At 52.9% G+C, this 57,671-nt stretch carries 40 protein-coding genes and 6 pseudogenes (2 of these 46 cut by a window edge); 41 read left to right on the forward strand and 5 right to left on the reverse strand.

Annotation, left to right across the window (positions count from 1 at the left end; genetic code table 11):
• From ABOC21_RS28290 to ABOC21_RS28380, 19 genes and pseudogenes are all read left to right on the forward strand, one after another.
• On the forward strand, nt 1-423 hold the 3' portion of the coding sequence (locus tag ABOC21_RS28290; RefSeq protein WP_426815756.1) for an A24 family peptidase. It extends 117 nt beyond the left edge of the window; 423 of the gene's 540 nt are visible here — the last part of the coding sequence; the start codon falls outside the window, past its left edge; it ends in the stop codon at nt 421-423.
• Between the two features lie 46 nt (nt 424-469).
• Nucleotides 470-1,402, forward strand: a complete 933-nt coding sequence (cpaB, locus tag ABOC21_RS28295; protein WP_426815757.1) for a Flp pilus assembly protein CpaB — start codon at nt 470-472, stop codon at nt 1,400-1,402.
• Nucleotides 1,403-1,468: 66 nt separating this feature from the next.
• Nucleotides 1,469-2,896, forward strand: a complete 1,428-nt coding sequence (locus ABOC21_RS28300) for a type II and III secretion system protein family protein (RefSeq protein ID WP_426815758.1) — start codon at nt 1,469-1,471, stop codon at nt 2,894-2,896.
• Between the two features lie 17 nt (nt 2,897-2,913).
• On the forward strand, nt 2,914-3,588 hold the full coding sequence (locus ABOC21_RS28305; RefSeq protein WP_426815759.1) for a CpaD family pilus assembly lipoprotein: 675 nt from the start codon (nt 2,914-2,916) through the stop codon (nt 3,586-3,588).
• A 13-nt stretch (nt 3,589-3,601) separates the two neighbouring features.
• Nucleotides 3,602-4,609, forward strand: a complete 1,008-nt coding sequence (locus ABOC21_RS28310; RefSeq protein ID WP_426815760.1) for a hypothetical protein — start codon at nt 3,602-3,604, stop codon at nt 4,607-4,609.
• A 240-nt stretch (nt 4,610-4,849) separates the two neighbouring features.
• Nucleotides 4,850-6,229 carry a CpaF family protein gene (locus ABOC21_RS28315; RefSeq protein WP_426815761.1) on the forward strand — a complete coding sequence of 460 codons (1,380 nt, stop codon included), beginning with the start codon at nt 4,850-4,852 and terminating at the stop codon, nt 6,227-6,229.
• Between the two features lie 15 nt (nt 6,230-6,244).
• Nucleotides 6,245-7,225: a type II secretion system F family protein gene (locus ABOC21_RS28320; RefSeq protein ID WP_426815762.1), complete on the forward strand. Its 981-nt coding sequence runs from the start codon at nt 6,245-6,247 to the stop codon at nt 7,223-7,225.
• Nucleotides 7,226-7,235: 10 nt separating this feature from the next.
• Nucleotides 7,236-8,201, forward strand: coding sequence for a type II secretion system F family protein (locus ABOC21_RS28325; protein WP_426815763.1), 966 nt, complete (start codon nt 7,236-7,238; stop codon nt 8,199-8,201).
• A gap of 27 nt (nt 8,202-8,228) precedes the next feature.
• Complete coding sequence (locus tag ABOC21_RS28330; protein WP_426815764.1) at nt 8,229-9,074, forward strand: tetratricopeptide repeat protein; 846 nt, start codon at nt 8,229-8,231, stop codon at nt 9,072-9,074.
• Nucleotides 9,071-9,574, forward strand: a complete 504-nt coding sequence (locus ABOC21_RS28335) for a hypothetical protein (RefSeq protein ID WP_426815765.1) — start codon at nt 9,071-9,073, stop codon at nt 9,572-9,574. Before ABOC21_RS28330 ends, ABOC21_RS28335 begins: the two co-directional genes overlap by 4 nt.
• On the forward strand, nt 9,561-10,139 hold the full coding sequence (locus ABOC21_RS28340) for a TadE/TadG family type IV pilus assembly protein (RefSeq protein WP_426815766.1): 579 nt from the start codon (nt 9,561-9,563) through the stop codon (nt 10,137-10,139). The genes ABOC21_RS28335 and ABOC21_RS28340 overlap by 14 nt, the downstream gene beginning before the upstream one ends.
• A 5-nt stretch (nt 10,140-10,144) precedes the next feature.
• On the forward strand, nt 10,145-11,320 hold the full coding sequence (locus tag ABOC21_RS28345; RefSeq protein ID WP_426815767.1) for a hypothetical protein: 1,176 nt from the start codon (nt 10,145-10,147) through the stop codon (nt 11,318-11,320).
• An 11-nt stretch (nt 11,321-11,331) separates the two neighbouring features.
• On the forward strand, nt 11,332-11,748 hold the full coding sequence (locus ABOC21_RS28350; protein ID WP_426815768.1) for a hypothetical protein: 417 nt from the start codon (nt 11,332-11,334) through the stop codon (nt 11,746-11,748).
• Between the two features lie 39 nt (nt 11,749-11,787).
• Nucleotides 11,788-21,288 (forward strand): putative Ig domain-containing protein, encoded by a 9,501-nt coding sequence (locus tag ABOC21_RS28355; protein ID WP_426815769.1) that lies wholly within the window; start codon nt 11,788-11,790, stop codon nt 21,286-21,288.
• Between the two features lie 233 nt (nt 21,289-21,521).
• A pseudogene (locus ABOC21_RS28360) lies at nt 21,522-23,179 on the forward strand (TolC family protein).
• The gene (locus tag ABOC21_RS28365; RefSeq protein ID WP_426815770.1) at nt 23,176-23,919 is read left to right on the forward strand and encodes an efflux RND transporter periplasmic adaptor subunit; all 744 of its coding nucleotides are present in this window, start codon (nt 23,176-23,178) and stop codon (nt 23,917-23,919) included. Before ABOC21_RS28360 ends, ABOC21_RS28365 begins: the two are co-directional and overlap by 4 nt.
• On the forward strand, nt 23,912-25,228 hold the full coding sequence (locus tag ABOC21_RS28370) for an efflux RND transporter periplasmic adaptor subunit (protein ID WP_426815771.1): 1,317 nt from the start codon (nt 23,912-23,914) through the stop codon (nt 25,226-25,228). Before ABOC21_RS28365 ends, ABOC21_RS28370 begins: the two co-directional genes overlap by 8 nt.
• Before the next feature lie 2 nt (nt 25,229-25,230).
• Nucleotides 25,231-26,442 carry a site-2 protease family protein gene (locus ABOC21_RS28375; RefSeq protein WP_426815772.1) on the forward strand — a complete coding sequence of 404 codons (1,212 nt, stop codon included), beginning with the start codon at nt 25,231-25,233 and terminating at the stop codon, nt 26,440-26,442.
• Between the two features lie 37 nt (nt 26,443-26,479).
• Nucleotides 26,480-27,361, forward strand: a complete 882-nt coding sequence (locus tag ABOC21_RS28380; protein WP_426815773.1) for an efflux RND transporter periplasmic adaptor subunit — start codon at nt 26,480-26,482, stop codon at nt 27,359-27,361.
• Between the two features lie 95 nt (nt 27,362-27,456).
• Here the strand turns inward: ABOC21_RS28380 and ABOC21_RS28385 are convergent, their stop codons facing one another.
• The 3 genes from ABOC21_RS28385 to hutW all read right to left on the reverse strand — a co-directional run bounded on the left by ABOC21_RS28385 (nt 27,457) and on the right by hutW (nt 31,056).
• The gene (locus ABOC21_RS28385) at nt 27,457-28,485 is read right to left on the reverse strand and encodes a hemin-degrading factor (protein ID WP_426815774.1); all 1,029 of its coding nucleotides are present in this window, start codon (nt 28,483-28,485) and stop codon (nt 27,457-27,459) included.
• A 584-nt stretch (nt 28,486-29,069) separates the two neighbouring features.
• Entirely contained in the window at nt 29,070-29,714 is a 645-nt protein-coding gene (locus ABOC21_RS28390) for an NAD(P)H-binding protein (RefSeq protein WP_426815775.1), read from the reverse strand.
• Nucleotides 29,715-29,745: 31 nt separating this feature from the next.
• Nucleotides 29,746-31,056, reverse strand: coding sequence for a heme anaerobic degradation radical SAM methyltransferase ChuW/HutW (gene hutW, locus ABOC21_RS28395; protein ID WP_426815776.1), 1,311 nt, complete (start codon nt 31,054-31,056; stop codon nt 29,746-29,748).
• A gap of 592 nt (nt 31,057-31,648) precedes the next feature.
• Here hutW and ABOC21_RS28400 point away from each other — a divergent pair.
• From ABOC21_RS28400 to ABOC21_RS28465, 14 genes and pseudogenes are all read left to right on the forward strand, one after another.
• A pseudogene (locus tag ABOC21_RS28400) lies at nt 31,649-32,405 on the forward strand (IS30 family transposase); the annotation flags it as partial.
• 39 nt (nt 32,406-32,444) lie between these two features.
• Entirely contained in the window at nt 32,445-33,125 is a 681-nt protein-coding gene (locus tag ABOC21_RS28405; protein ID WP_426815777.1) for a response regulator transcription factor, read from the forward strand.
• Between the two features lie 83 nt (nt 33,126-33,208).
• Nucleotides 33,209-34,236, forward strand: a pseudogene (locus tag ABOC21_RS28410) (IS630 family transposase).
• A 94-nt stretch (nt 34,237-34,330) separates the two neighbouring features.
• Nucleotides 34,331-35,740 carry an ATP-binding protein gene (locus ABOC21_RS28415; RefSeq protein WP_426815778.1) on the forward strand — a complete coding sequence of 470 codons (1,410 nt, stop codon included), beginning with the start codon at nt 34,331-34,333 and terminating at the stop codon, nt 35,738-35,740.
• Nucleotides 35,741-36,056: 316 nt separating this feature from the next.
• Nucleotides 36,057-37,012: pseudogene (locus ABOC21_RS28420) on the forward strand (IS1595 family transposase).
• A gap of 95 nt (nt 37,013-37,107) precedes the next feature.
• The gene (locus tag ABOC21_RS28425; protein ID WP_426811791.1) at nt 37,108-37,521 is read left to right on the forward strand and encodes a transposase; all 414 of its coding nucleotides are present in this window, start codon (nt 37,108-37,110) and stop codon (nt 37,519-37,521) included.
• Complete coding sequence (tnpB, locus tag ABOC21_RS28430) at nt 37,521-37,868, forward strand: IS66 family insertion sequence element accessory protein TnpB (RefSeq protein ID WP_426811792.1); 348 nt, start codon at nt 37,521-37,523, stop codon at nt 37,866-37,868. The genes ABOC21_RS28425 and tnpB overlap by 1 nt, the downstream gene beginning before the upstream one ends.
• A gap of 20 nt (nt 37,869-37,888) precedes the next feature.
• Nucleotides 37,889-39,502, forward strand: coding sequence for an IS66 family transposase (gene tnpC, locus ABOC21_RS28435; protein ID WP_426811793.1), 1,614 nt, complete (start codon nt 37,889-37,891; stop codon nt 39,500-39,502).
• 93 nt (nt 39,503-39,595) lie between these two features.
• Nucleotides 39,596-39,916: a hypothetical protein gene (locus ABOC21_RS28440; RefSeq protein WP_426815779.1), complete on the forward strand. Its 321-nt coding sequence runs from the start codon at nt 39,596-39,598 to the stop codon at nt 39,914-39,916.
• Nucleotides 39,913-40,248, forward strand: a complete 336-nt coding sequence (locus ABOC21_RS28445; protein ID WP_426815780.1) for a DUF6392 family protein — start codon at nt 39,913-39,915, stop codon at nt 40,246-40,248. Before ABOC21_RS28440 ends, ABOC21_RS28445 begins: the two co-directional genes overlap by 4 nt.
• Before the next feature lie 35 nt (nt 40,249-40,283).
• Nucleotides 40,284-41,216 carry an IS5 family transposase gene (locus ABOC21_RS28450; protein ID WP_426815781.1) on the forward strand — a complete coding sequence of 311 codons (933 nt, stop codon included), beginning with the start codon at nt 40,284-40,286 and terminating at the stop codon, nt 41,214-41,216.
• Between the two features lie 42 nt (nt 41,217-41,258).
• Nucleotides 41,259-42,158 carry a LysR family transcriptional regulator gene (locus tag ABOC21_RS28455; protein ID WP_426815782.1) on the forward strand — a complete coding sequence of 300 codons (900 nt, stop codon included), beginning with the start codon at nt 41,259-41,261 and terminating at the stop codon, nt 42,156-42,158.
• A gap of 48 nt (nt 42,159-42,206) precedes the next feature.
• Entirely contained in the window at nt 42,207-43,238 is a 1,032-nt protein-coding gene (locus ABOC21_RS28460) for an IS630 family transposase (RefSeq protein ID WP_426812791.1), read from the forward strand.
• A 74-nt stretch (nt 43,239-43,312) separates the two neighbouring features.
• On the forward strand, nt 43,313-43,459 hold the full coding sequence (locus ABOC21_RS28465; RefSeq protein WP_426812792.1) for a hypothetical protein: 147 nt from the start codon (nt 43,313-43,315) through the stop codon (nt 43,457-43,459).
• A gap of 79 nt (nt 43,460-43,538) precedes the next feature.
• Here ABOC21_RS28465 and tnpA read toward each other — a convergent pair.
• Nucleotides 43,539-43,966, reverse strand: a pseudogene (gene tnpA, locus ABOC21_RS28470) (IS200/IS605 family transposase).
• A 160-nt stretch (nt 43,967-44,126) separates the two neighbouring features.
• Here tnpA and ABOC21_RS28475 point away from each other — a divergent pair.
• Together ABOC21_RS28475 and ABOC21_RS28480 are read left to right on the forward strand one after the other, a co-directional pair.
• Entirely contained in the window at nt 44,127-44,909 is a 783-nt protein-coding gene (locus tag ABOC21_RS28475; RefSeq protein WP_426812794.1) for an alcohol dehydrogenase, read from the forward strand.
• 275 nt (nt 44,910-45,184) lie between these two features.
• A complete protein-coding gene (locus ABOC21_RS28480; RefSeq protein ID WP_426815783.1) occupies nt 45,185-46,117 on the forward strand; it encodes an FAD:protein FMN transferase in 933 nt (310 codons plus the stop codon).
• Between the two features lie 298 nt (nt 46,118-46,415).
• On the opposite strand, the gene ABOC21_RS28485 is transcribed toward ABOC21_RS28480, so the two are convergent.
• A protein-coding gene (locus tag ABOC21_RS28485; RefSeq protein ID WP_426815784.1) for an IS1 family transposase occupies nt 46,416-47,113 on the reverse strand; the annotation gives its coding sequence in 2 pieces (ribosomal slippage) (nt 46,416-46,855 and nt 46,855-47,113; 699 coding nt in all).
• Nucleotides 47,114-47,564: 451 nt separating this feature from the next.
• On the opposite strand from ABOC21_RS28485, the gene ABOC21_RS28490 reads away from it, so the two are divergent.
• The 6 genes and pseudogenes from ABOC21_RS28490 to bcsD form a co-directional block, all read left to right on the forward strand.
• Entirely contained in the window at nt 47,565-48,122 is a 558-nt protein-coding gene (locus tag ABOC21_RS28490; protein ID WP_426815785.1) for a cellulose biosynthesis protein BcsO, read from the forward strand.
• 1 nt (nt 48,123) lies between these two features.
• Nucleotides 48,124-48,916, forward strand: a pseudogene (bcsQ, locus tag ABOC21_RS28495) (cellulose biosynthesis protein BcsQ).
• 19 nt (nt 48,917-48,935) lie between these two features.
• A complete protein-coding gene (gene bcsA, locus ABOC21_RS28500; protein ID WP_426815786.1) occupies nt 48,936-51,047 on the forward strand; it encodes a UDP-forming cellulose synthase catalytic subunit in 2,112 nt (703 codons plus the stop codon).
• Complete coding sequence (gene bcsB / locus ABOC21_RS28505; protein WP_426815787.1) at nt 51,044-53,497, forward strand: cellulose biosynthesis cyclic di-GMP-binding regulatory protein BcsB; 2,454 nt, start codon at nt 51,044-51,046, stop codon at nt 53,495-53,497. The genes bcsA and bcsB overlap by 4 nt, the downstream gene beginning before the upstream one ends.
• Nucleotides 53,494-57,546, forward strand: a complete 4,053-nt coding sequence (locus ABOC21_RS28510; protein ID WP_426815788.1) for a cellulose synthase subunit BcsC-related outer membrane protein — start codon at nt 53,494-53,496, stop codon at nt 57,544-57,546. The genes bcsB and ABOC21_RS28510 overlap by 4 nt, the downstream gene beginning before the upstream one ends.
• On the forward strand, nt 57,546-57,671 hold the beginning of the coding sequence (gene bcsD, locus ABOC21_RS28515; protein WP_426815859.1) for a cellulose biosynthesis protein BcsD. 351 nt of this gene lie beyond the right edge of the window; 126 of the gene's 477 nt are visible here — the first part of the coding sequence; its start codon is at nt 57,546-57,548; its stop codon lies off the right edge, out of view. The genes ABOC21_RS28510 and bcsD overlap by 1 nt, the downstream gene beginning before the upstream one ends.

Here is a 57,671-nt window from a genome sequence, read left to right on the forward strand (position 1 = left end):
CTTGGTTGGGCAGGTACTAGTATTTGGCAAGTTAGCATTGCCGGTGTACCGATTGTTGTTATTCTGTACGATTTACTAGGTTCCGGGTTGGTATTTATTGTGGGTTTTTTGTTATTCCTCACTGGCAGATTGGGGGCCGGAGACGTTAAATTGATGGGCGTGTTGTGCCTTTGGGTTGGGTATGGTCAGCAAATGTTTTTTGTCATGGTGACTGCGCTGGTTGGTGGTTTTTTGGCTTTAGCTTTACCCCTGTTAAATATGTTACCTTTCATTTTTGGTACAGGTATCAGTTTTATTAATGAGAAATTAAAGACACAAATAGCATTGCCACCAGTTTTATCCCGCGAACTTTCTCAGGGAATACCCTATGGGATAGCTATATCCTCCGGTGCAGCCTATATTATGATTTGGCCTTACATCTAAAATATAACTCCCTCTTCCATTATTATAGGGAACATTAATACTAAAAATGAGAATAAAAAGAAACTCGACATTATTATTGTCCGGGGCGTGTATCTTTGCCGCGATTGTTGCACTGATGGTTCGCAATCAATTATCCGAAGCACCGCCGGAACCGCCGCAGGTTTACGTTCCTGAACCAAAAAATATGGTATTGATAGCGGGAAGAGACTTAAAACCAGGAGATTTTATCGACCCTTCCTCTTTAATTTGGCAAGAAACAGACCTTCCTGTATCGCGAACCTTTAATTTTATTCGTGGGAAAGATAGCGAGGTTCCTTTATTTGGTGCCACGGTGCGTGAGATGCTCCCAGCAGGTACACCGCTGAACAGTAATATTCTGGTCAGACCTAATGAACCAGGATTTATAGCCGCCGTCTTGCATAAAGGCATGCGTGCTATTTCTATTCCAACAAATGCCGTGGCCAGTAATTCAGGCTTGGTCGCTGCAGGGGACAGAGTTGATATCATTCTAAGTCTTCGTAAGGATGATCAGCCAGACTCTTCAACTTCGAGTTCAGGTAGTACCTCCTCGGTAATACCTCTGCTTGCAGCACAAACTATCGTACGCGACCTGCGTGTTCTTGCATTAAACAACCAGACTGATACGGATATTCGCCCGCGCCAGGACGTTGAGGATGAGCCGCCGACGACAGCACGTAATGCCAGTAAGAAAAGCCGGGTAACGCCTAGTTACCAGACCGTGACTGTTGAGGTTACGCCGGAACAGGCGGAAATTCTGGCCGTTGCTAAAGAAGTGGGGATGCTGCATTTAGCCCTGCGCAGTACGGAGGATGACGTATTACCGACAGAGGGAAGCGTTCGGGTGACAACACTGTCAGACAGTACTCGAATTTATAGCGGATTGGGTAGCGGCGGTGGGCACCAAGTAAAACTATTCCGGGGTGATAAGAAAGAAACCCGGTCATTCCCATCAAGATAAACCTACCAATACCAGGAAAGACCTGACGTTGTGTAGATAGATAAATCCTAATATGGAAATCAGTAAATGAATATGTGTTTTGCTTTCAGACGTGACGTTTGGGCAGCAGGTCGTAACTGGCTGCTGGCTGGCGTCTGCCTGCTGGCAGGGTGGGCGATGCCTGTTGTGTCGAAACAAGTGGCGGAAGTGCAGGTATCGAATATTGTGCATCTCACCGTACACCAGGGACGCATGCTGCAATTGAATGATTTGCCTGACAGTGTATTGGTTGCGGATCCTGAAGTCGCCAGTTTTGAGTTACCGTCCCCGGGGAACTTGTTTGTTTATGCCAAATCGGTGGGGAGCACCACGCTGTATGCGATGGATCAAAATGGTAATGTGATCACCGCCGTAGCTATTAGCGTTGAGCATGATCTGAAAGCATTGAGCGAAAGATTGAAGCGTGAGTTTCCTGATGCAGATATACAGCTAGAAGCTGGTATCCCTAGCGGTGTTATTGTGCGGGGGAGTGTTGACACCCCCCAAGATGCGAAGAGAGTCATTGACAGTGTTCAGACATACATAAAATCTTCAATCGGTCGAGGCGCCTCTGGAGGCCAAGGCGGCGGTAATAGTCTTGGAGGAACGAGCGAAACTTCGGCCAATGTGGTAAATCAGCTGAAAATAAGAACGCCTTCGCAGATCAATATTCGGGTGCGGGTTGTCGAAGTGTCGCGGAAGCTGACTCACGAACTGGGATTTAACTGGAATGCCTCCTTGAACCACGGCAGTGGTTCCACAATCGGTTTTGGCTCGGGTACGTTGAGTAATTTCTTTGACTCCAGCACCCGGACCTTTACTGGTGTAAATGGAAGTAGTTTTCTTGGTTTCAACCGTAGCGGTGCTGATGGTTCACTAAGTAGTCTGCTCTCGGCAATGAATCAGCAGAACATGGCAACCGTATTGGCTGAGCCTAACCTGACCGCTATGTCGGGTGAGACTGCGGCATTTGCTGCCGGCGGAGAAGTTCCTATCGTATTGATTACTAACAATAACGTCAGTATCGATTATAAATCTTACGGTGTCATTCTGCGTATGACACCAACTCTACTCTCAGCCAACCGCATTAGTTTGCATATTGCACCTGAAGTGAGCGAACTGACTTCAGTTGGACAAGTCACGTTGGAGAGCGGCTCGGTTATTCCTGCGCTGACCGTACGACGGGCTGATACCACCGTGGAGCTGGCAAGCGGTCAAAGCTTTGCGCTGGCGGGGATGTTACGCAGTGCGAATAGTCAAAAGATTACCGGCGTCCCGGGGTTGAGCAGCATTCCGGTCATAGGGCGGTTGTTTGAAAACGAAGCGACCAACCATGAAGAAACGGAGCTGGTGATTATAGCTACCGCTTATGTCGTGGAACCGGTTAATGCTGGCCAATTGCAAACACCAGGTCAGGGTGTGAAAACTCTGGATGCGGTTATGCCGAGCTACGGCGCCGTGGGTTACCTCTATTGATTAGGCAGGATGGCACGATGGCTACCCTTCATAACGTAATAAAAACACTGGCCGGCACAGCGGCATGCGGGATTCTGGTAATGGTTCTGTCAGCCTGCAGCGACCGTTCAGTCAATGATATACGCATGCATCGCTTTAACCAGCCGGAACTGACACCCGTAACGGTCAAACCCAGTTCTCTTGCTGTCAATTTACAGGCGGCAGCCGATGGGCATGGGCTAAACAGCGAATCGCTCAAGGCATTGAATGACATGTTGAACAAACAGGGGAGGTTATCGAAACAGTCCCTGACTATCACTCCTTATACCCCACGGGGTGAACAGATCGCTACAAGGCTATTGGGCGCGCTTAAAAATGCGGGGGCCGACCCGCAGAAAGTGCGATTACAGCATCGTATCTCTACGGTCAGCGGCCAGGGCGATTTGCAGGTGATATCGCAGGCACTGGCCATAAAAACCAGCAGATGTGGAATTAACGATCCCAATATGCTGATGGTGAAACCATTCGACAGCATCGGTTATCTAGGCTGCGCCAACCAGAACAATCTGGCCATTATGGTGGCAGAGCCGCGCGACCTGATTCAGGCGCGTAGTTTGGATCCTGCAGATGGTGTTGTGGCGGTTAATAGTGTTGAAAGCTACCAACGTGATGAGGTGAAAGATCTCATCGATATAGATTTTAGCGAAGACTAATCCGGGAGAAACAATGAGTGATCTGATGGTTTCCTCTGGCGTGAGTAGTGAAGAGCGCCAGCCTGTACTGGCTGCTTTTGTCCACAGTGAATCGGAAGCCGTGATGCAGCGGGATGCGTTGTCTCGTCTGAAATATGCCGAAACCCCGGTTCAGTCGGGAGGAATTACAGCGGCAATAACGTGGTGTGAACTGAACTTACCTCCCAAGGTCTTGCTTGTCGATCTGGAAGGAGAACAATGGCCATTGCCAGCGCTGGAATCACTGATGGCTATTTGTGGGCCTACCTGCCAGGTCATTGCTACAGGCAATGTACAAGATGTCGGTTTGTACCGTTCGCTACTACAACTTGGCATCACTGACTACCTGGTAAAACCCTATACGCTGGATCTGCTGTCCGCCACGTTGGCTAAGTGCGACGGACAACAAACCGGGCCTGAATATGCCCGACTGGGACGTACGGTTGCAGTGATCGGTGCCAGTGGCGGCGTTGGAACCAGTACTGTGGTAACAGGGTTGAGTCGTTTATTGGCAGCTGAACGTCATCTCCCCGTCGCATTAGTTGATTTCGACCGTCGCAATGGCGACCAGTTATTGTTGTTGGGACAAAGTGAAAATGCTGGTTTAGCTGCCGTGCTGTCGAGTGAGGAGCTAGATACCAGACTTTTGCAACGAGCCATGTTGCGGGTAGATACGCGATTACATGTACTGGCGCAAAAACCCGTGCTGAATTTTGTTGATGGTGTGGATGTTGACGCTGTGCTTAATGTCGGCGGCGCGCTATGCAGGATGTTCAATCAGGTGATATGGGACTTACCCTGTTCTTTTCCTGCGGGAGTGCTGGAAGTGCTGACCTATGCCGACTTGCGCATTGTTGTGACTGAACTGACGATGCAGGACGCTCGCAATGTTCGACGCATACTACATGAGATTGGCGATGAAAGCGAGGGGCAGCGTTTGCTGCTTGTACATAATCAGAGCCATTTCAGACTCTCATCCACCGTTGCAGCGGGCTCAGTTTGAGCACATTATCGGACGGGCTATTGATATAACACTACCTCACGCTGGCAGTGTGTTGGCACATAGCCTGACGCTAGGAGCGCTGGATATAACGGTCTCATCCGCGTGGCTGCAGGGACTGCGCCAGTTGGCCGATTTGGCTTGTGGTCAGCGTTCAGAGCCAGTGAAGAAACGTTGGTTCTCCAGTCTGTTACGTCGTGTCTGAACCTGATTATTCAGGAATATCAGAAGAGGAAACCTATCATGATTAGACGTAAAAACCAGGGAAGCAGACGAGACGATTCGCCTCGAGCGCCATCGCCTGTGGTGGAAGTTGTATCGAATACTCCGGAATCCAAACCGGCTGAAGTTCGTCCAGTTACCGGAACCAATCGACAGATACAAAGCGACAGCCGCAATGTACAACGGCGGATAATACGTACTCAACTTTATGATCAAATAGATGCAGGCAAAGCGGCGGTGATGGGGCGTGATACTCTGCTGGATCAGATCCAGTCGGTAATCCGCAATATTTGTGACGAACAGCGTCTGCAATTGTCACGGCCGGAAGAAGAGACTTTGGCCGCCGAAATGCTGGATGAAATGATCGGTATTGGTCCCATTCAGCCGCTTTTGTCCGATAACACAGTGAACGACATTCTTGTCAACGGCGCGAATCAGGTGTTTATCGAGCGTTTTGGAAAGCTAGAGCTTTCATCAGTCACTTTTATTGATGAGGAGCATGTATTTAATACCGCTCAGCGTATTGCTGCAGCGGTCGGACGACGTATTGATGAAGCCAGCCCGATGGTTGATGCCCGATTACCTGATGGTAGCCGTGTAAACGTCATCACCTATCCGCTGGCGATTGACGGTACGACGATTTCGATCCGTAAGTTTATGCGCCAAAATTTGTCACTGGAGACTTTGGCCGAAGCTCGTTGCATGTCATATGAGATGGCCACGGTACTCAATAAAGCGATGCAGGCTCGAGTAAACGTCATTGTCTCCGGGGGGACAGGGGCGGGGAAAACGACCCTTCTCAATGCCCTTTCGCAAAAAATCGGTATTACCGATCGCATCATCACAATTGAAGACGCGGCTGAATTACAGCTGCAGCAGGAGCATGTTGTACGGCTGGAGACCCGGCCGGTCAGTGCAGAAGGGTCGGGGAAAGTGGATCAACGCGATCTGATGCGAAACGCGCTGCGTATGCGCCCCGACCGCATAATCTTGGGTGAGGTTCGTGGCGGCGAGTGCTTTGACATGCTGCAAGCGATGAACACGGGCCATGATGGGTCGTTATGTACAGTGCATGCCAATACCACCCGAGATGCGATTCAGCGCCTTGAGAATATGGTGATGATGGCCAACATGCAGTTGCCATTAATGGCAATCCGTCGACAGATCGCCAGCGCGGTACACCTGATTGTGCAGATTGAGCGTATGCGTGACGGCGTGCGTCGGGTTGTGTCGATCAGCGAACTATGCGGCATGGAAGATGAAATCATTCAGATGCAGGATCTGTTTACCTTCCAGATTCGTGGTTTTGATGTCTCATCAGGCAAGTTGACTGGCGAGTACATTCAACATGTACAGCGTCCTCAGTTCTTTACCGACAAGTCGCACTTGTTCGATGCCTGATAAGAGGATGCCTTTATGAATCTAAAGCTAATTAATATCCTGACTTTTCTGGTATTTGTAAGTGTGCTGCTGCTGTGTCTGTCCGTTCGTTACTGGTATCGTCAACGCCAGTTACGCCAGCAGCGTGAACACCGCCTGAAACAAATTATGGATGAGAGTATCGCAGGCCTCCCTGCACAATCGGTCGAGTCAATTCTGAAGGATACCGCGTCCACACCGCTGCGTACCGTACCGTGCTTGGGACCTCGTCTGGCAGTGATGTTGGAACAACTGGCGTTTGTCGGATGGCGTAAGACGGTGCGTCAGCGGTTGATGATTCTGACTGCGATTAGCCTGACGGTTGGAATAGCTATTGGTCAGCGCACTCCGATGCCATTCGCGCTAGGAATGTTGGTTACGCTGCTGCTTGTCGTGGTTGTAGGGGGGCTGTTATTTCGTTCCGCGTTGCAAAAGCATCTCCGGTTACTACGTGAAAGCCTGCCGGATGCTATTGATGCCATCGTCAGGGCCACCCGCGCTGGGGTACCGGTACCCAACACTTTTGCGCTGGTTGCTGAACACCTGAGCGGGCCTCTGGCGAACGAGTTTCGAGCCATCGACCACTGGCTTAAGCTTGGGATCCCGCTACGTCAGGTGATTCAGACGTCTGCAGAGCGTGTGCCAATGGCTGAGTATCGCTTCTTTGTCGTGATTCTGATCATCAACCAGGAATCGGGGGGAAGACTGGGGGATACGCTGGAGCGGCTGTCTGCAACGTTACGAGATCGCCGGGAGCTTGCGCTCAAAGTGCTGTCGAAAACGTCAGAGTCACGTGCGTCTGCAAAAATTGTTGCCGCGCTGTTCCCTTGTTGTCTTGCCTATATGTATTTCAAATCACCGGATGACTTCGCGTTCCTGTTTTCCGATCCCGTGGGCACGACGGTGCTCATCTATGCAATGTGTAGCGTGGGGCTGGGCATATTGGTGACCTTCATGATGGTTCGGCGGATAGGATAAAGAGAGGCAAATGATGTTGCGAGACGATCCGTTACTGATATTGGCGTTGTTATTGATTGCGGTTGGCATCGGATTAGCACGAACCCTGAGAGGACCACGCCGCGCCCGTCAATTGTCTGAGAGGCTGGCTCCACACCTGCCCCAATCTGCGCAGAGTGCCGTTGAAGCAGGTGAAAATTCAATTCTTCGAGGGCAAGGTCGTGAGTTGCCGCCAGTACTGGAAAAACTGCTGCATCCTCTGGCTGAACAGGGGCTACGCATTGCAGGGGCTGAGCGCGATCGGCAAAAACTGCGTCGAATGCTGGATTTAGCTGGGTTTCGTCGGGAGGAGGCCGTGGGTTGGCTCGCTTCGGGAAAACTTATCAGCGGGGTGCTGTGCGCTCTGATACTCGTGGTAGGAATGCTACCACCATCCGATCGGCTAGGGCTGACGGGGATGGCCGCTGGGCTGATCGGCTATTTCGTCGGTAGCCTCTTGGCAGAACGGTGGCTGAAATGGCGTGCCGCTAGTCGAGGGGAAAAATTGGCCCGTTCGGTGCCTGATGCGCTGGACTTGATGGTGGTTTGCGCAGAGGCCGGATTGCCCATTGGTCGTGTGTTACATGTGGTTTCAAAGGAATTGGGTTTATCGGCACCAGAGATGGCCGATGAACTGCGCTACACCTCGGCAGAATTACAGATCCTGTCCGATCGCACCACTGCATTGCTGCATCTGGCCGATCGTACAAGGGTACCGGAAATTGAGAACATGGTGGCGACGCTGATTCAGGCTGAGCGCTACGGCACACCGCTGTCTCAAGCTTTACGTACTATCGCAGATGAAAGCCGTAAGACCCTCATTTTAGGGCTGGAAGAAAAGGCCGGTAAATTGCCTGCACAACTCAGCGTGCCGCTGATGGGCCTTATTTTGCCACCAATTATTGCCATCATGGCTGCACCGCCCTTGCTGCGGGTAATTCGTCTGCTCTCGAACTGATTAGTAGCCAAAGAATATAAAGGATAAATGTTGATGATTATTTCCATCTTTCCTCGTGTGTTGTCAGTGCTGCTATGCGGCGTTTTACTGGCGGGTTGCGCAGGCAGTCATACACTAAAAGGTTCTAAAGATGAAGGTCTAAAGCTAGCCCGATTATTGCGCGATCAAGGGCGGCTTGAGGCCGCTGTCGAAGTATATGCACGCCTTGACAGCCGGGGTCATCTGTCTGGTAGTGAGCTGTTGGAATATGCCAGTGTCGCAGCCCCTGTACGTACGCCGCAGGAGACACTCAACTTATATGTGCGTGCCCGTCAACAATTGGGGGGCGATCTGCAGCGCATGCAGAAAACCGAGGCTCTGGCGCTATGTCTGGGAATAGGGCGTGCGCAACTGGCGCTGGGACGTACGCAGATGGCAGAGCAGGATTTTCAGTGCGCTCTGACGGCCGCGCCTGATAATGTGGGGGCTCTCAATGGCTCTGGCGTTGTATTGGATGCCAACGGACGACATGATGAGGCACGCATACAGTTTGGCAAGGCTTTACGGAGCGATCCCAGTGATATAGCCGCACTGAATAACCTAGCGTTGTCGTGGTTGATTAGCGGTCGGGCCGATAAAGCGATTGAGTTGCTGCGTACCACTGACAATAGCGCCCCATCTGCCCGACTGAATTTAGCTCTGGCCTACCTCTACGACAGCAAAGACGAACAGGCTCGTAAAACGTTAGCCGATATTGCTAGTTCCGATCGTATTGAATCATTAATGAATTCATTAGCTCAACGGGTTGGCGAGCTTAAACAACCGCAGACCAGTAGCAGCAGTTTGTTAATCGCCAGTCGCAACCTTCTGCAATTGAGCGACGTGAAAGAATGATGGGTAAGGTTCTGCACAACCGCTGGCGTGCCAGTAGGGGAGTCGTTTCAACGGAAGTCGCCTTCCTCGTTCCGGTGGTACTGGTTGGGGTGATGATGTTATTCGAACTGGCGCGGGTAGGTCTAGTGATCGGCGTTGGAAACGTTGCGCTGGATAAAGCCGTACAGAGTTTCCGTCACGACGATCTACAAACCATTAGTGCATCGCAGATGGCCGACAGTCTGAAATCCCGGATGGTGGATTCGGCATACGGCTATCTCAAAAGCGACGATCTGACCGTTAGTGTGTTGCATTTCGATAATCTGAGCTTGCTAGCAGGATTAACTATTGCCGCTGAAGAAGATAGCGCCACCATGAACACTCTGCCTGTCTGGTCGGTAACAGTGCAGATAAAAAAAACGTTTCTGACGCCATTACCTGAGGTGCTGTCGCTCGGGGAGACCTTCCGTTATCAGTATAAGCATGTTTTCGGGACGGAACTGATCGATGAGCAGGATTAAGCGCTTTCTGAAATGTAGACGAGCGGTTATTGCCGCGGAAACCGCGCTAGCGTTTCCGATGGTTCTGGCAATAGGCACGCTATGTGCTGACATCTATACCATCGTTCTGGAACGTGAACATATGGAGCAGCGCGCTGGAGCTATCGCCTCAGTGTTGGGATATCAGTCCGAGCTGACCACCGAAGGGCTACAGGGGCTGCTGGATTCGGTGCTGCCGGACGAGGGGCTGGGAAACTACCAGTTACTGATCAGCAACGTGCGTCAGACTGGCAAGGTGTATTGGCAACTGAATCGGGGTAACTCCACTGATTTGTGCGAAAACGGCAAGGTTGCTGCCGACAATGATTATCCGGGCGAGCTGCCGGAGCGGGACGAGGATGACGGAAGTGATAATGTCTCTATGGTTGTCGTTGAATTGTGCCGGCAGGGCAGCGATATCAGTTTGCTGGGCGGGATGTCGCTCAGCGGTTTGTTACAGGCTTCGACCATCAATCGTGCGGCGCACGGATTAGTGGCGCTGGACAAGACTCTGGCGGCGGAAGCCGGGTTGGAAGAAAAGGAATGATAACTATGCGTGAGCAATGGCGGACTTACAGCCGTCGACTGCGCAGCTTTTGGCGTCAGGAGCAGGGGGCAGGCACTGCGTTTTATGTGTTGGGGACGATGGGACTGTTAGTGATCAGCGCGTTTATTGTCGACAGTCTGCAAACGACTGGCGATGCCGCACAGGTTAAACGCGCCACCGATGCTGCCGCGTTGGCGGTGGGGCATCAGGTGGTGGCCAGCAACGAGAAGAATGAAGATGTCGGTCAGGAACAAATAACTGAGCTGGCCTATCAGTACATCCGTACCAACCTAGGGCTGAACAGCAAACTGACCGCCAACCTGTCGCGGGATAAGGTCAGCGTCAGCAGTGGGCGCAACAGCGACGATAATCGTACCTATACCGTTGCCGTAACTTTTGACACTGACCCGGAATTGCTGAATATAAGCAGTCAGGAGCAGCTGGTGTATTCTACGGTAGAGGTGCGCACCGCCTCTCTGGAAGTGGCTCTGGCGCTGCCAAACACACTGAAAGAAGATAGCAGCAATTTGGCGGCCCTGCGCCGCATCAGCAATACCTTCGCTGAGGATCTCATCGGTAACAGTTACAACACCTGGCTGGCGCTGGTTCCCTACAGCCAGGCTGTCAACGTCTACGATGTCGCTCGCGCCAACCGCATTCGCCAGTGGGTCGCAGAGGGGGCTCTCAATCCGGTGGAGCTCACCTCGCTGTTCCGTTCAGGCTACGGTAGCTTGGCCGATCGCCGTATCCCCGATCGTCGCTACAACCGACTGTGCATGTATCGCGGGTTGGACCGGGGGGAAAACTACTTTTGGGATGAATCCCCGGTGAATCAGTTCTTCATTTATTACCGGCACGATCTCCCGGAGAACTCCGGCATAAACTACAACATCTCCTGGATTGGACCTAATCCGGATTTTGGACAGGCCAACGGTGTGAATGATACCCGCTATATGATCGTCGATCATGGCTGCCCTGTTGCACCGCTGCTACCACTGACAAGTGATTTTGACAAGATTTCTACCCGTCTCAATTCGATGTCCACTGGCTTTAATGTCAACTACGCAATTGCCATGGGATGGGCGGCGATGTCGCTGGCACCGGAGTTTCGTGGCAGCAGTGGTTGGGGGGGGGGGATGATCTGCCGAAGGAGTTTGACGATGGCAATAACGAGCACCTGAAAGCAGTCGTGTTGCTAGTTAACTCCTCGGAGATGAAGTGGTTCGACAGCGATGCTTACAACGCCCACGTAGGCAAAACTATCGACGGCTGTGCCAGCGATGGCAGCAATTGCGGTAACGGTGATGAACTGATCACCCAGCGTTTCGCCAGCCTGTGCTCTAGCTTTCGCAACCGTGACCTGCGCTTTTTCCTGATTGTGACTGGCAACGACGAAGCGGAGGACGAGGATGGCGATGCTATCACCAGCGGCTCGGACTTCCGTCGTATCGCTGGCCCTGGGCTGTCTGAATGTGCGGTGAAAAGCACGGATTTGACCTATTACAAAGGCGAGGATTTCACCGTGTCGGAACAAAAAATCACCGACCGTCTGAATGAGATTGTCCAGGAGTTACGACAGGAAAGCAGTTTTGTCCGGCTGATTGAATAGTCGTTTGCCGTGACTTTTGACCTTACAGGATATGATACTATGACCACATCCCGTTCTACACAGCGCTCCCGCTTGTTTAATGCGTGGGCGCTGGAGCCGCGCATGATGTTTGACGCGGCAGCTGTTGCTACTGCCGCCGAAGTTGCTCAGCAGTCTTCACCAGCAAGCACCGATGCCCCAGGACTTACCGCTACGCCGGTGGATGTGAACCTGACCGTCACTGACAACAGCGATAGCTTTCCTGCGATAGACCTGTTCAGCAGCGTTAGCGTCTCCTCCGATGCGAGCGGCGAAACGATGTACCAGTTGAATGCCACTATAAACACCACCGGATTGGCCCATGCGCTGGTTATCGACGGCAGCACCATCGCACTTGAAGGTGGCTCAGTCGGCGAAACGGCGAATAATGGTTTCTTCTATGAAGTCAGCGTCAGCGGCTCCGAGACCACTATCACTATTAGCATCGAGTCTTCGCTGAGTGCCTATACCAACGAGGGTGTTGCGGCGTTGATTGACAGTATCGCTTATCAGGCACAAAGCACCGAGGTGACCTCCGGAGACGTGACGGTCTCTCTCGCGCTAAGCGACAACAGTCAGGACGAAACCAATCTGAGTATCGCCTCGACAATTCATATTGTGCGGGACAGTAATACCCCTGTCGCTCCGGTACTCTCGACCGAGAGTTCACTGGAAGCCGCTGAAAGTTTTGACAGCAGTAGCGGTCTGGCTGGAGCCGATCAGGTCAGCTATTCCGTTGATGGAAGGTATGTTTATACTGCTGGCGCAGATGTTTTCACCGTCTTCTCGGTCGATGCTCTCGGACGACTGACGCAGGTGAGCAATATCAAAGTGGAAGATTTGGGCTCTGTCAGTAGCTTGGTCGTCAGCGGCGACGGTAAATCGGTCTACAGTCTTTCTACTAACGGCAATCTTATCCAGTTAGATGTTAATGACGACGGTACGCTCAGCTACGTAGCCACGTACACGGTGACCGGCGACGGCGGCTCCTCCGGCAGTCTTGCGATCTCCGCTGACGGCACTCAGGTATATGCGGATGCCAGCTCCAATTATGGACGAGCATTTATTGTCTACAGCCGTGACGCGTCGACTGGCGCCCTGATTCAACTGCAGGAAATCGACGAAAACATCCGTCAAACTACGATTATTCAGGGCGGCGATTACCTTTATGTCGTCAATAACGGCGGGCTTTTTTATGAGTCGCGCAAAGTGTTTGTCTACCAGCGCACCAGCGATGGCAAGTGGGAAGTGCTGGACAATACGGCAACGCTGGAAGCTGATAGCGATTGGTCCGGTGAGCCTGACTCCATCGCTGTCTCGTCTGACGGGTTATACGTCTATATCAATGCCAAAGGTACTGAAACGCTTGATGTCTATAACCTCGACGAGACATCTGGCTTCCTGAACCGGGTCAACTCTATTGCTTTGGGTAGCGAAGTCGACAGCTTATCTCTCGATTCTAACGGTGAACATCTCTACGTCGTTACTACCGATGGTGCGATCAGCGTCTATGGCGTCTCTGGCTCCAGTCTCACCCTGCAAGCCCATGTGACGGGGGGCAGTAGCGGTGACCTCGCGCTCTCCAGTGATGGTCTGTCGCTCATTATCGCCAGTGGCAGTGGCATCACCCGCTACAGTCTGTCTCAAACCATTAACCTCGGAGAACGTCTGGCCTTTTCCGAAGGACTAAGTCTGTCTGACAGCAATTTCGACGTGTTGAATGATGGTAATGGCAACTACAACGGCGCCAGTATCACGGTGAGCGCCAGCGCGGCGGGTGGCAGTTTCGGTTTTTCCGATGGCAGTGGCCTGACCTACAGTGACGGGACGATTTCCTTTGACGATAAAGCCATCGCCACTCTGAGCGTAAGTGATGGTGTACTGACTGTGAAATTTATTGCCGATGCCGACACCGCCACGGCTAATCTGGTGTTGCGGCAGTTGACCTATACCAACGACGGTAGCACCACTGTCGGCAGCTATATTCAACTTACCGTTTCCGTCAACGATGGTCAGCTCACCAGCAACAGTTTAGTCACCACCCTGCGCGTCAACGCCGTGCCGCTGGTTAACACCGACGCGGCCAATGGTTACCAGTTGTATAATGCCACCAGCGAAACGGCTTACAGTTTCACGCTGTTCTCTGGCCTGTTCAGCGACGTCGATGGCGACAACCTGACCTGGAGTGTCCGTGGTTTGCCCGCAGGACTGACTTTTGACGCTATGACCCGTACTATCTCCGGTTCAGCCACGGAAACTGGCAACTTTACCGTCACCATCACCGTTTCCGAAGCCTCCGGGGCCAGCGCATCGCTGGATTTGGAACTGGTTGTAACGCAAATAGCCAACCGTGCTCCGGAGATCAACTACAACTCTTCCACCACTCTGGCCTATGCTACCGCAGGTATAGATTATAGCTCCGCACTGGACAGTTCGCTGTTCACCGATGCCGACAGTCCCTACGGAGACATCCTGAGTTGGGCGGTTTCTGGCCTGCCCGATGGTTTTACCTTTGATGCCGACACTCTGACTATTTCCGGCTCTTCCAGCGCTGTGGGGGATTACGCCGTGATCGTCACCGCCACCGATAAGTCAGGGGTAAGCGTGCAGATCGAGCTGACGCTACGTGTCATCAGCTTGGCTGAAGCCAATAACCATGCTCCGGGTTTCAGTACTGATGCCAGCTCGCTTGTTTACACCAGCGGTACTTTGAGTGGTTACGGTAGTACTGGCACCTACGTTAATGGATTGGTGCTTTCCAGCGATGAAACGACGCTGGTGGTCGCCAGCAGCACCAGCAACAATGGTAACGGAACGCACTACCTGAACATCTATAGCCGTGACGTCATGACTGGTGTGTTGACCTTGGTGCAGACCTTTACACAAGGCGCAACCGATGACCCAGGAACTGCCACGATCGAGATCGACGGCTTGCAGAACGTAACTTCCGTCACATATTCGGCAGACGGTTCGCAACTGTACCTGACTGGCTATAACACCACTGGCAGTGTAACCAGTCATGCGCTGGTTGTATTCAATGTCAATGACGACGGTACGCTGAGCTACCTCGGTCATTCCGACAACATTGGCGAGAAGGTGCTGTACGTGAGCGTGGATGAGGACAGCGGCACACTTTACGCATTGTCAGCTACTAAAATATACGCCTACAGCGTTGGCAGTTACGGCAGCTTCACGCTGTTGGGTTCTTATACCCCTGATAGTGGTTTCGGTACTGCGGTGACTATGCGTGTTGTCGGTGACACGGCCTATGTGCTGTCCGGGTCGCGGCTGACGGTTTACAGCATCGCTGATAGCGGCACATTAAGTTATGTTGGCCAGATGGTGCGCAGTGGCACTACGTTGATTTATACCAATGCGGCGGGGGTGAGCAGCGAGTCTGTAACGGTGAGCAACTCGAATATCCTCAGTGGCGGTAATTCATTGACTGTGTCCGATCAGGGCTACATTTATCTGACCACCATCAATGGCTTCCTTACTACTCTGCATTACGACAGCGAATCGGGTGAGGGGTCCTATATAGGCGCAACCGACGCCTATGGGCCGTTGGGTTACTACCCTTACGACATCACGTTGTCGGCTGACGGCACGGCTTTGTATATGTCGGGGGCAAACAGCAACAAAATTATCATCTACAGCATTGGTGATGACGGGCTGCCAGTATCACCAACGACGCTTACTACCAGTGGTGGTATATCACGTGTGGCCATCTCCAGGGATGGAACCTCCATCTACGGGGGCAAACACATGCTCTTCGGTACTGTCACCCTGAGCGTGATCCAGGCTACCGGCATCGGCGCATCCTTTGTTGAAGGTGGAACCTCTATCCATCCGGCGGCCGACCTGAGCCTGTCAGATGCCGAATACGATGTCCTCAACGAGGGTGCTGGCAACTATAACGGAGCGATTATCGCTATTGCGCGCGACGGAGGGGCTGACAGTTGCGAAAGTTACGGTTTTACCGATGGCAACGGCCTGGTGCTGGCGGAGGGTATTATTTACCTCGACGGTACGTCCATCGCCACCTTCAGCAGCACTGAAGGATCGTTGACCGTCACGTTTACCGCCGACGTCACCACTGCCACCGCAAATAGAGTGCTGCAGCAGATTACCTACACGAATACAAGCAATGAGCCGGGCAGTAGCATTTTGCTGATGCTATCCGTAGCGGATCAGTACACCTCCAGCAGCATTGGCCTGCAACTCTCCGTTACCGAGATCAACAACGCGCCTTCGCTGGAGGCTAGCGGTCGGGATATAACCTACACCAGCGGCGGTAACGCAGTGAAGCTGTTTGAAGACGTCACGATCTCTGCGGGAGAAAGCGCTCAAACCATCAACAGCCTCACCCTGACAGTTTCCGGTCTGGCCGATGACGGACAGGAAGCGCTGACGATCGGCGGCGCCCTTGTGCCCCTTACCGATGGCGTAAGCGTAAACGGTTCTGTTTCTGTGGAGGTGGTTGAGAGCGACGGCAGCGTCAGCAGCAACTCCTACATCGTGGCAATACACGTCAACGTAGCGGACGGTGTGGCGACCGTGACTATTAGCGGCAGCAGCGGTCTACCGACGGAAGCAGCTACGAAGCTGGTTGAAAATATTGGATACATCAACACTTCATCCGACAACTCCGAAGAACCGACCTCCGGGGTACGAACCGTCACCCTGACTGCCGTGAAGGACAGTGGCGGCACCGACAATGATGGCGTGGATACCGCCGCGTTGTCGATTAGCGCCACAGTCACTGTCGGTCTGACTAATAGATCGCCGTCAGTCACTGCTTCCGGATTGACCGCTAGCTATGCTGAGAATGGCGATGCTGTAACGTTGTTCAGTGATGTCGAGATCTCTACCGGAGAGAAGGGCCAGGCAATTACCAACATCGTGTTGACGATCTCAGAACTGGCTGACGGTGTAAGCGAGGTGTTGGTGATCGACGGTACCGCCGTTTCTCTGATGGCGGATACTAGCGGGGAAACCACCAACGGCTACAGCTACTACGTTTCTCTTGAGGGTGACACGGCGACTGTATACCTCAACAACAGCGAGGGAGTTTCCAGTGATGATGCCGTTTCGCTGCTTCAAGGCGTCTCTTACGCGAATACCAGCGACGATCCGACCGAAGGCGCACGTACTGTTACTATCAGTAGGGTACAGGATGACGGCGGTACAGCAAACGGTGGTAGCGACACCATCGCACCCGACATAAGCGCTAGCGTCCTTGTGACTGCGGTCAACGACGCCCCGATCCTCGAAGCTACAGCGGGCACGGTATCTTATGTATCTGGCGGCGACAGTGTCAGCCTGTTCAGCAACGTAGCCGTTTCCACCGTGGAAAGTGGCCAGTTGATTAGTTCCGCGATTTTTACCGTGATGGGATTGCTTGACGGTGGTAGTGAAACCCTGAACATCGACGGCACTAGCATCACACTGGCGGCGGGTTCGGGCACTACCGACAGCGGCTACCTCTATACCGTAACCGTGGACGGCGATATTGCTACGGTGATCGTCTCCTTTAGCGACGGATTGAGCACCGGCGGTACCGCTACGCTGATCGAGGGCGTCCGCTACGTTAACCTCGATAGTACCAAGAGCGCCGGAACGCGCACCGTGAGCGTCAGTGTACAGGACAGCGGCGGTGGAGATGACACATCTACGTCGGCCTCCAGAGCCAGCATTGTGGTGGTTGAGAATTCTCCACCGCTGCTGAGTGCTGATGCCAGTTACAACAATCTGACAGTGTCGGACAGACTGACTGCCATTAACGGCCTGAGCGATATCGCCGCCAGCACTTTGAGTAGCGATGGGAGCTATCTCTACGTCATCAGTAGCGATGGCAGCATCGCTATCTTCATGCGCAACACCAGCAGCGGCGAGCTGGTGCTGCAACAAACGTTGAGCACCAGCCTGTCATCGACCAGTGCCGTTATTGTCAATGAGGACGGTAGCGCGGTTTATGTGCTGGGTGAGGACGGTGACGCGCTGGCCGTTTACAGTCGTGACGCCAGCGATGGCGGCCTGACGCCGGTGCAGACGTTGGTGACCCAGAACGTGACTGATTTCTCCGTTTCCAGCAACGGTGGCTCGATCTACGTCATTGACGGCAACTACTCCGGCCTTCTGGTTTATACCCGTGACGGCGCTTCTGGTGAATACGCGCTGAGTCAGAGAATCACTGCCTCTACCAGCAGCGCCCCCTATCTGTTCACCGGCGTCAGCATTGATACGGTGGGTGACTACGTTTACGTAGTCACTGATCCGGTGGCCGATAGCGCCGCCAACACGCTGATCGTCTATCAGGTTGGCAGCGACGACGCGCTGACTGCAGTGGCCTACCTGCGCGACGGTGATTCCGGGGTCAGCCTCGCAAGCCCGGTGGATATCGCAGTAAGCAACGACAGTGGGCTTGTCTACGTCGCCAGCGCGGACAGCATCGCTATTTTCAGCTTCGATGCCGCCAGCAGTGCGATGACTTACATTAGTGCGCTTACCGGCCTGTCCGACGTCAGTGCCGTGGCGCTGTCAATCGACAACGGCACGCTGTACGTCACCAGCTTGGATGGCAGCATCCGCCGCTTCGGGGTGGGTAGCGACGGTACGCTGACGCTGTTGGAAACGCTAAATAGCAGCGAAGATGCGGTGTCCGGAGTGACGACGGGCGGTAATGGTGCGGTCGTTGTGTTGGGTACCGGTGGGTTGATGTCCCTCAAAGATGGTTTGGCCGATCGACTTGCGCTCGAGTACACCGAGCAGGGTAGCGTGTTGCTGGTCGACGTACTGACGCTCAGTGATACCGATTACGACGCCCTGAACAACGGCGCCGGAAACTACAACGGCGCGACAATCGGCATCGTGCGGGCCGATGGCGCAGAAAGCAGCGACAACTACGGTTTCACCGACGGTAATGGCCTGACGCTGACTGACGGCATGATCTCTCTCAACGACAGCGCCATTGCCACTTTTACCGTTAGCGACGGCGCGTTGACTCTGGTCTTCACTGCTGATGTTAGCACTGAGGTCACCAACCGGGTGCTGCAGCAAATCAGCTACACGAACAGCAGCGACGATCCTGCTGCCAGTGTTTTGTTAATGCTCAGTGTAACGGACGCCTACGATGCCAGTACCCGTGTTACGCTGGCGCTGAATGTTACGGCCGTTAACGACGCACCGACGCTGACCGCCAGTGTAGGCGACGTCGGCTACACCGAAGGCGACGTCGCGGTGACGCTGTTTAGCGACGTGACCGTTGACACCATCGAAGCCGGACAGAGCGTCAGCAGCCTGAGCTTGACCATATCAGGCGTCAACGACGGTGAGAATGAAACTCTGAAACTGGACGGCACGTCCATCGCTCTGGTCGCCGGTTCAGGCACCACCAGCAGCGGCTACAGCTACAGCGTCATGATGGACGGCGATACCGTGGTGCTGATTCTCAGCAGTACGGACGGCGTCGCCGCTGCCAGCTTGATTGACGGCATCGCCTACGCCAATGTCAGTAATGAACCAACCGAAGGCGATCGTATCGTGACGCTGACGTCGGTCAGTGACAATGGCGGCACGGATAACGGCGGTAGCGATACCACTGCGCTAGCTATCGCTACCATCGTCAGTGTGTCGGCTGTTAATGATGCGCCGAGTGTCACTGCCGCAGGCGCCAGCGTCGCTTATACCGAAGGTGATGGCTCGGTGACGTTGTTCAGCAACGCCGTCATTGACACGGTTGAAGCTGACCAGAACGTCGTCAGCTTAACCATTATTGTCTCTGGCGTCAGCGACGGTGCGAGCGAAAACCTGACCGTGGATGGTTCCGTTATTGCGCTGGTGGCCGGTTCCGGCACCACCGTCAGCGGTTACAGCTACACCGTGACCGTGGACGGCGGTGCCGTGACGCTGACCATCAGCAACGCGAACGGCATCGCTGCCGCCAACCTTATCGACGCCGTGACTTACGCCAACGACAGCAACGATCCGACAGAAGGCGTGCGTAGCATCACGCTGAGTTCCGTAACGGACGGCGACGGCAGCAACCCCGCAAGCCCGGCGATTAGCGCCAGCGTCACCCTGTCGGCGGTCAACGACACGCCGATTGTCGCCGCCAGCGGCGCGACGGCCATTTACACCGAAGGCGATAGCGCGGTGACGTTGTTTAGCTATGTCGCCATTGATGTTATCGAGGCATCGCAGTCGGTCAGCAACCTGACGCTGACCGTCTCGGGCATCAGCGATGGCGCAAGCGAAACCTTGATCGTAGATGGCACCACCATATCTCTGGTGGCTGGTTCCGGCACCACGGTTAATGGCTACAGCTGGACGGTGGCGGTAAATAACGGCGTCGCCACTCTAGGGGTGAGCAACGCCAGCGGCATTACAGACGCTCCCGCGCTGCTCAACGGTATCGCCTACGCTAACGCCAGTGAAGACCCTACCGGGGGCGTGCGAACCGTAACGTTGACGCACGTACAGGACAACGGGGGCGGCGCGGACAGCATCGAACCCAATATCTCTACCAGCGTCACCATCGTGGCGGTCAACGACGAGCCGCAGGCTAGCGCCGAAGTATTAACGCTTGCGCAAGCTACACGGGATAAAGTCTACAGCGCGACGCTGTCCGACTCCCTGTTCAGCGACGTGGATGACGGCAGCCTGAGATGGAGCCTCTCCGGCCTGCCGGACGGTCTGACCTTTGACACTGATACCCTGACCATCAGCGGTTCGCCGAACGTCGCCGGTCACTTCATCCTGACGCTGACGGCGACCGACGCACAAGGGGCGCAGGGGGCGTTGAACCTGATGTTGACCGTCAACCAGCGCGAAGTGAATCCGGTAGTTCCGATAGGCGGCCCGGGGATATTTGACGCCGCGCCGCAGGGCGGGATCTTTGACAACATGACCGACAGCGAAGATCGCCGTCGGCAAGCGGTGTTGTTGGCCGGCGAAATGCAGCAGGTTTCTTCGCTGGCGACCGGCCCGCTGGACTACGCCGCCGTGCCTTGGGTGATTGATCCGATTATGCCGAGCTTGATGCCACCGCTGGAAACAGTGAATTTCACCGCGACAGCGCGGGGGGGGGCTGTAACCAGCAATGCTTACGTTAATGCCAGTGCCGATCGCGTCTATCGTTTGCCCGGTGATGCGAGTTTCAACACGGTTCAGTTGGCAAACGGCCGACCACTGCCCTGGTGGGTGCACTTCGACGCGCAGCGCGGTGAACTGCGCCTGAACGATGCACCGCGCGTCGGGCAGATTCAGCTGTTGCTGACCCGCGCTGACGGCATTGAGCAACTGGTGACGCTGCGGGATGGTCAGGTTGCTTCAGTGCCAGTGGTCGAGGTCGATCCGGCTGTATCCGCAGTCGCTGTGTCGCACACTGTTGTTGACGGCGACGTGGCGGCGAAAGCATCGTTTTCCCAGGCGTTAATGGCGGAGCGCGGCGATAGCAACGCCCTTCTGCAAGCCTTGCTGACGCTGGTGGCATCCGGCGATCAATCGGGGAACGCATTATGAACATCAAATCGGTGACATTATCCGCCGTCATACCGGTGCAAACAGATATTGCTCCCACAGGCAACTCGTTTGCTGCGGCATGGACCTCTGCTTTCACCGGGTCGACGGAAGGTAAACGTGCTTTTGTTATCAATTTAAACATTTTTAAGGTATTAACCTCTACTAACATAGGGAGTTCTCTGGTGAGCCATTCCAATTCAGAATTAAAACAGGCATCGGCGTGTGGTTTTCGACTGACGGCAGTGGCTTGCGCATTAGTGCTGGCCGGTTGCGCGGTGCGCCCGGAACCGATAACCACGGAACAGCAGATCAGTCAGGCGTTGAGCGACCGGACGCGGATGTTCGCCGATCAGGAGCCGGTGCATGGCGTCATCACGCTGGATGAGGCGCTGGCACGGGCGCTGAAATATAACCTGCAACAGCGTGTGGCACTGATGGAACGGGCCATTGAAGACAACCTGCTGGACGTTTCCCAACTGGATATGCTGCCCAAGCTGGCGGCGCGCGCTGGACTGCAAACCCGCGACAACGTAGCCGGTTCCAGCAGCAAGTCGGTCAGCACTGGCGAGCAGTCTCTGGAAGCTTCAACCAGCCAGGACCAGACTATGCGCTCCGCCGACCTGACCATGAGCTGGAACGTACTGGACTTCGGTATCAGTTACTTTAACGCCCGCATTCAGGCCAACAAGACGCTGGCGGCGGAGGAGCGTCGGCGCAAGGTGGTGGCGGACATCACCCGTCAGGTGCGCACGGCTTACTGGGAAGCGGCCAGCGCCCAGAGCTTGCAGCCGGAAGTCGCCCAGGCGCTGGTGCAGGCGCACCAGTCGCTGGAATACGCCCGGCAGACCGAGCGCGAGCGGTTGCTGGCGCCGGTAGAAGCATTGCGCTTTCAGAAAAACATGCTGGAAATGGTACGACAGACTGGAAGTGGTAGACAGCGATCTGGCTCTGGCCAAATCGCGGTTGGCGTCGCTGATGAACCTGCCGCCCGCCAGCGATTTCACTCTGGTGTCACCGTCGGAAGGTGGCCTGAATCAGCCGAAACTGCCTTATTCGCTGGCGGATCTGGAAAATTTCTCGATGGTGAAACGGCCGGAAATCCGTGAAGAAACCTATCTGGTGCGCAATGCAGTGCTGGATACGCGTAAATCGCTGACACGGCTGCTGCCCGGCGTGTCGTTGTTCGCTGGCGTCAACGGCGACAGCAACAGCTATCTGGTCAACCACAATTGGGCCAGCGCTGGGGTGCAGGTGAGCGGCAATCTGCTCAGCGTGCTGTCCTGGTCGTCGGTGAAACGCGCGGGAGAAGCTGGGGAGTCGCTGGCCGAGGCGCGGCGTCAGGCGCTGCGCATGGCGGTGCTGACCCAGGTCAACGTGGCGTGGCAGGAGTATCAGCAGAGCGCACGCATGTTCAACCGCTATCAGGAACTGGCGCGCGTGCAGCGCGGAATTATGAATCAGATCGATCAAAGCTATCACAATCAGGCGGCGACGCAGATGGAGCAGGTGCGGGTCAGCACTGAAACCATCCTCACCACCCGCGCCCGAGATCGCAGCTTCGCCAGCATGCAGGACGCGCTGGGCACCGTCTATCAGGCGGCTGGGCTGGACGTGCTGCCTGATCGCCTCAACGGCACCAGCCTGTTGGCTCTGAGCCAGAGCATCAATCAGGCCAGCCGACAGCTCGAGAGCGGTGCTCTGACACCCACATCGCTGCAGGCTGGCCTCGTCGTCCGCTGCCGCACCAAAAATTATCGCTCCAGCAGCCGCGCCTACTGCGACAGTTGTTGCTGCACCGATCGCTAGACCTGTCGCTCCGACAGTGCGTACATACCAACTGGGCAGTGATATGTGGAACAGCCTGCAATCCCTGTCCGGGAGTGCGGAATGAAATATTGGGAGTTGACTGGTCTGCTACTGGTAGTGCCACTGCTGGCGACTGCTGCCGAAACGGCGGACACCATCCGCGTCCAACTGAGTGCGGTACGCTACACCACGCTTTCCAGCGGCATCGCCGCTCGGGTGAACCAGTTGACGGTTAAGGAGGGCGATCGCTTCAAGCAGGGCGATACCTTGCTGACCTTTGACTGTGCGGTGTTGCAGGAGAAACTCAACTATTCCGGCGCCGCCGAGCAGGCGGCGCGTAAGAAATTGTCGGTCGCCAATCGGTTGGATACGCTCAATTCCATCAGTGTTTCTGACGTTGATCAGGCTCGTTCGGCGGTGGCGATGGCGCAGGCGGAAAGCGGTGTTAACCGGGCAATGCTCAAACGCTGCCATATCACCGCGCCATTCTCCGGCCGGGTGACTGAAACGCTGGTTCGAGAGTGGGAAACGGTGCCGGAAGGAAAAGAACTGTTGTCGGTTTATGACGATAGCGCATTCGAGCTAGAAATGATTGTGCCGTCGCGCTGGTTGGTGTGGTTGAAAATTGGCTCGCCGTTCTCCGTTATGCTGGACGAAACAGGTCTGGACTATCCAGCGCAGGTGAGCCGTATCTCTTCGGCAGTAGAACCGGTTAGTCAGTCAGTGAAAGTATTCGGCCGCATTACTCAGGGAAATGAGGGGCTGCTGCCAGGCATGAGCGGCGTGGCGCGCCTGGTCCCACCGGAGCCGAAAACCCATGAGTGACGCATTGCAACCGTTAGCGGAGCTTCTGCAACTACAACGCCGCATGCGTGCGCTGGACAGTCGTGAGGCGCTGGCCTTTTTTATTGTGAACGAAACTCATCGGTTGACACCCTATCGTCAGGCGCTGCTGTGGGATGCCGCCGCCGGCAAGCTGCGAACCGTCTCAGGCATCGCTAGCCTAGATGAACATTCACCGTTTTGTCGCGGTTTTGGCGAGTTGTGTAGCCAGTGGCAACGGCGCTATCGGCAGATCCAGCCGCTGACGCCGCAGGCGCTACCCACGCAGGAACGGATATTCTGGAAAGAATATCTGCCAGAGCATGGGCTATGGCTGCCGTTGCCCCATTCGCATGCCGAAAACCCGCTGGTGCTGATCCTGCTGCGCGAACGGCCATGGAGCGATACGGAGCGGATGCTGCTGGAACAGTTGGCCGACGCCTACGGCCATGCTTGGCATGCAGTGGCGCCGCGGCGTGCGCGGCGCGTCTTGCCAGTACGCCGTAAAAAGACGTTTGTCATCACCATTATGGTGTTAGCACTGGCTATGCTTTTCCCGGTTCGTCAGTCAGTGCTTGCCCCGGCGGAAGTGGTGGCCCACCGCCCTGTGATGGTGCGTGCACCGCTGGCGGGGGTGATTGATGACATTCCGGTGCGACCTAACCAACCGGTGAAGCAGGGACAGGTGCTGGTACGACTGGACGCGAGAGATCTGGAAAATCAAAGAGAGAATGCGCGGCAACAATTCGCCAGCGCTGATGCGCAGTATCGCCAGGCGCAACAGATGGCGCTCAACGATACCGACGCCAAAGCGCAACTGGCGGTTCTGGCCAGCCGCCGTCAGCAGGCACAAATTGATATGGCATTTCTTGAAGCGCAGTTGGCTCGTATGGAGTCGGCATCACCCCGAGATGGTGTGGCTATTTTTGACGATGTGAGCGATTTGCTTGGCCGGTCTGTGTCTGTTGGGGAGCGTATCATGATGGTGGCCGATCCACATGATGCTGAATTGGAAATACAATTGCCAGCAACGGATGCTATCGCACTGGATCATGATGCTGAGGTACGGCTGTTCCTGAATGTTGCGCCTAATTCACCTCAACCAGCATATCTCACGCAGATTGGCTACCGGGCGAGTCTGAACGCCGATAATGTGATGGCTTATAGGTTACATGCACGTTTCCAAAGGGATGATCCGATTCTGCGAGTAGGTCTGAAAGGTACAGCGAAGGTTTATGGCTACCGTACAGTTCTCATCGCTTACCTGCTGCGCAAACCCTGGTCGTCGCTACGGGTATGGTTGGGGGTATAAATATGGTGATGACAACTTCCCAAGTCCGGGGACTTACACCTTTGCGAGATGAACTAATTTTGCACCCGGGACCGTCCAGTTGGGATGGATCGCCCAGCTGGACGCTGGAAGATCCGTTACGCGATCGCTACTTTCGCATCGGTTGGCTGGAAATGGCATTGCTATCACAGTGGTCGCTCGGAGATACGAAATCGATCGTCGCCGAGGTCAACCAACAACTGCCAGTGACTATCAATGATGAAGATGTACGCGCTTTTGGCGAGTTTCTGGCTGCCCACTCACTGACCCGAAGCTTCGGGGACGATAGCTTGCAGCAGATGGTACGGCAGTTGGAAGCAGGAAAATTATCCTGGTGGCGTTATGTACTCCGTCATTATCTATTCCTGCGTATCCCACTGCTCCATCCGGATAAGATATTACAGCGCACGCTCCCGCGGGTTGGTATGTTTTACCGACCCGGTTTCTGGTTGATGACGTTGTTTGCTGGTCTGACCGGTTTGCTGCTTGCAAGTCAGCAGTGGGAAACATTTCGTCATACTTTCCTGCATTTTTTCACTCTGAAAGGGGCTACGTTGGCAGGGCTAACGCTGTGTATTACGAAGTTTATGCATGAGTTAGGTCACGCTTATACGTGTAAACGTTACGGAGCTAAAGTCACTAGTCTTGGTGTTGCATTGCTGGTTATGGTGCCGGTTCTGTATACCGATACTTCAGCAGCCTGGAAACTCCCTAGCCGTCGGCAGCGACTGGCAATTGGTTCCGCCGGGATGCTGACAGAGCTAGCTATTGCCGCTTGGGCAACCCTGGCATGGAGTTTTTTGCCGGATGGTATGGTGCGTAGCACGGCTTTTATGCTGGCAACGACGACTTGGATGATGACTCTGGCGGTAAACCTTAGCCCACTGATGCGTTTTGATGGCTATTTTCTTCTGGCTGACAGTCTTGGTGTCGGAAACTTGCAGCAGCGTGGTTTTTCGATAGGGCGCTGGCAGACTGCGCGAGTGGTTGTTTGGCCTAAAAGATTCGCCGCCGGAATCTTTACCAAACTGGCTGCGTCGAACGCTGACCGGCTATGCATTTGCGACCTGGATTTACCGTCTGTTCCTGTTCACGGGGATTGCGTTATTAGTGTATCACATGACATTCAAAGTGCTGGGAATGGTGCTATTTGCTGTCGAAATCGGCTATTTCATCGTGCGGCCAGTGGTGAGTGAGCTTCGTGACTGGCATCACCGTCGTAAGGATTACCGTATGAACCTAAATCTCGCGCTGACGCTGTGCTGCGCTTTTTTGGTATTAATACTATTAGTATTACCTTGGCAGAGTGCGGTATATGCACCGGGACTCCTGCGGGCCAGCCAGCAGGGAAGTCTGTATATGCCTATACCTGCAATGATTGATACTATCCAGGTGCGTCCTGGTCAGCGAGTTGAAAAAGGACAAGTATTATTTACCTTACGTGCTGACGACGTACAGCATCAGCGTCAGCAGCTGGATCTCCAACTGGAGACGCTAGGCTGGCAGCAGAATTTTCAGACACTAAACCGACAGACATTACAAACCCACCTGCGGGTAAAGCAAGAACATGATGCCGCTCGACAGCGTCACCAGACATTGCAGGAGCAACTCACGTCACTGGAAGTGCGAGCGCCATTTTCAGGCCGATTAGCCGATATAGCACGCCCCCTAGCTATGGGGGAATGGCTGGCGCAAGGGGAATGGTTGGCAACCGTTACCGGATCTCAAGGCGCTCTGGTTGAAGCCTTTGTAGCGGAAAAAGACTGGTTGCGTCTGCGGCCTGGGGCTGGAGGTGTTTTCTATCCGCGCGATACTTCTCTTCCCAGTATGATGGGCGAGATTATTGATATTGAAAATACGGCGGTGCGCGACCTGCGGCCGATGGCTGAACTGGCGTCGATATATGGCGGCGATATTGCTTCACTTGATGATGGTCAACGTAGGCTGACACCGGAGCAGGCTGTGTATCGTGTAGTATTGCGTCTGCAGCCAGACACTCCTGTTCCTGAACAGGTATTGGTGGGAACGCTAGTGCTTGAGGGTAAGCCGCAATTTCTTGCGCTTAATGTTTGGCGACGTCTGTCATCTGTCGTCATTCGTGAATTATCATTTTAAAACGTTTTACGCGATATGAGCGCATAGGGCATTGCTCACTCGACTGTCTCTTGATCAGGGAAAATAATCAAGAGACAGTCTTTAGGGGGATGGGCTTAACTCTGCGTTTCGGCAAGATTGTGCAGAGAGGATATCTGTTTGCGCCAGATAGCTTGTTCTGGTAGACCTTCACTGCGCTGGCCAAACAGTTGAGCGATTTGGTTACCGTCGGCGCTGTACAATTCGAGGCTTGTAACGAAGCCATCTTTTGTTGGTTTGCACGTCACCCAACTTTCGATAATAGCATCATCTTTCAGATGTAATGTAAAACGCTCATTGAAGATATTTAACCAGCCTCTTAGCGGCTCCAGCTTCTCAATTATACCGGTGAAAATTTGAACGCAGCCGCGATTGGCGACGAAGATCATAATGTCATTTCGTTCGGCCTGAGCCTGATTAAGTATCCCCTGTACGGCTGAATTATCGACTCGGTATGCAAGATCATCACTCACTGCATTGAATGCCTGCTGACGTGAAATATTATGTCGATGAAGCAGCAGGAAAAAGTCATGAACATCGGTCATTGCTCGCCACTCTTGTTCCACTTTTTCCGCATCGACTTTATCTGCATAATGGGCCACTCGCGCAGTGGATGGTGAGAATGGCTGACCGCTATTATCCGTAAACTGCTCTATGATTTTTTGCCACGCGACCATATCGGTTCCTGGCAAAGCATAGACTTTATGCACAGCATCGCCCTGCCCATCAAAAAATTGCAGACTATGTTTACCCGACTCATGAACAGCAAATGCGCATTGCCAGTGATGCAAAAACAGACGTAAGTCGATCCCTCCGGGATTAAGGATTAGTCCGGTATGACCATTAAGTGATTGCCGGGAATAGCACCCCATATGCTCATGAACTGCGAAATCATTGCGCGTAAGTGCCTTTACTTCCCCAACATTTTCTAGTGCGTTGAGCAGCGCTAGAATATCCGATTTCAGGCGATGTACATCATATCCAACGCGTGAATCGATGAGTTCGGCTTCACTCACGCCAAGCTGTGTGGCCAGATCGCGGGCATAGGGTCGAGGAGTATTTTCTTTGATCTCGATATAGCGTTTATAGAGTTCAGTCTGCTTCATTTTCTTCCTGCATTCTTTATTTATGTATGATGTCACCAAGGATGTAATTATCACTTCAGGAACCTGATGTGATAATTAATTTAATATAAATCCTGCTCTCAGGAATAATCCGCAAGCCAGTGCTTATATGTTCTATGTCTGATAATCAATTAGGGAAGGTGCGATTAATTCGATGGGAATCATTTTTTCGCCCTGCTATCGTATAGTATATCCATGATACTTCAAGTTGCAGGAGCAATAGTCCGGATAGCGATAAGGGTATCTTGTTTGAGTACTACCATTCTGCATCTTGAAGTTACTTAGGTATAAATGAACAAAAAACCGCCCAAAACAGTGAAAACGATAGATGAACGGCAATCATTGTAGTCTTAATCGCACCTTCCTTATGTGCATTGACCTGTGGCCCTTGAATGCAAAAACAACAGGCTATTTGTGAGAGATAAAATTAATTCTTTCATTATGAAAAGGAGGATGTTCGCATTGATACCATTTTGTATAGTGAGCGCCGTATTAGTTTTAAACTGAATAACCTTAAGTGCTGATTATCACGTTATTTGTATTAAAAACAAGATAATTTTTGAAACCTAAATTTTATTTAATAATTTGAGTGTCGGATCAATCAGTGCATAAGTGTGCCCATATGCATGTTCATCATCAATGAGCTGACATATTTGTTGCGCAACATCTGAGCGATAGATAAGACCATGAGCTTCACCTTCGATTCGAATTGACCGTCCTGAAGCGCCCCCGTGTTTCAGGCCTCCGGGGCGGACAATACACCAGTGTAACGAACTGGTTCGCAACCAGCTTTCGGCAAGCGACTTCTCCCTGACTGCGTGGCCGAACGACTGCAGAGCTCGTGCAGAAAGAGTCCCCCAGGTTTCATTGCAACCAATTGATGTGACCAGTAGCATATATTTCATCCCACACCGTTCCGCTGTATCGATAACCAGTCTATTGCCAGCGTAGTCTGCCTGTAGACTACCCAATGTAGAAATAATCCTAGCATTTGCACCGGCACTGACACAGGCCTGTTCGACTTGTTTTGCATTAACAGCATCGCCTTCAATAACATTAACCCCCATAGCTCTTAGCATGGCCGATTTTTCAGGTGAACGTACCAGAGCGTGTATTGTTCGTGATTTCTCCAATCCTTGCTGTACCAGGGATAAACCGACACCTGATGATGCACCAAAAATCGGCCAGGGGGAAAGATAAGATGTATTCATCGCTATACCTTGATAAGTTAAATACGTTTTTTCAGGCAGCGGCCTGAAGTATTACCGGGATAAGTTGTTGCAGAGAATTGAGCATATTACTGGCCCAGAAGCGTCCCTCAGTAGATAGAGTGAAACTGTTTTCAGTCCGATCAGATAGTAAGCCACAACTTTGCCATTGTACTAATAGTGGGGCCAGAATTGCGGGTGCCGGCAGGATTTTCGCTAGGTCACAACGCCCAGTGTCCAGACCTCCCTGAATCGCCATCCGCCAGTGATAATCGGTACTCCTGTGAGTCATCATCGCCAAGGGTTTTTCTCCGCAGTGAACTTGTTTGTAATAAGAAGAAAGATCGCGATGATTCATATAGGACGTACCATCAAGCGATCCGCCGGCACTACATCCAAGGGCTAAATAATCAGCTCCGCTTTTGATTAACAAATTATACATGTTACGTTCTTTGCGAGTACGCGCCCAATGGCTGTTGCTTAGCTGATGCCAGTGATTAGCAGACAGAGTATCACTGGAAATTTGATAAGCGTTGCGGCACCATTCAGGAGTAGGAAGAAATTGTCTGCCCTTTTCTACGCCTTTTGCAAGTGGCGTCGAAGGAAACAGATTGAGAGCGTAAAGATCGATACCATCCATGGGAAGTTGACGTACTATTGACAGGTCCGCTTCCCAGCTAGCCAAGGTTTGTCCCGGTAAGCCAAACATAAGGTCACCGACGATTGTTGCCTTACTATATCGTGCAAGGTGACTGATAAAATCAATCATTGATTGTTGGTCTGTCCGTCGTCCCAATCGCTGCCGTAACCGGGTGTCGAAAGTCTGAATACCGAGAGAAAATCGATTTACACCAGCTTCAAGGCAGGCATCAATGCGTTCATCGTCAAAATCAAGAATCCGTCCTTCTACCGTGATTTCGCAGTCTTTTGTCAGAGGGAGATTGCTGCGTATAGCATAAATAAGGGCAGATAGCTGTGAGGCGCTAAGGGCCGTTGGTGTTCCTCCACCCAGGTAGATAGCCTGAATGGGGGTCGTTTGATGTAATGGGCTCCGCGACTCCGTTGCCAATTCTTGAACGACTGTCTGGCAATATTTTTCCAGCTCTGTGTTGTCCAAAGGATTTTGATAAAACCCACAAAATGTACAGCGTGTAGCACAGAAGGGGACATGTAGGTAGAGAAGACGCTTGTTAGACGAGAGTGGATGCGACAGAAGTTCCTGCCATGAGCTTTGCCTCTCACTGGCCGGGAGAGGGGTTTGTTGGCGCCATGGCATGGTAGCCTGGCGATGAGGAAACGGAATACCGCCTGTGCTTGCAAAATGGTGACTAAAATCAATCTGCATTGATGAGATCCTCTTGTTTGTTTGCTGGCCAAAAAACGTATGCGGGTCAAAATGTATCGTATTGACAATTCATGTCGGCGAAAGACTGCCACAGCAGAAGGGGGGAAAAATTGATTCAGATCAGCGATAAACCGCCCCCCTTTGTACACTCGCTCTGTATCTGGGCTAAAGCCATATTAAGTTTTGTTAACGATCTCCCACCGACAAAACAATCGCTTACTATTAGCCATGGGGTCATACCTGAGCGCACATAGCGAGCGTCAGAGAGGACATGCTTTTGTGCCTTGCAGTTTGAAATAAGTGAAAACAAGGTTAAGTCTTGCTATCAAATGATAATGATTGTTATTATCCTTTCATGACATCCTATGCTTGTCCGTATTCAGAGTAGAAAATTGTTATGTGTAATAGGTAAAGCGCTAATTCAGATAATCAGTGCAACGCTCGGTCATGTGGATGGAAGGACGGTTAGCTACCGATAAGCTATCCTGCTCATCCGACCAAAGATGAGCGAGTCACTATGAAATATCAGCAGCTAACCGAATGGTTACGATACCAGATAGCCCTGTTGTGTGAAGATAAAGTGAGTCAGGCAGAGATGTCCGCCGTAAAGCTGCCGGCAAGCGCAGGGTGTGCGAGGATACGGTCTCCTTTGTTGAGGCAGGCTCTAAACTTGCTGTGGAGCCCCGAACAGATCAGCGCCGTTGGCCGTATCATCGGCAGGCCAGTTAGTCACGAGTGGATTTACCAGCACGTCACCTGCGATAAAGCACAAGACGGAGATCTGTACAAGCTCCTCCAACGGGTAAATGGCACTATCGCAAAGGCTATGGTACAAAGCGGAGTCCGATATCTGACACCGTTTTCATAGAGCAGAGACCCGCGGTGGTTGATGAGCGCAGCCGGGTTGGGGACCGGGAAGCGGATCTGGTTCTGGGTAAGCAAGGCTCAGGAGCCATCGTTACACTGGTCGAACGTAAGAGCCGTATTTATCTGACGAAAAAGGTGTTTTCTAAATACTCAGCCGAAGTGGCCGCCGCCATTATCTCGATGCTGAGCGGCTATAAGGACGTCTGTCATACCATCACGTTCGACAACGGCAGGGAGTTTAGCCGGCACAAGGAAGTCGCTGCCGCGCTAGAAGCGGAAACCTACTTCTCTCATCCATATGCCTCGTGGGAGTAGGCTAAACGAGAACACAAACGGGCTTTATCCCGAAAGGGACTGATCTGACGGCAGTGACGGATTACGAGCTCCGCAAGTACCAGGGAGCACTGAATAGCAGGCCACGAAAATGCCTAGGGTTCTGGCAACCTTCAGTGGTCTTTGCAGTGCTAAGACAGGCGGCTTAGCGTTGCACTTCGAACTTGAATCCGCCCTCCGGGGATATTATGCGTGTTTTAGTGGTTGACGATGATTCGGTTCTTTGCCGCTGGTTGGGTGAACAGTTGCATGTTCATGGACATATTTGCCAGATTATTCATGATGGCACACAGGCTTTAAATGCCATACGCCAGGATGTATATGATGTTATTTTGCTTGATCGTATGCTTCCGGGAATGGATGGTTTTAGTGTCTTACGTGAGTTACAAAATTGCAACCATCCGCCTGTTATGCTGCTTTCCGCGTTAGACCGGGATGTGGATCGTGTCATGGGACTGGAGCTTGGGGCGGAAGATTATCTTGGTAAGCCATTTAATTTTAATGAGCTGAGGCTTCGCTTAGATATTATTGTTGGTCGAGATAAACGTCATGCAGTCCAGAATGCGATACTGGCATTTGAAGACCTAAAAGTCGACTGCCTCCAGCGTAAAGTCTGGCGAGCAGGTAAACCAATAGGCCTGACGGATAAAGAGCTTAAGTTATTATTAATGCTGATGGAAACACCGGGAAAAGTCACCAGCCGGACACATTTACTGGAGAGAGTGTGGGGATACAGTTTCGACCCACAAACAAATCTGATTGATGTTCATATGTCGAAACTACGTGCCAAAATTGATAAAGGATTTGACCGACCACTGATAAAAACGTTGCGTTCGGTAGGCTACTGCCTAAATAGCTGCGCGGAATAGTAGATCCCTTTGAGGGAACTCAGCCCGGATTGTGCGATCTGATCAATCGCCGAACCAACCATAATCACCAACCGGACTGAGCGATGCCGATCATAGCCCCCATTCCCCGTAGCGAACGACGTCTGATGCAGAAAGCTATCCATAAAACCCGCGACAAAAATTATGCCCGCAGGCTAACTGCCATGCTAATGCTGCACCGGGGCGACCGTGTCAGCGACGTTGCCAGAACACTCTGTTGTGCCCGCTCATCCGTTGGGCGCTGGATTAACTGGTTTACGCAGTCGGGTGTTGAAGGCCTGACGTCCTTACCCGCAGGACGTTCCCGCCGCTGGCCCTTTGAGCATATATGTGCATTGTTACGAGAGCTGGTAAAACGCTCTCCCGGTGATTTTGGCTGCCAGCGTTCACGATGGAGTACAGAGTTGCTGGCGATAAAAATCAATGAGATAACCGGATGTCAGCTGCATCCCGGAACCGTCCGTCGCTGGTTGCCCGCAGCCGGACTTGTGTGGCGCAGAGCCGCTCCCACGCTATGCATCCGTGACCCGCACAAAGAGGAAAAGATGGCAGCAATCCATAAAGCGCTGGACGAATGCAGGGGAGCACACCCGGTCTTTTATGAGGATGAAGTGGATATTCATCTTAATCCAAAAATCGGCGCAGACTGGCAACTGCGCGGACAGCAAAAGCGTGTGGTCACGCCGGGCCGGAATGAGAAATATTATCCTGGCGGAGCCTTACACAGCGGCACGGGAAAGGTCAGTTACGTTGGTGGCAACAGCAAAAGCTCAGCGCTGTTCATAAACCTGCTGAAACATCTTAAGGCCACATATCGACGGGCAAAAACCATCACACTCATCGTGGATAACTACATTATCCATAAAAGCCATGAAACACAGCGCTGGCTGAAAGCGAATCCAAAGTTCAGAGTGATTTACCAGCCAGTGTACTCCCCATGGGTGAACCACGTGGAGCGGTTATGGCAGGCACTTCACGACACGATAACGCGCAATCATCAGTGCTGTTCAATGTGGCAACTGTTGAAGTTCGCCATTTTATGGAAACCATCAGCCCATTCCCCGGAGGACAACATGGGCTGGCAAAAGTGTAGCGGTATTAGGCGCAGCTATTTAGAACATTCAGGGCAAAGATAAACTATGTATCGGGAACCTTTTTCTTCTAGGTTACACATACGCTACCTGCAGATGAAAGTTCGTCAGTGGCAGGTTATTAGTGCGAGTCATTATCCTGATTTTCTGGCTACAGCGAACTTTCGACAGGCGATCACCATTGTGTTTCTGTTTCTGGTGATGGCTATGGTGAGTATGATTGGCTCTAGCTTGTTGATCGAATCATTGGTTCGTGGGCATGTTCATGATGTTATCGTTAACGATATCTATGACTACTCAGTTAAATCAGGTCTGGAGAGGACACCTGACGTCATAAAACAATTACGAAGTGAATTGCAGGAATACAACGGAGATGGTCTGGTACAGGTAATGGTCATTGATCCGCAAGGGACACTGGTTTACCACAACATGTCAGTTCATAATATATCTGCGGAAAAATGCAGTATAGATATTGCCTGCCTTAAATCCTTAATTAAGGATTTAGATAGCCGTAACGTTGTTGGCATTTCTGTATTACTTCATGACGGGGGCATTTTTTTCCGGGCATATAATATATTGCCGATGTTAGAAAGGGTTCGTACTATACCTCTGGTTGCCGGGACTGGTGTATTTGTTGTGTTACTGCTTTGCCTTTTTGTCAGCAGGCAATTTAGCTTGCGAAGCTTACAAGTTGTCAGGCAAATACGTGAAGCATTGCACAGGTATAGCAAGGGTGAAAAACAGGTACGCATGCCCGTTTCTTCTTATGGTAATGACTTCGATGCATTGAGTACAGATATTAACCAGAATTTGGATAGAATAGACAATTTGATGGAGCAAGTGCGTAATAATGCTGGCCATATTGCACATGAATTACGCACCCCGCTAACTCATTTACATAACAGATTGTATACTCTTTCTGAAAGATTGGATTTGACGGAGGAGGCCAGAAAAGAGGTAGAACATTCTGTTGATGAAGTTCAAACTGTTTTAGCGTTATTCAGGACCGTAATGCGGATTGGTGAGATTGAAAGCGGACGCTGTATCCATCAGTTATCATCTTGTTCCGCGCAAGCGTTGCTACAGGATGTTGTGGAATATTACCAACCTCTGGCGGAAGAGAGGGGTTGTCATATCGCCATAGATCAAGATTCTGACATTAGTATGTCTTTTGATCGATCACTGGTGTTCCAGGCGCTGGCAAACCTGATTGAAAATGCGCTCAAGTATGCTTCAATCGGACGGCACATCAGACTTGGTTATCGTTTGCATCAGGGTTGGTTGTCCTTATATGTAGCTGATTACGGACCCGGCATCCCCGAATCACTCCAGGAAAAGGCTACTGAACGTTTTGAGCGTCTTGAACAACGCTATGCCAGTCATGGATATGGACTGGGATTATCTCTGGTAAAGGCCATTATGGAACTTCATGGTGGTAAAATCTGCTTTGAGAATACCAATCCAGGGTTATGCGTCTATCTGTATCTGAAACGATGTATACCCTAAATAGCGCCTAATACCGCGACACCTGCCGTTCACTGATGGGGGGCATGTTGCGTATGGGCTACACATCTCAAGCCCAATGTAGTACGGTCAGGCAAAGGAAACAGCTCTGATGCCTTGCACTGCATGGACTGGCCAAAGTGGAGCACTATGATGTGGTCGACTAAACAGGACAATAGGTAGTGTCCCTTAATTTGTACTAGCTCAGACCTGATCTGACAGTTACCGGTTATTTATGGCTATGTTTGCAGTCTCCGTTGGAAAACTTCACTATACTGTACATAATACTGTATAAAGACGTCCCCTCTCGGATGTTCCCATGAAAAAGCAAGACGTTATACAGATCAAAAGTCTTCTTTCATCCCTGCCTGCTAATACCCGACTTCATCTCATTACCTGGCTGAATGACAACCTTCAGACGGATACCGCTTCCGTTATTGACACCAGCCCGCCCGAGTTATGTTGCCCTCACTGCCACAGTGAAAAAGCAATCCGCTGGGGACGCGATTCAGACATACAACGATATCGTTGCAAGGATTGCGGAAAAACCTTTAACAGCCTGACCGGAAGCCCGCTGGCCCGGCTCCATTACCATCAAAAATGGTTCGATTATCTGCGCTGTATGCAGGAGGGGCTGACATTACGTGAGTCCGCAGGGCGTACAGGGATTGATCTGACAACAGCATTCAGATGGCGTCATCGCTTTCTGGCTTCAGCCGCAGCAAATAATATAAATCCCCTGTCCGGGATCATTGAGGCCGATGAGACCTTTTTCCCTGAATCCAGCAAAGGCAAACGCAACATCATTCACCGAAAAGCCAGAAAACGCGGCGGGGAGGTGGATAAGCGAAAAAACAGGAACAGGTGCCAGTCGTCATAGCCTGTGACCGGCAGGGGCGTGTGAGTGACTGCATCCCCCCGGAATTTGATACTGAAAATATTCATCGATTCCTTGAGCCGATAGCAGACAAGGATTCAATTCTGTGTACGGACGGTGCCTGCTGGTACAGGACGTTTGCCAGTGAACACGGGATGAACCACTACTGTCTTATAGCACTGGATAATCAGCGTGTTATCGACAGTGTATTCCATATACAGCATGTGAATGGCTATATCAGTCGTTTAAAAGGCTGGATGAAGCGATTTCATGGTGTAGGGACTGCATATCTGCCGAATTATCTGGCCTGGAGGCGGCTGTTTGAGACCACCGTAATTGATGTGAAAGTCTGGCTACAAATTGCATTACGGCATAACCAACATACTTTGCAAACATAGCCAGATCGTAAGCGCCCCGGCAACGACGTCTGTCGACGTACCTTTAATCCGGTGATGATAGAGTCCACTTAATTTTTAAATGGACTCTATCACAAATGACCCAACCGACAGTCCCACGCCAGCGGGCTACCTACTCCATGCCGTTCAAACTCGACCTGGTTCAGCGATCACTGCAACCCGGTGCCTGCGTGGCACGGCTTGCCCGCCAGAACGGGATTAATGACAACCTGCTGTTCACCTGGCGTCAGCGCTATCGTCATCTGGTTGATGAGCCATCTGATACACCCCCAGCACCGGCCATTATCAGTGACGATATCGTTCCTGTTGTGACCACCGAATACTCACGACCCGCGCTGCCCGAGCTCCCGGCAGCATCAGCGCAAAGCCTGCCACCGGATGCCGGGCAATGCTGTGAGGTCAGTATCGGCCGTGCACGCCTGAAGCTGTCCGGCAACCTCACCCCGGCCATGCTGTCGGCTCTGGTTCGCGAACTGAAGAGAGGTGGCTGATGATATCCCTTCCTGCGGGTTCCCGCATCTGGCTGGTGACGGGCGTTACCGACATGAGAAACGGCTTCAACGGCCTGGCCTCCCGCGTGCAGAATGTCCTCAACGAGGACCCATTCAGCGGCCACCTGTTCATCTTCCGGGGGCGCCGTGGTGATATGGTAAAGCTACTGTGGTCCGATGAGGATGGTCTGTGCCTGTTCATCAAACGTCTTGAGCGTGGACACTTCGTCTGGCCCGCTGTCAGCGACGGGAAGATCCATCTGACCCCGGCGCAACTGGCTATGCTGCTGGAAGGCCTCAACTGGAAACATCCACAGTCATCACAACGTCCTGGCCTGCGGGTGTAACCTGTTGTAATGTCGGGTGTATGAAAAATGAACTCCCTGACGATATCGACCAGTTAAAAGCCATGCTGCGTAAACAGCGGGCGATGCTGAACGACCAGCAGACCCGGTTGCGCCAGTATGCAGGCCAGGTGGCGGGTTATGAGCAGGAAATCAACCGCCTGAAAGCACAGCTGGATAAACTACGGCGAATGCTGTTCGGTCAGAGTTCGGAAAAGAGCCGTAATAAGCTGGAAAACAAAATCCGCCAGGCAGAGAAACGGTTGTCAGAGCTGGAAAGCCGACTGGAGGCGGCAAAAACCTGCCTGAATGGCAACGAGCCGGTACCGGATATACCAGCAGATAGTGTTGTCGTGTCGCAAACGACGCCAGAAAAACCCACCCGCCACACCGCCCGAAAACCGCTGCCAGCCGACCTGCCTCGGGAAACACAGACCTTACTGCCAGCGACCAGCGTCTGCCTGTCATGTGGTGGAGAGCTGAAGGTGATGGGAGAAACTCTCTCTGAGCAACTGGAGATCATCAAAACCGCCTTTAAAATCATCGAAACGGTCCGACCGAAGCTGGCGTGCAGCCGGTGCGACGTTATCGTGCAGGCCCCGCTCCCGGCAAAGCCGGTAGAAGGCAGTCGTGTGGGCAGCAGCCTGCTGGCCCGCATCCTGGTCGGAAAATATGTGGAGCATACGCCGCTGTACCGGCAGACAGAAATCTACGCCCGTCATGGACTGGCGCTGAGCCGTAACACGATGGTCCGCTGGGTCGCGATGATGGGCAACCGGCTTCGTCCGCTGCATGAGGCGCTCAACCAGTACGTTATGCAGGCTGGCAAGGTGCACACTGATGACACGCCGGTCAGGGTGCTGGAGCCCGGGAGTGGTAAAACGCGAACCGGTCGGCTGTGGGTCTACGTCCGGGATGACCGTAACGCCGGGGTGCCAGAACCGCCGGCAGTCTGGTTCTCGTACTCAGCGGACCGTAAGGGGGAACATCCTCAGCGACATCTCTCAGGGTACAGAGGCGTGCTTCAGGCAGATGCGTACGGTGCTTACGACACGCTGTATGAGTCCGGGCACATCAGAGAAGCAGCGTGCATGGCGCATGCCAGAAGGAAAATCCACGATGAGCATGTTCGACGCCCGACAGAAATGACGAATGAAGCGCTGAACCGTATAGGTGCGTTGTATGCCATCGAGGCGGAAATACGCGGCAGCCCGGCCGGGAAACGGCTGCAGATAAGAAAAGCACGGTCGGTTCCGCTGATGACATCGCTGCACGAGTGGATAGAGGCGCAAATGACGACGCTGTCGGTTCACGCGGAGACGGCGAAGGCGTTCGCGTACATACTGAAACAGTGGCACGCCCTGAATGAGTACTGCCGTAACGGTCAGGTGGAAATCGACAATAACATCGGAGAAAACGCGCTGCGCGCGGTGGCGGTTGGCAGAAAGAACTACCTGTTCTTCGGCTCTGACAACGGGGGTGAGGCAGCAGCCATCATCTACAGCCTGCTTGGCACCTGCAAACTGAACGGTGTGGAGCCGGAAGGTTGGTTGTGCGAGGTGATAAGCAAGATCAACGACTGGCCTTCAAACCGGGTACATGAGCTGCTGCCCTGGAACCTATCCTCCGTAAAATAATCCTTACGCCACGTTCATTATGGGGCGCTTACGCCAGATCTGTACAGTAATTTCAGAGGACGTTCCCGGCAGCGCAAATATGAGGCCGACCATATGCCTTCAAGAGCTGCAGTCGATGCCTATTTGAGGGCTAATTATCCGCTGTTAGACGATGCTGAAATTCTTGCGTTGACAGAACAAGTTGCCGCAATCGTCATTCCAAAAGAAGTTCACCAGAAGATCAGTGAGACTTATGGTGGGCGTAATACACCGGCACAAATCGAACTGGACTCACGCAATCTGCGGGCTGCTGTGGATCGTAACCTGGACTCCATTAAACCGGCGTTAAAAGAAAGCGGTGTGACAGAGGCCCAGATAGAAGCGGCCAGAGTAAAACTACACAAACTGAACAGTGACATGGATCTGTACAAATGACCGTAAACGTTGATGCGCTGATAAATAGCTTGGGAAAGCCGTATCAAGATATTCTTGATAATGAACTAATACCTTATAAATCACCGCCAAAGGGTTCTTCTGGCACGCCTACGATTAATCTCGATATGGCTTTGGAAGGGGTGTTTCTTTCTTTTTGTAGAGAGGGCCGGATTCTAAAATCTATAACACTCAGTATGCAGCATGAAACGGTGGCTGATTGGACGTTTCCTAATACGCTACCGACTCCTTTGCAGAACAACATGTCGCGGCAGTGGGTGCATGAGAATATAGGAGAACCATTAAGGAAGGTGCGATTTAATCGTCAGTTATGAGAATATAACCCTTTCTTTGCCATAGACTTTTCACGATGCCCGCTCTTGCCAGCTATTCCTCCCGCAAAAAACAGTTCCTCGACCGTATGGATGTTCTCGTCCCGTGGTCCGATATCGCTGATATTCTGCTCCCGTGGTATCCCTCGTCCCGACGGGGACGCAGACCTTTTCCTCTGCTGCTCATGCTGCGCATTCACTGCCTGCAACTCTGGTTTGACCTCAGTGACAGTGCTGCCGAAGATGCCCTCCATGACATGCTGCCATTTCGTCAGTTTGCCGGTATCGACTGCTGCGTCCCCGACCGCACCACCATCATGAATTTCCGTCATTTTCTGGAGAAACATAATGCCGGTGAACAGGTACTGTCCCTGATTAACCTTAAACTGAAGCAGGCAGGACTGATGATGCGTAAGGGCGTGATTATCGATGCCACCATCATCTCCGCTCCCTGCTCTGTGAAAAATAAATCCGGGCAACGTGACCCGGAGATGCACCAGACCCGTAAGGGAAATCAGTGGTACTTCGGTATGAAAGCGCATATTGCGGTTGATGCCGCGACAGGCCTGACTGAAAAAGTGGTCACCACCGCCGCAAATGAGCATGACCTTAATCAGGCGGAAAATCTGATTACGGAGCCTGTGGAAGTGGTGTTTGCTGATGCCGGATACAGGGGGGCGGAAAAGCGGGAGTCACTGAGCGGGCTGTCAAAATACTGGTTTATTGCGAAAGGCCCGCTTGCTGTAAAAGAAATGAAACAGCATCCGCGTCGGAATAAACAGGCACTTCATGATGAATTTGTGAAAGCCAGTATCAGGGCGAAGGTTGAACATCCGTTCCGGATACTGAAATGCCAGTTTGGTTTCAGAAAGACCCGATTACGGGGTCTGAGGGAAAATCACAACCGGCTGTCAATGCTGTTTGCGATGGGGAATCTGGTTCGCGCAGCGCAACTGGCGGGAATAGCGTAAATAATGTGCAAAATGAGGGTGTTCTTTGCCATTCATTGAATAATGGAGAGCAAATATTCACCAGTACAAAGTGCTCGTAGACGTCTTACAGAGAGAAAATACAGCTCAGCGAAGAACCCCGCTGAACCCCACCGATTAAATCGCACCTTCCTTAAGTTCAGCAACTACAGCAAGGCTGCCGAATCCCTCTATATCTCTCAACCTTATTTAACTCAGGTCATTAAACGTATTGAAACAGAACTGAATTGTCAGATTATCAACCGCAATGAGCTGCCTTATCGTTTAACGGAGCAGGGCAAGATTTACTATGACTATCTTGGTTCACTCGAGACGGTTTACTCCAATATGCGTCGGCAAATCAATTTGATAACGGATATGGGTAAGACGACGATAAAAATCGGTATCTTACCCAGTATCGGCACTTACCTGATCCCGCTTTTTTTACCGAAATTTCTGGCCCTCTATCCCGAATGTCAAATCGAGCTGGTGGAAGATATACCAGAAAACAATGAAAAAAGGCTGTTAAAGAGTGAAGTGGATTTTTGGATTGGACAGAACTCAAGTCGTCTTGCTCCCGCTCTTTGCGCCGTTTCCTGGGGGAAGCATCGGTATTATGCCGTGATCCCCAGCTCCAGCGAGCTTTATCAAGAAGGGATCGCTACTCTTGCGGAAGGGAGTATTGCCATGGAAGACCTATTGCGACAGAAGCTTTTGTTAACGTCTAAGGGGGCCGCCATCAGAATGCAGATCGATCACCTGTTGGGTATTTATAAAATAAAGGCCAGTATCATTGTAGAAAGCAGTGAAATAGCCATGGTGAAAAATCTTGCTATGGCCGGTATGGGCCTTACTTTTGTCCCTGAAAGTGTGGCCATAGAACCCTCTCCCTCACAATACAATATCTATGAACTACCCGTTGACCAGTTGAACATATACCCGTGATCATTGAAACTGCTTGATTTCATGCAGTCAGGGGATCATGCTTAATTCATGAACATCAGACTCTCACCCGAACAGATTGCAGCCCTTGAGGCTCAGCACCGCCTAAGCCGTGACCGCCGTGTCTGCGACAGAATTCGCTGCGTACTCCTCTCTGCTCAGGGCTGGTCAACGACCATGATTGCGCAGTCCCAGCTTATCCATGAGACCACCGTCCTGCGCCATATCGCGGATTATCTTGATGAGGGTAAGCTGACCTCTGAAAACGGTGGTTCTCAGGAGCATCTCAGTTCTGCGCACTCAGCAGAGTTAATCTGTTTGCTGACCGATGACGTACATGTGAGTACAGCCAGTATTGTTGCCCTCGTCAGCGAGCGTTTCGGTGTGTCTTACTCCATTCCGGGGATGAACAAGTGGCTTCACCGCAATGGTTTTTCATGGAAAAAGCCGACGGGCGTCCCGCATAAGTTCAGCGAAGAAAAACAGCAGCAGTTCATGGCTGAATATGAGGCTCTGAAGCTGACGGCGGGTGACAGCGAACCCATCCTGTTTATGGATGCGGTGCATCCCACGCAGTCAACGAAACTGAGTGGTGGCTGGATACGCCGGGGTGAGCGCAAAGCGGTTAAAACCACCGGCAGCCGTACCCGGATGAATATCATCGGGGCACTCAGCCTGAACGACATCGCCCGGACAGTGACCTGCGATTATGCGCAGATTAATGCCAGAACCATTTGTGAGTTTTTCATCGCTATCCGGCAGACTTACCCGGTCAGGCAGAAAGTGCATCTTATACTGGATGGTGCACCGTATCACCGTGCCTCACTGGTGCAGGACTGGGCGGTGGTGATGAATATTGAACTGCACTACCTGCCTCCTTACAGCCCGAATCTGAATCCGATTGAGCGGTTGTGGAAGGTCATGAATGAGCATGCCCGGAACAACCGGTATTTTGCCACGGCGAAGGCCTTCCGGGCGGCAATAAACGGATTTTTCAGCGATACCCTGCCAGTGATAGCCGGGCAACTGACCTGTCGGATTAACGATAATTTCCAGACACTCAGACCAGCATCTTCGGTATGATTGGGTAAATGAAATTGTATTCACGCTCAGGCGCTGTTTAATTTGTCCTTTCACCAAAACCAGAGGACTGATCAATGATAGAAACCGAAGCCTTTCTGTGGAAAAAACAAGTATCTCCACTCCTGCTTGTTCGCCACGAAAAAGTCTTACAGGAACCTGGCGATGATCAGGTGCTGATTGAGAATCGGGCTATTGGCATCAATCCTGTAGACTGGAAGTAAGTATCCTCCGGCAGAGCCGGAGGCTTTAGGGGGAGCGCCTCAAAGGCGCCGACAAACCATGAGCCGCCCAAGGCGGCTGCTATACGTTCAGTTTCATTTGATCGTATCGTTCGTCTCTCTCTCCTGGTTGCGTATGTATGCCCTGACCGTGGCTTCATCCAAACCAACGGTTGAAACGAAATATCCTCGTGCCCAGAAAACTTCTCCGGTGAAGTTTTTACCTCTGCCGAAGTGTCGTGCTATCGCTATCGCGCTTTTTCCCTTCAGATAGCCGACGACTGTCGATACCGAGTACTTTGGCGGTATGCTGATGCACATGTGGACATGATCACGCATCAGATGCCCCTCCAAAATCTGACAGCCCTTCTGGCTCGCAAGCTCGTGGAATATTTTTCCCAACTCATGCCGCAGCGCACCATATAACCGCTGTTTCCGGCGTTTAGGGATATAAACCACGTGATATTTACAGTCCCATTTCGTATGGCTTAAGCTCTGATAGTCTCTCATCACGAATCCTCATCTCTTGGCGGAGATTTCAGATTCGCGCGACTGACTTAAAGGTCAAACCTTTCGGAGTCCCCCGGCAATGCCGGGGGTTTACCGGATTTAATTACTGAATGGTCTATCAGATATCTGGCAAATTGACCAAATCCCAGGTGTAGATGGTATGGGTGTCATAGCCGCCACAGGCCGAAACGCCACGCATCTGCGCCTTGGTTCTCGGGTAATGTACCATACCGATCTTCGATTCGACGGCAGTTTTTCCCGCCATACAATAGTCAACGCTCATGCAGTTATTTCTGTTCCCGAGCATATCAGTGATATCAGCGCGGCAGCGTTACCCTGCCCGGGTCTGACGGCCTGGCAGGCAGTGCAAAAAGTCCCTCATCTCTCTGGTGAGAACGTGCTTGTCAGCGGTGCCGGTGGTAGTGCTGGCAGCCTGTTAACACAGATGCTTATTCAGGCAGGCGCTAATGTTTATGTCACCGCCAGCGGCAGGCATCATCAAAAATTGCTCAACCATGGGGTCATCCAGTGCTTTGACTATGGCCATAGGTCATGGACAGATGAGTTGAATCGCGCACTGGGCGAAAAACCGCTGTACGCTGCTTTCGATACCGTCAATCAGCAAAATGCACTATCTCTGGCGGGATTACTGGGTTATTACGGCCATCTTGTATGTATTCAGGACAGATTGGAAAAAGCGCCATTACCACCGTTCACGACCAGTATCTCGCTTCATGAAATTGCTCTGGCAGCCATTCATGCATACGGTAGCAATGTACAGTGGAGTCGGTTACGTCAAGCCGGCGAAAACATGCTGCAACAGATCGGTCGCTGCGAGTTGATTATGCCGTTTATTCAAACCGTTGCGTTTGATGACATTCCACAGACGCTTGAAACGTTAAAAGAGAATAACAATGGCATAAAATATGTTGCGGTAGTGTAGCGGGTTGAGGTGGATTTGGTTTTATTGAATAAAGAAATCCAAAAATCTGCTTTGCTAAAAGGCGGCCATGCACCAAATCCTTAATCAGTTACAGAGTGAATGATTAATATAAGGGAATGAACTTAACAAACTGCAACTTGAAGTATCATGTGTATAGATTACTTCATCGCGCATAACCGCAACAGGGAACTGTCGGCGATCGATACGGATCTGCTTGATTCATTTCTGCGTTATAAAGATACCGCCCAATACTCACGTCGTGAGAAGGAGAATGCATGACAGAGGCCAATCAAGTGATCGATCTTATGGGGACCAGGATTCGCCTGTATTTTAAGGGATGTCAGGCTGAGAAGTGGCTGGCAGTGGCGTGTGACCGGTTAAGGCATTACGAGCAAGTTTTTAGCGCCAATAATGAATTCTCTCAATTGTCAGCTTTGAAAACAACCGCGGTCAAAGAACCGGTCGTTGTGGATCCGGATTTGTATGAATTGATCAAGGTGGGAAGAGATCATAGCCTGGAATCCAATAGTTTTTTGAATATTGCCATTGGCCCTCTGGTTAAGCTTTGGCGAATTGGCTTTGATGAAGCAAGAGTACCCTGCCAGGAAGAGATCCGCCAGGTTCTGGCGCGCTTAGATCCTGCCGATATCGTCCTCGACGATGATCAAAAATCGGTGTTTTTTGCCAAAGAAGGCCTTGAAATAGACTTGGGCGCCATTGCGAAAGGGTATTTCAGCGATAAGATCATGGATTTCTTTAAGGAAAAAGACCCAGTTTCCGCCATGATTGATATTGGCGGTAATTTGCTTGTTTATGGCGAATCACCTAAAAAAAGCCCCGATTGGGATGTCGGTATACAGAACCCCTTTCTGCCAAGAGGCCATAGTGTTGCAAAGATCAAGGTAAGAAATCAGTCGGTAGTGACCTCAGGTATTTATGAAAGAACCTTTGAGTACAATGGCAATAAATACCATCACATTTTTGATAGCCATAGCGGCTATCCGGTCAGGAACAATGTTGCTTCTTTAACTATTATTTCTGATAAATCAATAAATTGTGATATCTATACGACGAAACTATTTGGCCTGAATCCGAAAACTATTTTACAAACGGTCAATAAAATAGAGGGGATGGACGCTATTGTGATTACCGTTGATGGACAATTAGCCACTACCTCCAGCCTGAGGGAAAAAATAATGCTGGCTTAGAATCCATCCCAGTAGGCTATTCTATTTGCCATTTTGGCCGCAGGCAGTTGCTCACAATCCTCATGTACTGCGTGTACGCTCCGGTTTTTCCGCACTGTCCGTGGCCAAACTGGCTGCATCAATCTACGCCTACTGGGATAGGCTCTTAGATTCTATCCCATTAGGCTATTTTATTTGCCCCCTTTGGCCTCAGGCTGTGCTCACAATCCTCACGTACTGCATGTACGCTCCGGTTGTTCCACGCTATAGCACTTTATAAATCTCGTGCTTTTGTGTCAATCTGGGTCGTGACGCAGATTTAGTGGTAGTGCTTGATTGTCAGATACCAGCCGATGATCTTGTCGTGCATTTCTTCAGACTTTGAGAAGAATATGGTTTTGCGGGTAAGCCGCTTAAGATGTGTCCGCAGGTTCAGATTATGTCGCTCTATCCGCTGGGTGTATTTCTTGCTGATAACATGACTGGTTGAGGACAATAAAGTTCGGTATACCGGCCAGGCATCGGTCATGTAGAAGGCAATGCTAAACTGGCTCAGCAAAACCAGAAGACGCTTTAATGTCAGCGCATTTCGTGGGCCAAATACATGGGCGATGACGCGCTTTCGGATGCGGTCACAGGCATAATACAGCCAGCGTTGATTGCCTTTACAGCGGACATATGACCACTGTTCATCGGCTTCACAGCGGATAACGACTTCTGCGCCTGGCTCAACGTTTTGCGTTACCTGATGCGGTGCCAGTTTTTTAGATGACGGAGAATGGTGTTAAGACTTATCCGCAGCACTCTGGATGTATCGCGGCATCCAGAGCCATTCATCACCATATCAACAATAGTTTGATGGGTTTCGGGTTTCGCCCCGTTGTAGCGGTAGTCGAGCTGAAAGGTCTTCAGGCACTGCTTACAACGATAGAGCTGCGCGCCTGAACTGGAATGGCCGTTCCGGATAACCCCCTGAGTTTCAGAGCAACGGGGACAAACCACATCAATCTTTGCCATCAATCATCCAAAGGGCAAAGAGTACAACAACACTAAGTCTGCGTCACGACCCACACTTCGAACTTTAATCCGCCGTAGACCTATTTATATAACGATGAACAAAGGGATAAAATCTATTCCAGTTGCAATAAAATTTATTTTACTTCATTATTATTAATGATAACCAGATATAACCCTAGTTATTTTGGGTTATCAGGTGGTTTCAGGTTTTGCCTACAGATACCATTCTAAAAAATGGAGCTGTCATTTAGTATAAGAAATGGTAGGGTAATCAAAAAGCTATTAATAAATTACACACCTTGACCAATATCCCTATACAAAGTCATTGTGTTGTTGGTCATGCTGATCAACTTAATCTGTTGATAAACAATAAAATAAACTATGCTCTAAGACCGTAGTGTCAAAATAAAAACAAATTAAATATTATGTATTTAAAATCATGAGGTTATCTATGAACCATTATGATGATTTGCATCGCTTCAAGGAAAAGACTCGTACGCAAAGTCTACATTTCAAGGACCTCTCATCACAGGCACCCACCCGGGAACAGGGCGATTGGATTATTCTCAATCAGCTAACCCCTGGGGAAGAGAAAGAATCTTCTCTGGCAATGGGTGGATCGGTATCACTACCCATACCACAACCCGTGCCAGCGGATATGTTCCATTGGGTGGAAGCAGAACCTGTGCAATCTCCTGCGCCGACGCCTGTGGTAAAGCAGGTTGCTACGCCCCCGATTCCTGAACCGGTCGCTTCCTCCGTTGCTGCAGCTGTGCCTGTTGAACCGCCACCGTTGGTGGCGCCAGCAGCACCGCCGGTCATGGCGGACCCCACTCCGGCCATCGCCGCAGCACCTGCACCGCGAATTGCGCCGCGTCCAGCGGTGACGGCTGCACAGACCAACGACGGCTTTGCTTATTTATTTGCGGCAAAAGCCGCTGAACCGGCGGCAAAAAATAAAGATCAGCTGCTGAAATCACTCTTAGGAAGGATTGCGACATGCCGTTGATCTGCGTGTGTTCTCCAAAAGGCGGTGTAGGAAAAACGACCCTCGCGGCTAATCTTGCCTATTCACTGGCGCGCGCGGGTAGCAAAGTTCTGGTTGTCGATTTTGACGTTCAGAATGCGTTACGCCTGCATTTTGGCGTCCCGCTTAGCCATGAACGCGGCTATGTCGCGAAAGCGCTGGAGCTTCATGACTGGAGCCAGTGTGTACTCAGCGCCGGCAGTAATATTTTTGTCCTGCCGTATGGCGATGTCAGCGAGGCGCAGCATCAGGCGTTTGATCAACACCTGGCCACTGACCCTCACTTTCTGACCCGTGGACTGGCGGCATTATTGAATTATCCCGGGCTTATTATCATCGCCGATCTGCCACCTGGCCCGTCGCCAGCGCTAACCGCGCTGACGTCACTGGCTGATCTCCACCTGGTGCCGCTGCTGGCGGATACGGCGTCGATGTCGACCCTGTCGCACGTGGAAAAGCAGCGTCTGACTGGCGGTAAGTTAAACAACAAGCTCGGGCATTATTTTGTGTTGAATCAGAGTGATAATCGTCGCCAGGTCAGCCGCGACGTGACCGCGCTGATGGAGGACAAATTGGGCGATCGGCTGCTGGGTATCATCCACCGTGATGAAAGTGTGGTGGAGGCGAATGCGTCCCAGAAGTCCGTTCTCGACTTTAGTTCCTCCTCTTCGGCCGCCTTTGATATTGAAATCATTGCAAAAAAAATCTCTACGCTGCTGGGTATCAAAATTGGCGACGGCACGGTGCACAGCCGGCCTCGCATGTCAGGGCTTTAACTTATTGCAGGGCTGCTGAATGAAAAAGTCTCTTTTCTGGTTGCTGGCACTGGTGCTGTCGCCCGTTGCCGTTCTGGTGATTATTACGCCGATGGACAGCCAAAAGCAGTATCTTTTTGGTCTGTTGAGTATCGGTATTCTGTTTTTAATGGGATTTAGCAAAAAGCGCAGTATTTCGGTCATTATGGTCGTGACTTCGCTGCTGATGTCGACCCGTTATATGTATTTCCGCTTGACGCAAACTCTGCATTTTAACTCCGGTATCGAGACGGTTCTGGGGATGGCACTGTTTCTGGCGGAAGTCTATATCTGGGTGATGCTGCTGCTGAACTACCTGCAAACGGTCTGGCCGCTTAAGCGCGAAATCGTCCCGCTGCCGGATGATATGAGCACCTGGCCGACGGTCGATATCTATATTCCTAGCTATAACGAACCGCTGGACGTGGTCCGTGATACCGTGCTGGCCGCGCAGTGTATTGATTACCCTGCAGATAAGATGAAAATTTATCTGCTTGATGACGGTAAACGCAGCGAGTTTGCGGTGTTTGCCGCCGATGTCGGAGTCGGATATATCACCCGAAATGACAATAAACACGCCAAAGCAGGTAACCTGAACCATGCGATGACCCTCACCAAGGGTGAGCTGATTTGCGTCTTCGATTGCGATCACGTGGCAACCCGCGTGTTCCTGCAGGCTACGGTGGGCGGTTTCCTCAAGGATCCTATGCTGGCGCTGGTCCAGACGCCGCACTACTTTTACTCGCCGGACCCGTTTGAACGTAACCTCGCGGTGGGACGCAATATTCCCAACGAAGGGATGTTGTTCTACGGGCCGATTCAGCAGGGTAACGATAACTGGAATGCGACCTTTTTCTGTGGCTCCTGTGCGGTGATCCGCCGTAAAGCGCTGGAAGATATCGGTGGTTTTGCGGTGGAAACCGTCACCGAAGATGCGCACACCGCGCTGAAGTTCCAGCGTCTGGGCTGGAAATCGGCGTTTCTCGATATTCCGCTGGCGGCGGGTTTAGCGACCGAGCGTCTGGTGGTACACGTGATTCAGCGAACCCGCTGGGCACGCGGCATGACCCAGATTTTCCGCCTCGATAACCCGCTGTTGGGTCGAGGGCTGACGTTCCAGCAGCGCTTGTGCTACCTCAGCGCCATGCTCTACTACCAGTTTGCGTTACCGAGGGTGGTGTTCGTCACCGCGCCGTTAGCGTATCTGCTGTTTAACCTGAATATTATCTACTCCTCGGCGAGCCTGATCGTGTCGTATGCCTTGCCACATCTGTTCCTCGCGATCTACGTCGGTTCGCGGATGAATGGCCGCTATCGTTACAGCTTCTGGGGGGAAATCTACGACATCGTACTGGCATTCCACCTGGTGTTGCCGACGCTGGTGACGATGATTTTCCCCAAACGCGGCAAGTTCAACGTGACCGACAAAGGGGGGCTGCTGGATGTCGGTTACTTCGACTTTACCGTTGTCAGGCCGCATCTGGTGGTGGCCTGTTTGCTGGGCGTCGGCGTGATTGTCGGTATCGTTCGCGCCATTGGGCATGATTACTTCGGATCTGACCCTAACGTAATCGCTCTGAACGTCGGCTGGGGGCTCTACAGTCTGATCTTCCTGCTGGCGGCGATTGCCGTAGCGCGAGAAACCCGTCAGGTACGCAAGACTATCCGTATTGATGTCGATATTCCGGTGCTGATTCACTACGCCAGCGGCGTGGTTTCACGTAGCCATACCGCTGACCTGTCGATGGGCGGCTGTCGTATTGCGGTCCCGGATGACCGCCATCTGCAGGACGAAATTGAAGAGATTGAGCTGATTATCCAATCCGGGGCCATTTGTATTCCGGCAGAGCAGGTGACCGCTGACCAGCAGTTTATTCGTCTCAAGTTTGATGAAAATATCCCGCTGTCGCTGCGCCGCGAGCTGGTGCGTGTGGTGCTGGCGCGTGCGGATGCCTGGATTAACCCGCCGCTTCCGCAGGACAACCCGTTCCGCTCGTTTGTGACCATCTTACGCTGCGTCTTTGAATTGTTCTGGCTGTCATGGAAAACCCGGGGCGCCCGCCGTCGGCAGAAACCTGTTGCGAGCACCGCACAGGAGGATGGCCAACTATGAAGCGATTGACCACGCTTGCGCTGCTGGCAGGGATCTTTTCCGTGCCTGCGCTGCACGGTGAAGAGACGCCTGCCGAACCGACGGCTGCGCTGAACTTTCCGCTGCCGGGCCCCGCCGTCGACGGGACGACGACTGCACCGGGTCAGACGGAAACGCCAGAATCGGTCTCTGCAGGAGCACCAGCGCCAGTAGCTGACGCGACGACGGCTGCCGACTCCACTACCGCAGCGGGTCCGGCGGCAGCCTCGCTGTCTGACCTACCGCCGCCGGTCAACACAGCTGCACCGCTGGCCGTACCGTTAACGCCGGTCGTTAGCGGCACGCTGAATCTGGCGCAAATGGGGATGCCGGACGGCATTATCCTCAGCGGCGGTCAACGCCAGGGGGGCGCTGATTTTACGTTGCCTTCTGACCAGGTCGTGACCCATGCCGAACTGATGTTGGATGTGCGGGTGTCGCCAGAAATGGCAACCCGTAACGCTACGCTGCAGCTGATGCTTAACGGCCAGCCGTTGGGCACGGTGCCGCTGGGTACCGACGGGGCCGATATTTCCCACTATCAGCTGGATATTCCGGCGGCGCTGATGGTTTCCAGCAATAACCTGAGCTTTAAGGTGAATGACGGCGACAACATGCAGTGCCTGCTCAATAGTCAGGATACATCGGGCGTCACCATTTTAGCGGCGTCGCGCTTCAGTTGGGAAAGCCAGCCGCTGAATCTCAGCAATGATTTAAGCCATTTCCCGCGGCCGTTTTTTGACAACATGCAGATGACCCCTGCAGATATCGCGGTGGCCTTCCCGGAAAACGCCGGCGCGGATGTCTATAGTGCCGCATCATTAATCTCCTCCTGGCTGGGGATTCAGGCGGACTATCGAGGTATCTCCTTCAATGCGTTGCGCGATCGTTTACCGGAACGTCACGGCATTATTATCGGTCATCCCGGTGACCAGGTAGGTGGGATCACCCTGCCGCAAACCGACAAACCGTTGCTGAAGATTGTCGATAACCCGGGGAACCCGACCTACAAACTGCTGTTGATCGTCGGGCAAAACGATGCGGCATTACGGGCTGCGGCCTGGCGTCTGACCCGTGGCAACATTGCTCCACAGACCGCCAGTCTGAGAGTGGATCCGCAGGCGATCCCAGTTGGAAAACCGTATGACGCTCCACGCTGGATCCCAACCGATCGGCCGGTAAAAATCAGCGAGCTGCTGCGTAAAGACCAAAGTATGACAGTCAACGGCGTCTGGCATGAGCCGCTGCGGGTGGCATTCCGCGCGGCACCTGACCTGTACCTCTGGGATGGCGAAACTATTCCGCTGCAGATTGGCTACCGCTTCCCGTCGGAAAACTGGATCAACGAAGATAAGTCGTTGTTGAGCGTCACGCTCAACAACACCTTCCTGCACAATTTACCACTGAACAAGCAGGGGCCGCTGGAGAAACTGTGGCGCCGCCTGGGGGGCGATGCCCGTCAGGAGCAGTTTACTATCCCGCTGGCGCCCTACCTGATCTACGGTGATAACCAGCTGTCGCTCTATTTTAACGTGGTCCCGAAAGACAACGCGCCTTGTTCGGTGGTGATGAATAACAACGTCAAGAGCCGCATTACTGATGATTCATGGATTGATTTAAGCAATACGCGCCATTTCTCGCTGTTGCCAAACCTCTCCTATTTCGTCGGGGCGTCGTTCCCGTTCTCGCGCCTCCCGGATTACTCACAAACCGTGCTGCTGCTTGCAGAAAAACCGTCAGAAACTCAGGTGGCGACGCTGCTTAACCTGGTGGCACGTTCGGGGAATGCGACCGGAACAGCGCTAGCCAACAACCGGGTGGTCCTGGGTATCCCGAATCGTGGGGCGGGTCTGCAGTATCTGCGCGATCGCGATGTCCTTGCGGTCAGCGGCCTCGATCAGAAAGCATTTAACCAAAGCCTGCTGGCAGACTCGCCCTATTATCAGGCGGATAACCAACTGGGCGTGCGTGAGTCGGGGCTGGGAGAAAAAGTTCAGCGTTGGCTGAGCGGTGACTGGACGTCCGCTAGTGTGGATGCCGATCGCTACCTTTCTTCCAGCAACGCCTGGCGCGGCTTTATTAGCTACCGCTCACCGTGGAGTTCACAGCGCACGGTGGTGGTGGCGATGGCCAGCAACGATGACCAACTGGCAAGACTAAAAGTCGACCTTGATTCACCGCGTATCAACGCCGGCATCCGGGGCGATACGGCGATCATCACCAGCGACAATGGTTTGCGCAGCTTCCAGGTCAATACGCAGTTCCCGAGCGGTCAGATGCCGTGGTACATGATAGCGGTATGGTATGCCAGCCAGCACTCTGGCCTGCTGGCATTGCTGGGGCTGTTCGCCACCTCGATGATCGGCTTCGCGCTCACCGCTATGTTTAAACGCCATGCTCGCAAGCGTCTGAATTCGGGGGAAAACCAATGAGACGAGTTATCAAAATGAATCGCCGGTCGACCCGTAAATTGTCCACTCTTTGCCTGTCAGGCGCGCTGGCATTTGGCGTACTCGGTGATGCCCTCGCCGCTGGCAACGACGCCGCACTACAGGCGCTTTTTGCCCAAGCGAACTACTGGCATGAGAAATCGCATGATGAGCTGGCGATGGAGTCGCTGCAAAAAGTGCTGCTGGTCGACGCCAATAACATCCAGGCCATGTATCTGATGGCGCTGTGGTCGCAACAGGGCGGGAATCTCCAGGCGGCCGTGCAGTGGCGCGCCCGACTGGCGAAGGTCTCGCCCAATAGCCCGAATTTGCAGGAGCTGGATAACGCCAGGAAAATGGCCCAGGTCCCGCAGGGGCAGCTCAGCCTGGCAAGACAGCAGGTGCGCAGCGGCAATATTTCGGCGGCATTAACGACCTGGCGGGGCATGTTTAATGGCAATACCCCGCCATCGAGCCTGGCTGCCGAATACTACATGACGATGGCCAGCAACAAATCGCTCTACCCGCAGGCGGTCGGCGAACTGCGTCAGTACGTGGCGCAGCATCCACAGGAGAACGCCGCGCGCGTGGCGTTAGGCAAAGCGCTGACCTGGCGGGAAGACACCCGTCGGGAAGGGATCTCGATGCTGGAATCGATGGCCACCGGCAGCAAAGAGGCCGACAGCGGCCTACGTCAGGCGCTGCTGTGGCTGGGGCCGCAGGCTGGCGATGAGGCGATGTATGATACATGGATGCAGCGTCACCCGCAGGATACTGAAGTCCAGAATTACTACCGGCAGCGGATCAGCGGCCAGGCGCGTGGTCAGGGGTTTGTTAACCTCAATAGCGGCAATACCACTGCCGCGAAAGAGCAATTTGAACAAGTGCTCCAGACCAACCCACAGGATGCTGATGCACTGGCAGGGATGGGCTATATCGCACAACGTAACGGGGATTTTCAGGCCGCATCGCAATATTTAAGTCGGGCTGCGGATCTTGGCGGCGCTGACTCCGCCGCCCGCCGCGAGCAGGCGGCTGATGCCTTATTCTACGGCCAACTGGCGCAGGCGCAGCAGGCCTACAAACAGGGCAACATCAGCCAGGCGCTGGCGCTGTCCGCGCCGCTGGTTCAGCAGAGCGGCACGCGTGGCGCGTCGGCAAAACTGTTCCGTGCCGATGTGTTGCGCCATAACAAAGACCTTCCTCAGGCGGAGCAAACCCTGCGCTCGCTGCTCAACGACCAGCCGCAAAACGGCCCGGCGCGCGAGAACCTGTACTACGTCCTGCGCGAGCAAAATAAATCGGCGGAGGCTCAGGAGATGCTGCGCACGCTGCCGGCCAGCATGCAGCAGAAGCTACAGCCTCGCGTGGTGACCGGGATGCCGGGAGATTCACTGCGTCGTCAGGCACAAGAGCAGGCCAACAGCGGCAACGTCACGGCGGCAATCGCGACCTTACGTCAGGGGGTATCACGTTACCCGGACGATGCCTGGATGCGTCTGGATCTCGCGCGACTGTTGCAAAAATCGGGCAATGAGAGCGAAGCCGCGTCGACGATGGCGGCCGCCTATCGCCCTGGCGCCAGCAGCAATTCGCTGTATGCCGCCGCGCTCTTTGCCAGCGAAAATGGCGCTTGGCAGCAGGCGCAGACGCTGCTGGGGCGGATCCCCGCCGCCAGCCAGACCAGCCAGATGCGCGATTTACGCCAGCGGGTGAACTACAACCTGCAGCTGGTGACCGCGCAGAACTACCTGGCGCAAGGGAATACGGTCGCGGCATCGAATACCCTGAGAGCGATGGCCGCGACGCCGCCAAAATCACCGGCGGATGTCGGCAAGCTGGCGCGTATGCTGGCCCAGAGCGGCGATGTCACCGGGGCCGTCACGCTGGTGCGCAATAATATCAGCGGCGGTATCACCGGCAATGCTGGCGATTATGCCGATCAGGTCTCGGTGCTCAATCAGGCGGGGCTGACCAACGAAGCCCAAGCGCTGTTGACCAACCCGCAGCTGCAGGCCACCAGTACGCCGACGCAGCTGGCGAGCATCCGCAACGGTTACGTGATCAACGAAGCGGACCGGCTGCGCGAACAGGGCAACTATGCCGGAGCTTACGACAAACTGATGGGGGCGATGCAAAGCGACCCGCAAAATACCGACCTGATGTTCGCCATGGCGCGACTCTATCAGAGCGGAAAAATGAACAAAGAAGCGGGCGTGGTCTATGACTATCTGATGACCCGCGACACGCCGGACCAGGCGGCGCGTACCGGCGCGATCGACGTTGCGCTATCGGAAGGCAATAACGACCGTGCCGAACAGCTGGCTGGCGGACTGCGTCCGGATAACTCGCCGGATCGCCTGGTACTGCTGGCGCGCGTGGCAGAATCGCAGGGGCATCACCAGCAGGCGATGACCTTTCTGCGCAGCGCGCGCGGCAAGCTGCTGGGGCTGCAGAGCAGCAACAGCGCCCAGACGCCAACCGTTGGCGGCGTGCTGGCGGCGGATAACCCCTTTGTGGGCGTCTCCCGCACCACCGCCCCGACGCGGACGGCATCGGTTTATGGACAGTATATGCCGTGGCAGGTCGCCCAGGTGTCGACCGGACCCGGCACAACCCTGCCGGGGATCCAGCGTCCCGACCTGCCGGTAGAGACCGCGCAAACCCGTACGCTGCGTCAGGTAGACAGCATGATGGAGGCGCTACAGGAAAAAACCGGCACCTGGCTGCAGGGCGGTATGGAAGTGCGCGGGCGCGATGGTGAATCCGGTACCAGTAAGCTGACGGAGATGAAAACTCCGCTGACGTGGTCCTCATCGCCGTTTGGCGACTCGCGCTTTGACTTTACCGTCACGCCGATCACGCTGAATGCAGGCACCGCCACCGGCGATGCCTGGCGGCGATACGGTGCGAACCCGCTCTCCAATGCGGTTTCCAATATGATCTCCACCGCCACCAGCGAGCAGGCGGCGATTGCCGCGATGACCGATACGGAAAAGGAAACCTATTTTGCCAGCAATCCTGGGGCTGAGGCATTAAGTACTCTGGGGACGCTGAACGCCTCCGACTTTAACGCTACCACCAACAGCGGGATGGAGAATCTGGCGAAACTCGGTACCTATGATTCCGGCCAGGTGGCCAGCTATCTGGCGTCATCGAGTCTGAAACCGAACGTCGATCAGGCCAGCGGCTCAACGGATTCCCAGAAGGCTAATGGCGTTGAGCTGGCCATGGCCCTGAGCGGCGATAATTACCGTGTCGATATCGGCAGTACCCCGCTGGGCCAGGATCTTAATACCGTGGTCGGGGGTGTGAAATGGTCGCCGAAGCTGACCAACTACCTGTCGCTGATCTTCACCGGCGAGCGCCGCTCACTGACCGATAGCCTGCTCTCCTACGTCGGCCTGAAAGACTCCTACTCCGGGAAAACCTGGGGGCAGGTGACCAAAAACGGTGGCACCCTCCAGTTAAGCTATGACGATGGCGATGCTGGCTTCTATGTGGGCGGCGGCGGCTACAGCTACATTGGCTCCAACGTCGCCAGCAACACCAGCGTTAACGCTAACGCCGGGGTCTATCTGCGGCCCTATCACGATGAATATCGCCAGCTGCAGGCCGGGTTGAGTATGAGCTACATGGACTACTCGAAAAACCTCAGCTACTTCACCTATGGCCAGGGTGGTTACTTCAGCCCGCAGAACTACGTGAGCGTCTCGCTGCCGGTTAACCTGACCGAGAAGTATGAAAACTGGACGATGAAGCTGGGCGGGTCAGTGGGTTATCAATCCTACAGCCAGGATAAGAGCGCCTACTTCCCGACCAACTCTGAATGGCAGCAAACTCTGGAGACCGCGGTCAGCAACGGTTTTGCGAAGGAAGCTTACTATTCGGCGACCTCGAAGAACGGCATTGGCTATACGCTGCGTGCCGGGGCCGATTACAAAGTGAACAAGAAGATGACGCTGGGCGGCCAGATTGGCTACGACACCTTCGGTGACTATAACGAGAGCACCGCGGGTCTCTATATCCGCTATATGTTGGGAGACAACTGATCATGACAGAGAATAACAACGCGGAAGTCATGACCTGGTTTCAACAGCAGCAGACGCCAGCCGGATGGTTTGACCTGCTGCTGATCATGGTCGATGGCATGTTGAACAACGCCGGTGAGCTGGAA

It is taken from the genome of Klebsiella sp. WOUb02 (assembly GCF_050058015.1).
In the GTDB taxonomy this organism is placed as follows: Bacteria; Pseudomonadota; Gammaproteobacteria; order Enterobacterales; family Enterobacteriaceae; genus Klebsiella.

Coding starts and splice junctions, on each gene's coding strand:
- ABOC21_RS28480 (WP_426815783.1), top strand. CDS start 45,185: ATGACAGAGGCCAATCAAGTGATCGATCTTATGGGGACCAGGATTCGC.
- ABOC21_RS28370 (WP_426815771.1), top strand. CDS start 23,912: ATGAGTGACGCATTGCAACCGTTAGCGGAGCTTCTGCAACTACAACGC.
- bcsB (WP_426815787.1), top strand. CDS start 51,044: ATGAAGCGATTGACCACGCTTGCGCTGCTGGCAGGGATCTTTTCCGTG.
- ABOC21_RS28385 (WP_426815774.1), bottom strand. CDS start 28,485: ATGAAGCAGACTGAACTCTATAAACGCTATATCGAGATCAAAGAAAAT.
- ABOC21_RS28315 (WP_426815761.1), top strand. CDS start 4,850: ATGATTAGACGTAAAAACCAGGGAAGCAGACGAGACGATTCGCCTCGA.
- ABOC21_RS28300 (WP_426815758.1), top strand. CDS start 1,469: ATGAATATGTGTTTTGCTTTCAGACGTGACGTTTGGGCAGCAGGTCGT.
- ABOC21_RS28405 (WP_426815777.1), top strand. CDS start 32,445: ATGCGTGTTTTAGTGGTTGACGATGATTCGGTTCTTTGCCGCTGGTTG.
- cpaB (WP_426815757.1), top strand. CDS start 470: ATGAGAATAAAAAGAAACTCGACATTATTATTGTCCGGGGCGTGTATC.
- ABOC21_RS28345 (WP_426815767.1), top strand. CDS start 10,145: ATGCGTGAGCAATGGCGGACTTACAGCCGTCGACTGCGCAGCTTTTGG.
- ABOC21_RS28340 (WP_426815766.1), top strand. CDS start 9,561: ATGAGCAGGATTAAGCGCTTTCTGAAATGTAGACGAGCGGTTATTGCC.
- ABOC21_RS28490 (WP_426815785.1), top strand. CDS start 47,565: ATGAACCATTATGATGATTTGCATCGCTTCAAGGAAAAGACTCGTACG.
- hutW (WP_426815776.1), bottom strand. CDS start 31,056: ATGCAGATTGATTTTAGTCACCATTTTGCAAGCACAGGCGGTATTCCG.
- tnpB (WP_426811792.1), top strand. CDS start 37,521: ATGATATCCCTTCCTGCGGGTTCCCGCATCTGGCTGGTGACGGGCGTT.
- ABOC21_RS28465 (WP_426812792.1), top strand. CDS start 43,313: ATGATAGAAACCGAAGCCTTTCTGTGGAAAAAACAAGTATCTCCACTC.
- ABOC21_RS28445 (WP_426815780.1), top strand. CDS start 39,913: ATGACCGTAAACGTTGATGCGCTGATAAATAGCTTGGGAAAGCCGTAT.
- ABOC21_RS28460 (WP_426812791.1), top strand. CDS start 42,207: ATGAACATCAGACTCTCACCCGAACAGATTGCAGCCCTTGAGGCTCAG.
- ABOC21_RS28305 (WP_426815759.1), top strand. CDS start 2,914: ATGGCTACCCTTCATAACGTAATAAAAACACTGGCCGGCACAGCGGCA.
- ABOC21_RS28415 (WP_426815778.1), top strand. CDS start 34,331: ATGAAAGTTCGTCAGTGGCAGGTTATTAGTGCGAGTCATTATCCTGAT.
- ABOC21_RS28455 (WP_426815782.1), top strand. CDS start 41,259: ATGGAGAGCAAATATTCACCAGTACAAAGTGCTCGTAGACGTCTTACA.
- tnpC (WP_426811793.1), top strand. CDS start 37,889: ATGAAAAATGAACTCCCTGACGATATCGACCAGTTAAAAGCCATGCTG.
- ABOC21_RS28375 (WP_426815772.1), top strand. CDS start 25,231: ATGGTGATGACAACTTCCCAAGTCCGGGGACTTACACCTTTGCGAGAT.
- ABOC21_RS28440 (WP_426815779.1), top strand. CDS start 39,596: ATGCCTTCAAGAGCTGCAGTCGATGCCTATTTGAGGGCTAATTATCCG.
- ABOC21_RS28475 (WP_426812794.1), top strand. CDS start 44,127: ATGGGTGTCATAGCCGCCACAGGCCGAAACGCCACGCATCTGCGCCTT.
- ABOC21_RS28365 (WP_426815770.1), top strand. CDS start 23,176: ATGAAATATTGGGAGTTGACTGGTCTGCTACTGGTAGTGCCACTGCTG.
- ABOC21_RS28310 (WP_426815760.1), top strand. CDS start 3,602: ATGAGTGATCTGATGGTTTCCTCTGGCGTGAGTAGTGAAGAGCGCCAG.
- bcsA (WP_426815786.1), top strand. CDS start 48,936: ATGAAAAAGTCTCTTTTCTGGTTGCTGGCACTGGTGCTGTCGCCCGTT.
- ABOC21_RS28450 (WP_426815781.1), top strand. CDS start 40,284: ATGCCCGCTCTTGCCAGCTATTCCTCCCGCAAAAAACAGTTCCTCGAC.
- ABOC21_RS28380 (WP_426815773.1), top strand. CDS start 26,480: ATGAACCTAAATCTCGCGCTGACGCTGTGCTGCGCTTTTTTGGTATTA.
- ABOC21_RS28390 (WP_426815775.1), bottom strand. CDS start 29,714: ATGAATACATCTTATCTTTCCCCCTGGCCGATTTTTGGTGCATCATCA.
- ABOC21_RS28510 (WP_426815788.1), top strand. CDS start 53,494: ATGAGACGAGTTATCAAAATGAATCGCCGGTCGACCCGTAAATTGTCC.
- ABOC21_RS28335 (WP_426815765.1), top strand. CDS start 9,071: ATGATGGGTAAGGTTCTGCACAACCGCTGGCGTGCCAGTAGGGGAGTC.
- ABOC21_RS28355 (WP_426815769.1), top strand. CDS start 11,788: ATGACCACATCCCGTTCTACACAGCGCTCCCGCTTGTTTAATGCGTGG.
- ABOC21_RS28320 (WP_426815762.1), top strand. CDS start 6,245: ATGAATCTAAAGCTAATTAATATCCTGACTTTTCTGGTATTTGTAAGT.
- ABOC21_RS28325 (WP_426815763.1), top strand. CDS start 7,236: ATGATGTTGCGAGACGATCCGTTACTGATATTGGCGTTGTTATTGATT.
- ABOC21_RS28330 (WP_426815764.1), top strand. CDS start 8,229: ATGTTGATGATTATTTCCATCTTTCCTCGTGTGTTGTCAGTGCTGCTA.
- ABOC21_RS28425 (WP_426811791.1), top strand. CDS start 37,108: ATGACCCAACCGACAGTCCCACGCCAGCGGGCTACCTACTCCATGCCG.